Source organism: Mycolicibacterium xanthum, from assembly GCF_019710635.1.
Lineage (GTDB): Bacteria > Actinomycetota > Actinomycetes > Mycobacteriales > Mycobacteriaceae > Mycobacterium > Mycobacterium xanthum.
In genome coordinates, this window is sequence record NZ_JAIFZS010000001.1 from 1 (window position 1) to 57,671 (window position 57,671).

Here is a 57,671-nt window from a genome sequence, read left to right on the forward strand (position 1 = left end):
CGCCACGCGATCCCTTCCAAGATCAACCGGTGATCGCTGAATCTGTTGCCCCGCTTACCTACATCCGAGGGCATAACCGACTCGACGGCCGACCAGAACCCATCAGAAATCACACCCATCCGCGTCACGGTCACAATCGTCGCCGGTCAAGGCGCGAATATTACGGAGACACGCCCTAATGACGAGAGCCGCCGCGATACAGCGCGGCGGCTCTCGCAACATGGTTGTCGGCCGTTCCCGGTCCAGCCAACACCACGTCAGAGGGTGTTCCTGGCGATCGAATATCGCTCATTGTCTATTGGCCGTTCGTGACCGCGTTCGCAGGCGTACGGCCTGACCGCCTTCACGGCCCGTACAGCCCGCCGCGAGGCGTGCCCTCTGGGGTTCTGTTCGTCACGGCACCGGCCCTTGAACCCCGGGCGGGCAAGGCGAGGGAAGGACGAAGCCGTAGCACCAGCCCGGCGGGATGGGTGGCGGAGGCCTGAACCCCTGGCCCGGCGGCGGCCCGGGCGGATTCGGTCCGTCCCAGACGTTTTGGGCTACATTGCCCTGCCCGTGATACACCATCCAGTATTCGTGGCAGATGTTGGTATCCCACACGACGGGGTTGAATTTCTTGTTCCCGGTCTCCACCGGCGGATCGCCCGGGCACCAGGTATAGGGGCCGGACGGCGGGACCTGTGCGTGGGCGGCGCCGGCGGACAGTCCCAATCCGGCAAACGCTACGCCGGCGGACATCAGCGCACCGGCCACGAGCAATCGGTGCTTGTGAGGGGGGTTCATCTGGTGTTCTTTCCGTTTGTGCGCCGCATCGGTCGGCGCTGTGTGGCAAATGTATGCGGGCCGGGCCTGCTACCGATCCCAAATTGTCAACCTCGCCCGCAGGTGATGGGCACCCTGACGACCGATGACTCGGGCCAGCGCCGCATCTCCACCACATGGTCACGACGGATCTTGATGGCATTGCCCTGCGCAGGGGCTGCCCCCATTCGCCGTTCGCTGGCCCAGGTGGTGTTTGGAGGTCAGCCCCAGGCGAGTTCGGGGCTCATCGGCGTCGGGTACTCGCACCTCACTATTGACCATTTGCCAGAGACCTCTTCACGTGCCGGAAGTGCGCTCATGAAGCTCCGGCCGCCCAGCCACGACGCCAGATCGCCCCGCTCGTCGGGCTCATCAACCGGGTGCCTGCCGTAGGCCGCACAGCTGGCATCCACCTCGGCCGATCGATGACGAGCGAGCAAAGCCCCGAGAGCCTCATCGATGAGCGCTGCGTCGGTGAGGCCTGCTCGCGCGTCGCATGCACTGTTCAACAGCTCGGCATCGACGGTGGTGCTGAGGCGTATGCGATTCATGCCACAACTACGTCACGCCCTGGGCAACCGCCCGTACACGTTCTGGCGCGCTGAACCGAGCAATCCGCGACGCGTTGTGCACTGTAGCCCTCCCGGGACTCTCTCGCGGACTAAACTCGGCGCGTGACAGCGCCTTTGATCGCGGTGATGGCGGGACTGGTACTCGTTTACGCCCTGCTCGCCAAGCGCTTCAGTAACGTCAACATCACCGCGCCGCTGTTGAGCGTTGTCGCCGGGACCGTGGTGTTCTCGCTGACCGAGCCGGGATTCGACACTTCGGCGCTGCAGACGGTCGCCGAACTGGCATTGGTGATCGTGCTGTTCCACGATGCGTCAACCGTCAAGCTGGCTCAACTCAGGCACGATCCCGGCATCGCCCTTCGGCTCTTGCTCATCGGGTTTCCGTTGGCGCTGGTGGCGACGTTCTTGCTGACCCGGGAACTGCTGCCCACCTTGGGGGTGGCGGGCGCCTGGCTGCTGGCTGCCGCGGTGACACCGACGGACGCCGGCCTGGGTGCGCCGACTGTGCTGAATCCCGTTGTGCCCGTCCGAATCCGGCGCGGCCTGAACGTTGAGAGCGGCCTCAACGATGGCCTGGCAACACCAATCGTGCTGCTCGCGCTTTCCGTACTGGCCGCTGAGGAGCGCGTCGTCGAACCGTCGATTCTGCAGGTCGGCGCGGTGCCAGTGGTGATGGCCGTGCTCTGCGCGGTGGTCCTGGGGCTTGCGTCGGCATGGCTGATGGACCGCTCGCGCACCAGGCAATTCAGCGGCCGCCGGGGCCGAGAGATCGCGACGCTGGTGCTGCCGCTGCTGATCTTCGGTCTCGGCGAGGTGGTGGGCGCGAACACGTTCATCGCTGCATTTGTCGGTGGAATGGTGTTCGGCGCAGCCAGCACCACCCTCGACGAAGAGCCCGACACCGCGCAGCTTCTCGAAGTCGCCTCGGATCTGCTGGGCTTCGTGGTGTGGTTCTTCGCCGGGGCGCTCGTCGTTGCGGTCTTCGCGGACGGCTTCCGGTGGCAGTGGCTGGTGCTCGCCGTCGCCGCCCTCACCGTCCTTCGGCTCGTACCCGTTTTCATCGCACTGATCGGTACCGGCTACCGATGGCCCACGGTGGCGTTTCTCGGATGGTTCGGCCCGCGGGGACTGGCGACGATCGTGTTCGGTCTGTTGTCGTTGGACGAACTCGGCAGTGACTCCCCGGTGATCACCACACTGGGCGGTGTCATCATGCTCACCGTGCTGCTCAGCGTTTTCGCCCACGGGGTCAGCGCGGCGCCGTTGTCCACCCGCTACGGCCGTTGGGTGGCGCGGACTCAGCCGCCCGTCGAGGGCCGAAGCTCCGTGGAGCCCATGCCATCCCGTGGCCACAGCAGGCATTGAACTGGTCGCGACGGCGTTGGCGATCAGCCACGGGTGGCTGCAGTGGGCGGGCTCTGTCCAGCTGATGGAGACCTCGACGGAGACCGCCGCCGCCCCGATGGCGGTGAGCGCCCGGTTCCTCGCGTTCACCGAGCCGGCCAGCCACCCATCACCCCCACAGGTGGCCGCTTCGGATCAGGATGAGGGCCACGATGAGCGCTCCTGCCGCATCGGCATCCTCCGGCCAGGGAAGTCGCCAAAACACGAAATGGGGGAATCACCTGCAGGATCACCAGTGCGCGGCACTGATGACGGATTGAGCCCCCGGCGCGGTTGCCGGACGGGGCGGGCGGCCACGGGATCTCACCGGTTCGCCCAGCGGCGCGAGCCGGCGACACGCCGGCATCGTTGTCGTTTGTCGCGTCCGCCTCCACATCCCGTGGACGAGGTTTCAACACGGTCGGGTCGCTCCGCCCTGACGCGCACGTTCCCGGCGATGGTGTCATCACCGACGCCGGCCCGTCGTCACCCGGTGTTCCGAGCCCGATGTCCATACACAACCGACGGGTACGAGTCAGTATCGAGTGCTTCACCGTTTCAATCGTGTCCGCTGGTGGGCTCCGCACGGGCGATGCAGCGGACCCCGCGATTCGCTGGCGAGATTGCAGTAGCGCACTACTGGGTTCCCCGGCATCGCAGGCGAGCAGGATTCCCGTTGCGGAACGCGACACCGGATGCGTTGGGACCCAGGGGAGGGCGGACGATGCTTCTCGCAAGACGCATTGGTCGGGCGATAGCGCCGGGATTGCCCAATGTTGGGAGACACGCCGCGTGTGTGACGGTGTCGATCGGCGTCGCGGTGTCGGTGGTGATGGCTACCCTCTGTCGGGGTCGCCGGCGGTACGACTGTCCGCCGACACGACCGCGTTGGTCCTGTGCGGGACCACCTGCCCGATGCCCGACGAATTCTGGGTCGACTCCATCAAGGACCAGTTCATCGCGCCGACGCACCCGGGCCAGGACATGAACTACGTCAGCGTGACGGCCCCCATGGAGTTTTGGCCCCTGACCGGGGTCTTCCGCGTCCTCGGGCTCGCGCTCGGGCCTTCGAGCATCTGGGGGCCCGGCGGCCCGGGTTGGCCGGATGAGCCGTGGTGGAAACTCTCGGGGTTCTTCGACCTCACCGCCGATCGATCGCTGCAGGGAGGGGTCGCCGACCTGGAGGCGGCGATGGCCGAGAACGGCAACGACCATCTGGTGATCTACGGCAACTCGCAGGGCGCGGGCATCGCGAACGTGGTGAAGAAGAAGCTCGCCGATCAGTACCCGGCGGGAACCGCAGCCCCCGACATCGACTTCGTCCTGGGTGGTGACCCGAATCTGCCCAACGGCGGACTGATGTCCCGGTTTCCGGGTCTCTACATTCCGATCGTCAATCTCACGTTCAACGGCCCCGCATCGACCGACACCCCGTTCAAGACGGTCGAGATCAACCAGCGCTTCGACGGGTTCGCCGATTTCCCGCTGTATCCGCTCAATCTCATCGCCGACCTGAACGCGGTCTTGGGCTTCGTCTACGTGCACATGTACGGCTTGGACCTCAGCCTGCCCCCCGATCCGGAGACGTCCCCGGCGTTCCAGGGCACCCACGGCGACACCAGTTACTACTTTTTGACACCCCGGACCTGCCGTTGTTCGGACCACCGCGCACGCTGGGGGTGCCCGAGCCGCTGATCGACGTGTTCGAGCCGTTCTTCCGGGTGCTGGTGGAACTGGGCTACGACCGCAGTATCCCGGCGTGGGAGCCCACCCCGGCCCGACTGATCCCCAGAATCAATCTGGTGAAGCTCGCCACCTATCTGGTCTACGCGATCGGCGAGGGTATCAACAACGCCCTGGCTCTCGTCGGGCTGCCGCCGCTGCTGAAGCTTCCCGCGCCGGTCAAACACGCGGCACCAACCATCGCAGCCGTCGAGGCAGAAGGCACTGAGACCGGCCTCTCCGACCGGGTGATGTCGAGCCTCCCATCCCCGTCCGAGCACGTGACGCCAACGGAGGCGGTGACACGGGCTGACCGGCCGGCCGAAACCGAGCAGTTGGGTTCGATGGAACCCGCTACCGAATGTGGACCGGAATCGACGGACACTGCGCCGCCGACGAGTGAGGTGGCAGAATCCACCGGGGCGGACGAATTGCCGGCCGAGGCGTACGAATTGCCCTCTGGTGAGGATGAATTGCCCGTCGGTGAGGATGATGTGTCGACGGGACACCCGGCGGCCGGTGTTCCCACGGCTCCGGAGGTGGCCGACTCGACCTCCGAACCAACGGCGGAGCCCGCCGAGGGACCGTGGTCAGTCGGCGACTCATCTGGCGGCGATGCGGGCGATTCGGATTGATCTACACGCGGCTATCGAGCATCGCCTGGGCCCACGCGATGTGCCCTTCGTAGCCAAGCGATTCCGCCATTTCGCGGTACCGACCCAGCAGGTCCGGGAAGGTGGCCTCGTCGTCGTGTGCCCGGGCCAGCAGCGTACGCAGCCGCAGGAGCATGATTTCGCGCAGCACCGAACCGTCGTCCACCCACAGGGCCGCCACCTCGTCGATCACCCCTTGGGCTTCGATCAGATCGCCCGGGGTGCCACGCTCCAGCAGCGTCTCCACCAGAACGCCGGTGCCCCAAACGCCGTAGAAGAGATCTCCTGCCTGGCGCAGTTCGTCGACGGCTTGGCGCATCACCGATACGGCAGTGTCGAGGCCGCCGCGCCGGGCCGTTTCCCGAGCCACCCACACGTCGGTGACCGGGATGAGAAACAGGGCGCGCTTGCGCAGCCATATGTCGCGGGTCTGCATCATCAACTCGAGCCCGCGGCGACGGTCGGCCGCCGCGTCTCGATTGAGCAGACCGACAGCCAACGCGTATCCGGCCAGGCCCAGTGCGCGATCGCTGCTGGCCCGTTGAGCGGTCTGCACCGCTTCCTCGCACGCGTGTACCGCGGAGTCACTGGTCCGGAGCACCCCGTACTGCATCGCGAAACCATAGGTCCAGGCGACGGCACCGGAGAGGGTCTCCGGGTTGCTTCGTCGGGCCATCGCGACGGCGTCGTGGATGTCTTGGCGCCATCCTGGACGACCCAGCCACCACCGAGCAGTGCCCCGCCATGCCAACGCGATCGCCAGCGGTGAGCCCATTCCGAAGCCGGCGCCTTTTGCGGGGTCACCATCGGCCAGTTCGACGATGGTCTGCGACCATTGCAAGATCTCGCCGAATTCACCGACACAGAGCCAGTTGACGAACGCGATGAACGCCAATCCCATGATCGTGGTGGGATCGGCGATGGATTCCAGCAACGCCATCTGTTCGCTCGCCAGTCGGGCCCCCTCACGCGCGCGCCCGGCGTAGAGAAGCTCGGTGGCCAGCGCGGTCATGCCGATGGCCAGCGAGAGCTTGTCCCGGATGCAGCGCACAACTCCCGCAGCTCCTGGAAGCGGATCCCGCTTTCCTGAACCTCTCGTGCCTGCCAGTCGGTGGCGCACAGCATGGTCCGGGGGGCGATGCGCATCGACAGCTGGTCGGGATCGTCGGCAGGCAGCGCATCGGCGATGCGGCGTGCCCGTTCCCAGCTGAGCCGGGCCGCGACGAGATCGCGGTCGGCCGACCATGCGCCCGCGCGCATGTGCCAACCGTAGGCGGCGTGCAGATCGCCGGCGGCTTCGCGATGTTCGGCGATCAGCGCCGCATTCTCCTCGACCGACTCCGGTGCGCGCTGTTCGATCGCGGCGGCCAGGCGCCGGTGCCATTCGGCGCGATCGGATTTCAGCTGTGACTCGTAGGCCACCGCGCGGATCAACGGATGCCGGAACGCATACTCGGCGCTGGGAGTGAACCGCACCTGATCGATCAGCTCTGCGCCGAGCAGCTCGTCGAACACCGCATCGATACCCAACGCGGACAGCAGCTCCGCCTCGAAGCGGTTTCCGATCACCGACGCCGCGTTCAACGTCGGCCTGGCCAGGGGGCTCAGCCGGTCGATGCGCGCGTCGATGGCTGCCGCCACCGTGGCCGGTACGCTCACGTCGGCGACCTCTGCGCGACACGCATAGCCACCGCGTTCGCCGGCCAGCACCCCGCGCTGGACCATGTCACGCACCATCTCCTCGGCAAAAAACGGGTTCCCCGCGGCACGGTCGGCGATGACCGCGGCCAGTTCACCCATCGAAGGATCCGGCCCCAGCAGCTCTTCCAGCAGCGTGTTGATGTCTGAATCGCCCAGTGAGTGAAGCGCTATCGTCTGTGCGCCCGGCACCTGCAGCAGCGCACCCTGATACTCAGGGCGCGAGGTGATCAGCACCATCGATGCTGCGTGCGGGACCACCGCCAGGAAATCCGCCAACATCGACTCGCTGACCGCATCGATCCAGTGCGCATCCTCGATGATGAACAACGCCGGTTTGCTTCGGGCCAGCGCTCGCACGTTGTTCAGCGCGGTCAACCGGCGCCGCCGCACTTCCGGATCCACCTGGGGCAGTGGTACGCCCGGGTCGGCGATCCCCAACAGGTCGTCCAGGAGCAGTAGATCCTGCGGGTCGGCGTCCGGAATCTGCTCCCGGACCCTCTCGCGGGCCGCTGGACTGTCGAGATCGGATACGTCTGTGCTCGCCCGCAGAAGCCTGGTGACGGCATGGAACGGGATGTCACGGGCGTGTGATTCGCAGAAGCCCCACACGACGTCAATCCCGCGACGGGCGGTCGAGGCGGCGAACTCTCGGGCCAAACGGCTCTTGCCGATGCCCGGCGGTCCCGTCACATTCATCACGCCACCGCGCCGACCGATCGCGCGCTCCAGCATCGCGTCGAGGGCGGCCAGTTCCCGGTGCCGGCCGACCAGGCTCGCCTCGGTGCGCCTGGCCACGTCGTCGCGCGGGACGATCGACAGCAGCCGTTGGGCGCGAACCTGCTGGCCGGCGCCTTTGATGGGCACCCACTCCTGGTCGGCCAATACCGCGGTGTGCTCGACCAGTCGCGCGGTCGCCTCCGAAAGGATCACCCCGCCCGGGGGCGCCACCGATTCCATCCGTCGGGCAAACCCCACCGTCTCGCCCGTCGCGGCGTATCTGGGCGATCCCGGCCCGACCTCACCGGCGATCACACGGCCCGAATGCAGGCCCACCCGCAACTGCAGCACGACGCCATCGCGGCGCTGAACCTCGGCCGCCAACCCGCTGATTTCGTCCTGGATGGCCAGCGCGGCAAGGCATGCCCGGAAGGCATGATCCTCCAACGCAACCGGCGCGCCGAACAACACCATCACCCCCGTCGCCGGTGTACTCCACGGTGCCGCCGCCAAGACAGCGCGCCACCGTCCCCGCCGGCACCCACGTCGCCTATCGTTTCACTGTCAATCCCTCGATGTCCGACATATCGCCGTCGTCTTCGACACCGACTTGAGCAGCTCGGGTGCCACCTGTCGACCTTTCGGGCGGCGGGTGCTGCAGAAACGTCGTTCGACCACACAGGCCGCTCCCGCGCTGGATGGGGTTGCCCGTTCTCCGCTACCCGGTCGCGACCTGGCTCTCGGCTCGCGCTTCCTGTTGGGTGAGTGAGACAAGGCGATGCTTCCAGCCGCCGGGGTCGCTGCCCTCCGCCGGCGCGATCTCGGCCGAAGAGAGCGGGCCCCGTTCCGCGTCTGCGATCTCAACGGCGGACCTGACCTTGCCCAGGGCGGCCTTCACCGCGGTGGCCGCGGTTGCTGCGTCGCTTCCCGCTTCGCCGCGGGTCCACACCACCGACGCGACCAGTGATGACCGTCCGTCGACGGGGGCGCAGGTAAGCAGGGCGTGCCGTTCCGCGCCATCCTCGGCCGGCAACACGCGATGGATGACGAACGGCATCTCGGTCCAGACGCTGCCGCATTCCGAATCGGGTTGGGCAAGAGCTGCGTCCATGATCCTAGCCGCATTGGCATGCCACACCGATACTTCGCAGTGCCCACTGCGGTTGTCCTCATCGTCGGGTCCCGCCAGCTCGACGACGGGAGCCTGCGGTTCACCGAGACATACCCAGACCAGCCCGTGCCGCTCGGTGCACGGGTGGGTCTGGAGATGGGCGTTCTCTGTGATGGGCAAGCCGGAGGGCTTGAAGACGCACCGGCCCGCGTCGCCGAAAGTCCAACCATGCTTCGCGCAGACCAGGCGTCCTTCATCTACTGAACCCTTGCTCAGTGGCCTCCTGCTGTGGGTGCATCGGTCGGGAGCGGCCACTACTGCGCCGCTGGGACTGCGCCACAGAACCAGATCGTTGCCCAGCAGGCGCACGGCCACAGGACCGGCTTGAATCTGGTCGGCGCAGGCCACGGCCAGCCACTGGCCACGGAGGGGCCCAGATGCACTGAAGAGTGTTGCTGCATTGGTCATGTCGGACTACCTCTCTTGTTGCCGCGATGCGATGCTTGCGTGTGTTGCAGCGCGCGACCATCGCGGTACACCGCGCGGCGAGATCGTTTCGATTGCCCACCCCGTCACGTTCCGGCGCTGCCGAATCGGAAGGGTCGGCGGGCAAGTTCCCTGTTGCGCAACGGAAGCCGATGTGGTCGCCACATCGGCGTCCGGCGTTGTTGCACTACATCCCGATGTAGTTGTCGGTGATCGTCTTGTATTGGGTGTACTGCGAGAGACCGAACTCGCCGCCGAACTCCTGGCCGACGCCACTTTCCTTGTAGCCGCCGAACGGCCCGTCCACGGTCATGCTGCCGAGATTGTGGCTGTTGATCCACGTCGCGCCTGCCTCCAGCCGCGAGCCGACGGCGGCTGCTCGCTCGAAGTCCCGCGACCAGACCGAGCTGGCCAGTCCGTAGGGACTGTCGTTCGCCCGACGCACGGCCTCCTCGACGTCGGCGAACTTCATCACCGGCAGGACGGGGCCCATCTGTTCACAGCTGACAACGGTGGCATCGTCGGGCGGGTTCAGCACGATGTGCGGCAGCAGGAAGAAGCCGCCGGCGGGATCGGTGTCGTCGGCGTAGGACCCCAACTCGACGACGTCGAGGCCGGCGTCCCGGGTCGCTGCGAGCAAGCCCTTGACCTTGTTGAACTGGCGCTCGTTGTTCAGCGGGCCCATCGTGACGTCGGGGCGCGAGCCGTCGCCCACCACCATCTGACCGATCGTCGACCGCAGCTTGTCGACGAGCTCGTCGTAGCGCGACTCGTGGACATAGAGCCGCTTGATGGCGAAGCAGATCTGCCCGGAGGCCGCGAACGCTCCGTTCACGATGCGCTTGACGGCCTGCTCGTCGAGCTCGGCATCATCGAGCACGAGCGCGGCATCGTTGCCGCCGAGCTCCAGCGTGACCGAGGCCAGATGCGATGCGGCATCGGCCATCACCGCCTTGCCGGTTTCGGTGCTCCCGACGAAGGCGACCTTGCGAACGCGGGGGTCCTTCACGAGGGCGGCGCCCACCTCGGGCCCGAACCCCGACACGACGTTCAGGACGCCGGGCGGGAACACCGAGGCCACCGCCGCCAGGCACTCGAGGGTGGCGAGCGGCGCGAACTCGGGAACCTTGACGACGACGGTGTTGCCGGCCATCAGCGCCGGGCCGATCTTTCCGCACGCGAGTCCGACCGGGAAGTTCCACGGAATGATCGCCGCACACACCCCGATCGGCTGCTTCTGCACGCGAAGCCGGCGGTTCCCGTCATCGAGCACCTGTTCGGCCAGCCACTCGGCGTGTGGCGCATAGTATCCGAGGGTCATGGCCGCGATCTGGAAGTCGATGAAGGACTCCAGGAGGGTCTTGCCGTTCTCGGCGGTCAGCAGCGACATCAGTTCGTTGCCGCGTTCGTTGGCCACGGCGGAGGCCTGCATGAGCAGTTCTCCCCGCTGGGTGGGGGAGGTGTCCCGCCAGGCCGGGAACGCGTCGGCCGCAGCCTGGACGGCGCCGGCCGCGTGGGCGGCTGAGCCGTTGGGGAAACGGCCGACGATCGTCTCGAGGTTCGCGGGGTTGGGGACGTCGATCCGATCATCGCTGGTGGCGGGCTTGCCACCGATGGTCATCGTCGGCTCGATGGGCACATGGCCCCCTTTCTGTTTGGCCGAGACCCGGTCACAGCTGGGTATAGGTGTTGGTGATGGCTTGCAGCTGCGTGTAGCCCTCGAGTGCTTCCTGGGACATCTCGTAGCCGTGACCGCTCTGTTTGGCGCCGCCCGCCGGGGCGTCGGGATGCAGCGCGAAAAGGCTGTGCCCGTTGATGAACGTCATGCCGGCTTCCATGCGGTCAGCCACCGAGAAGGCGCGATCGCGGTCCGACGACCACACCGATGCGCCCAACCCATACTCGGTGCCGTTGGCCCGAGTGACGGCCTCCTCATCCGAAGAGAACTTCATGACGGGCAGGATCGGGGCCATCTGCTCGGTCGCGACGACCTTCATTTCGTCCGGGGGGTCGAGGACGAGGTGGGGCAGCAGGAAGTAGCCGTCCTCGACGTCGGTTCCGTCGGCGTAGGAGCCCAGTTGCACGCAGTCGGCGTCCCTCTTGGTCTCTGCGAGGAGCTTGGTCACCTTGTCGTACTGGCGCGCGTTGTTGATCGGCCCCATGGTCACCTCGGGCCGGGCGCCGTCGCCGACCACGATCTTGTCGACGGCGACGCTGAGCCGGTCCACCAGTTCGTCGTAGCGGCTCTCATGCACGTAGAGCCGTTTGATGTCGATGCAGATCTGGCCGCTGTACATGAAGGCGCCGGTGACGATTCGCCCGATCGCCTCGTCGGACAGATCGACGTCGTCGAGGAGCACCGCCGCGTCGTTGCCGCCGAGCTCGAGGGTCAGGCGAGCGAGATGGCCCGAGGCGTCGGCCATGATCTGCCGGCCCGTCTCGGTACTGCCGGTGAAGGCGATCTTGCGCACCTTGGGATGCGTCACGAGCGCCCGACCCACTTCGGGGCCGTATCCGGACACGATGTTGAGCACGCCCGGCGGCAACAGCGCGGCCATCTCGCCGAGCGCCCGCAGGGTCGTCAACGGGGCGAATTCGGGGACCTTGATGATGAGGGTGTTGCCCGCCAGCAGCGCCGGGCCGACCTTCAGGCTCGCCAGCGTAAGGGGGAAATTCCACGGGACGATCCCGACGCAGACCCCGAGTGGTTGCTTGCGCACGACGAGGCGGCCGCGCTCGTCGTCGACCACGCGGTCCTGCGTCCACTCGGGATGCGACGCGTAGACCGAGATCGCCTCACCGCCCATCGCGATGTCGATCACCGCTTCGCGCAAGAGCTTGCCGTTCTCGGCGGTCAGCAGGCTGACCCACTCATCGCGCGGTTGGGCGAGCAGCGCGCCCGCTTGGGCCAGCAGCGCTGCCCGCTCGGCCACCGGCGTCGCCCGCCAGTCCGGAAACGCCGACGAGGCCGCCTCGACCGCCTGCTCGACATGCTCGATGGTGCCTTGTGGGTAGCGGCCGACCACCGCGCTCAAATGGGCCGGATTGGGCACGCTCACCCACTCGTCGCCGGTGACCGGCTTCCCGCCGATCGTCATGTGCCCTTCATACGTCATCCGATTGGATCCTCCTTTGGGCGCCCGCAGGGCTTCGCATGAGTCCGTAGATAGAATACTTTATCATATTTGTCGGCGAGGTCCAGAGCGCGATCAGCGGATGTGGAGGTGCTTGTGCCGGGGTGCGGCGAACGGGGTGGTAGCTGCGGGCAGGGGAGTGACCGTCGGGCTCTGCTGCGGATTCGGCTACCCGGCGAAGCGCCCGGGGTGCCCGCCGGGCCGGCGCACCCGACGCGAGCGCGGGCCGGGCGTGGGTGCGGGTCTGGTCAGCCGACGGCTGCTGCGGCTTCGGCGTCGGTCCAGTAGCCGCGCGCGCGCAGCTCCTCGATGGTGATTCTTGCGCAGGTGCGCAGGTGCTCCTCGGTGGCCTTGGCCGCGGCCTCGGCGTCGTGATTCTCGAGGGCGGTCAGAACCCGCTCCCGGTAGACCGTCTCGGTTGCCGGCCAGCGGGAGGTGTTGAAGTAGAAGTCGTTCGGCAACGCCAGCGCCAGGAACTGCAGCGTCCGGAGCAACCGCTCAGATGTTCCCATGTGATTGATGATTCGGTAGAACTCGAAGGTCAAGCTGAGCCGGTTGGACAAATCCTGCGTTGTGGTGGCTTCGGTGTGGAGCTGCTGCAGGTGTCGTAGCTGTTCCCGGGTGATCAGTTTGGCTGCCCGCTGCGCAGTCAAGCCGAACAGCAGGCTGGTCATCTCGAAGTGGTCTTCGATGTCTTGGACCGTGAGCTTGGCGACGAACGCGCCGCGCCGAGGGATCGACTCGACAAAGCCTCTCGACGTGAGCTCGATGAGCGCCTCTCTGACGGGAAGTCGGCTGATCCCGAGTTCGTCGGCAATCTGGTCCTGATCGACCTTGGTGCCGGGAGCCAGGCTGCCGGATATGACGCCGTCGCGGATGTAGTCCGACGCCATCTCCTTGAGGCTCTGGTGATTGCGGCGTCCACCGAACCGGGCCGATCGGGTATCGCCATCGGGAGTGAACATATGCGATACGCCTTCCGGATACGTAATGCCGGGCCCGCCCTCACATCAGAGGTTAGGCGAACCTATGTCTATATATCGTATCACCCTGGTGGCGCCTCGGCATGGAAGCGAAAGCCCGCTGTCAGCCGTGGGACTCCATCAGTCCGGCATGGCCCCACTCGCCCATACCGCTCCCGCCGCCAATGGTGTAGTGCTCGGCGGCGAAGGTGTCCGGGTCGATCGTACGCGCGCCCCAACCGATCTCGAACAGCCAACCGGACGGATTCTTGGCGTAGAACGAGAACATCCTGTCGTTGTTGTGGCGTCCCAATTGAACTTTGACGTCGCCTTGCGATTGGCAGATGTCGAATGCAGAGCCCACGTCGTCGATGCTCGTGTGTTCCAGCATCACGTGGTAAGTGCGCCGCTTGGGTTCGGGGTTCGCGAAGAACGCCAGCGAGTGGTGCCTGGGATTGCACGACATGAACGAGGCGATCTTGCCGACGCCGGCGATGCTCGGCGAGTCGGTGGTCGAGAACCCGAGCGTTTCGCTGTAGAAGCGTTCGGCGGCGTCGACATCCGGGACGTAGGTGACGAAATGGCCGAGGCCCTGGGCGCCGGTGACGAAGCCCGAGATGGGTCGGGCGGGTCGATAGGGTGGCTGGAAGGTTACCTCCGGCCCGTACGACAACTCCATGCGGACGCCCGAGTGGGGGTCGGTGAAGTGTGCGAAGCCAAGAACTCGCCTGGTCGCCGCTTCCTCGGGTGTGCCTTCGATGACATGGACCCCGGCCGCTTCGAGCTGGGTGGCGACGGCGTCCAACTCGGTGGCGTTGCGGACCTGCCAGCCGACGTAGCAGACGTCCTCGGGCTCGTTGTCGGCCGGGTGAACGATGAACCGGTGGTGGCGTTCGTCCATGCGGAGGTAAAGGTTGCTGCTGTCGCTGTCGGCGGTAACCGCCTGCCCGAGAACCTCTTCGGCGTACTTGGACCATACGTCGAGGTCCTTTGCGCTGATCCCGATGTATGCGAGCTCATCGACCTTGTGCACGCTGTCTGCTCCCTAGTTTCTGCGGGCCACACATGTACTGCGGCGGCGGGCCCCGGTGGGTCCGCGACCGGCTGGGCCGCCCCCGGGATGCAGGTCCGGCAACCGCCGGACGCCGACAGTATTTTAGATACTATATTAATAGTGTCGTGTTGTGTGGGTTTGGTCTCGAGCCGGGTGGAGTTCGCTCACGACACGAACTTTCGGAATTCGGGCTTGCGCTTCTCGTTGAAGGCGCGGACGCCTTCCTTCGACTCCTCGGTGTCGTAATAGAGCTTGAGCGCCTGCAGCCCCATGGAGCTGATCCCGCGGATACCGTCGGAATCCGCGTTGAAGGACCGCTTCGCCAGGGCCAGGGCCGTCGGCGACCGCTCGGCGAGCTTGTCGGTCCAGTCCTTGACCGCCTCGTCCAACCGGTCGGCGGGCACCACCTTGTTGACCAGGCCCATCCGGTATGCGTCCTCGGCCGAATAGCGGTCGTTGATGAACCACATCTCCCGCGCCCGCTTGTCACCCACATGACGTGCGAGAAGTGCTGTGCCCCAGCCCGGGTCGACGGATCCCATCTTGGGCCCGACCTGACCGAACTGCGCGGAATCGGCCGCGATCGTCAGATCGCACAGTGTGGCCAGGACATTGCCGCCGCCGATCGCATATCCGTTCACCCGGGCTATCACCGGCTTGGGTACGTCGCGGATCAGGCTCTGCAGCTCATCAATGGGCAGACCCACGATGCCGCGCCCGCCATAAGAGCCTTCGTGTACCGACTGATCGCCTCCGGTGCAGAACGCCTTGTCGCCCACCCCGGTCAGCACGATGCAGGCCACCTCACGGTCATCGCGGGCGCGGCTGAAGGCGGTGATGAGGTCCTCGATGGTCTGACCGCGAAAAGCGTTGTAGACCTCGGCCCGATTGATGATCACCCAGGCGGCTCGCTCCCGAACCCGGTAGATGACGTCCTGCAGCTCGAGTTCGTCGTGCATTGGTTGAGACTTCCTCTCGTGTGCGTGCGTTGACTGCCGTCGATCGGGCTGCTCATCTGTCACCGCCGGCGAGAGCGCGGAAAGCGGTGCGCACCTTTTCGATGGCATCGGGGTTGACCAGGGCGGACAGGTCGCCGGGATCTTCGCCGGTGAACGCCGAGCGGACCACTCGTCTCATGATCTTCTGGTTGCGTGTCCGGGGAAGGTCGTCGACCAACAGCACCGCCTTGGGCCGGTACGAGCTGCCCATGCCGTGCGCGACCGCATCACCAAGACGCTCGACCAGGCAGCTGTCGGCGTCCTTGCCGGGCATGGGGATACACACGCATGCGATGGCGGTTCCCTTCACGGAGTCGGGCATGCCAACGGCCGCGGCCTCCGAAACCTCCCCGGTTTCGAGCAGGACATTCTCGATCTCCGAGGGTCCCGTGCGCTTGCCGGCCACGTTGATGGTGTCGTCGGAACGGCCGAGGACGTACCACAGGCCTGCATCGTCGTGCATGGCCCAATCACCGTGGACCCACATCGACGGAATCTTCTGCCAGTACGAAGCAAGGTAGCGCTCGCCGTCGGGGTCGTTCCACAGTCCCGCCGTCAGACCGATAGACGGCGAACGCATGACGAGTTCTCCCACTTCGTTGGGTCCCAACGAGTTGCCTGCGGCGTCGACGACATCGGTGCCCATGCCGGGTGCCGGTCCACCGATGGCGCCTGGACGCATCGGGTGGATCGGCGTCCCGATCACCAGGGAACCTCCGCATTCCGTGCCGCCCGAACCGGTGAGGATCGGGACACGGCGCCGACAGACGTTGTCGAACAGCCAGTTCCACGGTGTTGCGGTCCACGGTTCGCCGCCGGAGAAGATCATCCGCAGGTCGGCGAACTCCCGGTCCTGCACGTCCAGAACGCCGCGGCGCATCAGTGACCGAACCAATGTCGGGGCCATGCCCAGATAGCTGACACGGTAGTCCTCGGCGAGCCGCCAGAACCGGTCGGGTGTGGGGAAGTCGGGCGTACCTTCGGCGATGACGAAACTGGCGCCACTGTAGGTCGGTACGACGGCTGTCATGGCGCCCACCATCCAGCCCATGTCGGACATCCACATCCAGCGGTCGTCGGGCCGGAAGTCGGCGCAGATCGTCATGTCCAGTGCCTGTTTGGCGACGAAGCCGACCTGGGTGTAGATCGCGCCCTTCGGGACGCCGCTCGTCCCAGAGGTGAACAGCAGCACCGCGGGCGAATCGGCCGGCATGCGTTCGGTTTCCGCCGTGCTCGGCTGTGCGTCGATGAGTTCGTGCCACCAAAGGTCACGCCCGTTCCGCATCGGTGTGTCGACCGAATCCAGTCGGCGCACCACAACGACGTGTCGCACCGAGGGGGTGCTTCCAACCGCCTCATCGAGTATCGGCTTCATGACGCTCGGCTCGCCGCGTCGCAACGTCGCATTGGCGGTGACCACTGCTTTTGCGCCACCTTCGGTGAGGCGCGTGGCGAGGGCCTCAGCGCCGAAGCCCGAGTAGAGCGGCATGGCGATCGCGCCGATCTTGACGATCGCGAAGAATGCGACGAAGGTCTCGGGAATCATCGGCAGGTAGAGGCCGATGACGTCGCCCCTGCCGTACCCGAGCGACCTCAACGCGCCGGCGAGGCGGCAGATCTCGGCGTCGAGCTCCGCGTACGTGTACGTCCGGGTGCTGCCGTCCTCGCCCTCCCAGAGCAGGCACGTATGGCCCCAGACCGGGGTGCCCCGGTGTTTGTCGATGCAGTTGAGCACGAGGTTCGACACACCGCCGATGCACCAGCGGGCGAACTCCTTGCCCCGCGACAGGTCGACGACGCGGTCGAACGGCCGGTAGAAGCGCAGGTCGATGTATCGCAGGAGTTCGGAGTTGAACCACTCGATCTCCGCGGACGAACGCCGCACCAGTTCGTCATAGCTCTCGACTCCCAGGAAGTTCATGAAGTGCACGATCCGTGCGTCGTTCCGCGCTTCGTCGCTGAGTTGGCAGAGGAGTTCGGTGCTCATGGCCTGACCGCCGATCGCTCCTCGACGATGCGGTTCCGCAGCGTGCCTATGCCCTCCACTTCGGTCTCCATCACGTCGCCGGGCTCGAGGAACTCCGAGGGCTGATGCGCGAATCCGGTGCCTTCGGGGGTTCCCGTGGCGATCAGGTCACCCGGTTCGAGCGTGAGTATCCGGCTGATGTCTGCGATCGCGGTGGGAATGTCGAAGATGAACTGTTCGGTGTTCGACTTCTGCCGCGTCTTGCCGTTCACCCGACAGCTGACCTCGAAGTTGGGTCGTGTGTCGAACTCGTCGGCGGTGACCAGCCAAGGCCCCATCGGTGAGGACTTGTCGATGCTCTTGCCGATGAACCATTGCGGCATGCCGCCGCCGCGCAGCTGGAGGTCGCGTGCGGTGACATCGTTGAACACGGTGTAGCTGTGCACGTATTCGTGGGCCTCTTCGGCGGCGATGTTGCGACCCGCCTTGCCGACAACGGCCATGAGCTCCGCCTCCCAGTCGTACTGGCTGGACAGGGTGGTGTCTATCGCGATGTCGTCGTAGGGGCCGCACACGCTGGTCACCGCTTTGGTGAACCAAACCGGCGCCGTGGGCAACTCACCGCTGATGACGCCCGTCCTGGCACCTTCTGCGACATGGCTCCGGTAGTTCATACCGAGGCAGAGCATGTTCTTCGCGGGACGCGGGAACGGCGCCAGAAGCCTTGTCCGGGAAAGGTGTTTGCGCGGCGCCGTCCCGTAGGCGGCCCGGACGCGGGAGAGCATCGCCGCACCACCGGCGACGAGCGCCTGCATGGTCGGGGCGATGTCGGTGACGTCGACGATCTGGTCGTCCAGGACGACGCCGACACGTGGGCCACGCGCTGGGGTGGTGTCGTCGACATAGGTTGCCAGGCGCATACTGCTCAGCACCTGCCGGCCTGGTCTTCGGCCATCCGAACGGCGACCTCCGCGCGCCAGTCCGCGTAGGGGCGATATCCCGTTGCCTGAGAGCACATCTGCTGGGTCAGTGTCCAGAGGGTGGCGTCGTCGACGGACAGATCGAGGGGCTCCATGAAGGGTTGCTCCACGTACCACGGCGTGTCGACGAAGCACTCGAGCATGTTGCCCTCGGGGTCGGGAAAGTAGAGACTCCAGCTGGTGCCGTGGTTTCCGGGCAGGACTCCCTCGACATTGTCGGCCTTCAACCGGTCGTTCAGCAGCCGCAGCTCGGACAGGTCGTCGAGGCGGAAGGAGATCTGGTTGATCACCGCTCCGAACAGTGGATTGGCGGTGTTGGCGGGCAGCGCGGGTGGGCGCCCCGTCGCCAGCACGAGTTGGTGGTGTTCGTCGGGATCCCGCGACAGGAACACAAGCTCGAAGCCCATGTTCTCACCCCGATCGGTGACGGTGAAGCCGAGAACGTCGCGGTAGAACCGCTCCATCTTCACGATGTCCACCACGCTGATGCCGAAGTGGCTGAACTTGAGGCGGGGTGGGCGGGAAATCCGGGATACGGCTGAACTCACTGGGGAACTCCTTCCGGGTGGGAGCCGGCTGAAGACGGCCTTCTGCCGGCGGCGGCGTCGAGTACCGCCGCAGCGTTGCTGCATTCGTCACCGCGCCAACAGATGTGCTGGTCGGGACGGACGAGGACGAAACGCCGCTCATAGATGTGCTGCGCCTCGTGGTGCGCTACCCGCACGACCTCGAGCGGAATATTGCGTTCGGCGGCGCATCGGCTGAATGCGGCGGCCTGTTCGGTCGGTGCATCGCCGACGCACAGCAGCGTGAAGCCCCAGCCGAGCTCATCGAATATCGATCGCCCGGTGTCCAACCACAGATGCGGAAGTCGTCCGCCGGGTGTGGCGCTGGGCGTGTAGCGATCCGGGTCGTCGACGGGCGCGGTCGTTCCGTCGCTGACGATGATCGGTGAGCCGTCGTAGCGGGCGCCGAGCTGAATACCGGGCGAATTGTATTCGTGCGCGATCCGCGGACGCAGGTACTGCCCGATCATGTCACGTGCGGCGTCTCCCGCCTCGGACTCCGCGTCGATCTGCGGTGTGTTCGGCAGACCGTGATGGACACCGGCGAGCTGAATTGCGTAGCCGGTGTTGCGCTTCGCGATCGGCTGTCGCTCGTCGTCGTAGGTGTCGAGCAGGCCCGGGCCGCCCCAGCCCTGCACGAGGGCAGCCAGTTTCCAGCCGAGATTCGCGGCATCCTCGATACCGGTGTTGAGGCCGAACCCGCCAGTCGGGGTGAACAGGTGCGCCGCGTCACCGACGAGCGCGACCCGGCCGGAGACCATGTGGTCGGCGACCAGCGCGTGCCCCGCCCGCCACTGGGTGCTGCGCAGCACCTGGCAGTCGATCTGCCGCCCGACGGCGGCCCGGAACCGTCTTTCGACCTCTTCGACCGGAGGCAGGGATGGATCCGGGGAAGAGAAGTGGAACAGGAACTCCTCCTTGCCATCCAGCGCGAGCACGACCGAGCGTGCGGCCGGCGAGAGCACCCAGTACTGCCAGGACTCTCTGGCGTGGTGAACCGTCTGATAGAAATCCGGAGCGCGGACGTGGGTGACCACCATCGGACCACCCATGAAGTCCATGCCGCCCACGGTCTCGCCGGCGAACTGCAGGCCGATATCGCGGCGGACCACGCTGGTTCCGCCATCGCAGCCGGCGAGATAGTCGGCTCTGACCGTGACCGGCCCGCCGCCGTCAGCGCGGTGAGCCTCGATCGTCACGCCCTGTTCGGACTGCTCCACCCTCGTGACACGCAGACCGCGCTGGATCTCGACGCTGGGGAGGCCGGCGAGGAGCTCGGCCAGCAGTGGCTCGAGGTGACGCTGTGAGCATCGAAACGGGGGTTCGGGTGTCGGCCACTCGGCTGATCCCTCGGCGCTGCGCCGGAACAACTCCTGGTTCGAGGGCAGTTCGACCCGGTAGATCTCGTGTCCGGTCAGCGTGGTGAAGAACGATGCGTCGACCGGGTAGTCCGGTGGCAAACCGGTGCGCCGGAACGGTGCTGCGATGCCGAGCCTTCGGTAGATCTCCATCGCACGCGCGCTGTTGGTATTCGCGCGCGGCTGCGCGTCCTGAGCCGGCAACTCCTCGATGAGCAGGCAGTGCACGCCACGGACGCCGAGTTCGGCGGCGAGCGTCATACCGACCGGGCCCGCGCCGACGATCACCACCGGCGCCGTCAGTAGCATCGCATCATCCCCGTCGCTGGGCTGTGCCGACTTCGCCATCACCCGGTCAGGCCTGCCGCGGAAGGCGCCACGGTCATCGCCGGTATGGCCATTTGGGACCCTCCTCCAGATGTCACGCCGGACGTGCCACCCGCCCGCGCGTAGTAAGTATATAATATAAGAATACCCCCCTAAGGCAACCCACCCCGACCACCAACTTCGGCCCATCGACTCCGAGGTGCCGGCGAACGGACGAGGAGAGCAGATGACGAGCCTGAATGTCCACGGGACCGACCGGCTGGACGAAGCCCGGTCATGGGGTGCATCTGTGGTTCGAGCCACGGTTCGCGGCCGGCCTACCCTCGTCTACGAGCACCGTCCGCATTCGGTCGGGGCGATCGTCGGTGCCGGGCGGCGTTGGCGCGACCGCGAGTTCGTGGTTCAGGGACCTCGCCGGGTGACGTTCGCCCAACACGAGGCAGCCGTTCGGCGGGCCGCTGCCGCGCTGCATCAGCGGGGCGTGGCGGAGGGTGATCGAGTGGCGATCTTCGCCGCCAACAGCCCTGAGTGGTCGGTCGCGTTCTTGGCTGCGCTCGAACTGGGGGCGATCGTCGTGCCCTGCAACGGCTGGTGGTCGGCGGACGAGGCCGCCCACGCCTGCGCACTCACCAGCCCCGCCCTCGTCGTGGCGGACACCCGTCGGGCCGGGCGCCTGCCGGCCGGATCGCCGATCATGCTGGTCGACGAACTCCGTGGCGCCACCGAACGCGCCTCGGAGAAGCCGGACGTCGCGGTACCGGTGATCGGCGAGGACGAGGACCGGACCGCGGTGATCCTGTTCACCTCGGGCACCACCGGGTTCCCCAAGGGTGCGACCTTGTCGCACCGGTCCCTGGTCGCCAACCTCCAGAACCTGATCGTGGCCTCGAACCGGCTCCCGTACCAACTCTCGGACGACCACCGGGCGAGCGTGACCCTCACCGGTCTGCCGCTGTTCCACATCGGTGCCATCAACCTGCTGCTGCTGCCGTTCGTATCCGGCGCGAAACTCGTGTTCCCGTCCGGCCGGTTCGATGCCGCCGAGGTGCTGCGCCTCATCGAGGTCGAGCGCGTCAACACCTGGAGTGGTGTACCGACCATGATCGAGCGCGTGCTGGCCCATCCCGACCTGGCCACCCGCGATGTGACATCCGTGCGAACGGTCGTGCTCGGCGGGGCCCCGATCTCGACGAACCTGCTCGAGCGGATCTCGGCGGCGTTCCCCAACGCGACGCGCGGGGTGGGTCAGTCCTACGGTACCTCCGAGGCCGGTGGGGTGCTTTCGACGGGGGTGAGCAAAGACCTTGTGGCCCATCCGGGTTCGTCGGGGCGTATCGTCCCTGTCGCCGAGATCCGCATCGATGCCCCCGACGAGAAGGGGATCGGCGAGATCCAGGCGAGGTCGCCGGCGGTCATGGACGGCTACTGGGGGGAGCCCGAGTCGACCGGTTTCACCGACGACGGCTGGTTGCTCACGGGCGATCTGGGCTGGGTGGACGACGACGGATTCCTCTACGTCACCGGCCGGTCGAAGGACATGATCATCCGTGGTGGTGAGAACATCGCGCCCGCGCACATCGAGGCGTGCCTGATGGAGCATCCGGCCGTGCGCGAAGCGGCCGTCGTGGGACTTCCCGACCCCGACCTCGGGGAGGAGGTGGGCGCCGTCGTCTCGGTCGATCCCGGCTCGACGGACGCCCAGGGCGACCTCGAGGCCTTCCTCGCTGCCAGGCTTGCACACTTCGAGGTACCGGCTCGATGGTGGCTGCGCGAGGACGAACTCCCGAAGAACGACAGCGGCAAGATCCTGAAGTACCGGCTGCGCGAGGAATGGATCTCCCGACTACCCGTCCGCGGCCCGGGCTGAATCCGTCGGAGTCGGCTGAGCCGCAAACGGTTGCCCTTTCGGGGATGTTGTATATTATTTACTAGATCTTGCCTGACTGTGCGGCGCCACGACGCGGGGCGCAGGAGCGCGACCTCCGGGAAGGACCACGAGTGCACGACCATGAATGCGACGTCGGTGTCATCGGCGGCGGACTGGCGGGCGCTGCGGCCGCCCTGGCCTTCGCGAAGCAGGGATGCTCGGTGCGGCTGTTCGAGCGCCGCGACCTCACGCGTGATCCGAACCGGGGCGACATCCTGCATGCCCCGACCGTCCACGTGGTGGAGCAGTTGGGCCTGCTCGGTCTGCTCGAGGCCCGGGGCGCTGCAAAGTGGCACGGCCTCGAGATAATCGACTCCGCCGGAACGCTCTCGGTGGCCTCCGAGGTTCGCGAGTCCTGGCTGCTCAACCACGCCGAGATGGAAGGTGTGTTTCTCGAGGCGGCCGCGGCAGCCGGCGTGGTGGTCCAGCAGGACCGGGTGCGCATGCTCGAACGCGACGAGGGTTCGGTCCGTGGTGGCTGGCTGCTCGCCACGGACAACGGGACGACGAGCGCTCGACTGCTGGTCGGCGCCGACGGCGCGGACTCGATGACCCGCAAGACGCTCGGTATTCCGCTCGAGGACGTGCACGAATACGAGAACTGGATCGTGGTGTTGCACAGCCCGACCCCGTCGTGGCTCAGAACCGACCACGGGTGGACGTTGCTGCACCCCGAGGGCACCGTCTGGATCCTCCCCACGACGCCGGTCGGACGACACCGGGTGGTGCTGACGGTGCGTCGGGAGGAGGCCAGGGACTGGATGGCCCTCGGTGCCGACGAGCTCGGGGAGCGGCTCGAGCGGCGCTGGCCGCCGCTGTCCGAGCTCAAGCTCAACAAGAGGGGTGGCTCCCACGTCTACCGCGTGAAGCGCCAACATGCGGCGAGGTACTCGGGTCCGCGTGCCGCGATCACCGGTGACGCGGTGCACACCATCCATCCCGTCGGCGGACAGGGGCTCAACATCGCGATTCAGGACTCGGCGAAACTCGCCGAGTTGCTCGGCCCGGTGCTGATCGACGACGGTGCGTCCGAGCGTGCGTTCACCGACGCGCTCGTCGAATACGAGGCCAACCGGCGCCCCATCAACACCGGCACGCTCGAGGTCGCTCACCTGGGCGCCCAGATCGCCGGTCCCGGCCGCGAACCGTATGAGAAGGCGGTCGAGTTCTATCGCCAGGCGGCGTCGGACCCGGGTTGGGTCCGTAGGTACATGGCCAACTTCGGTGGCCGACTGGACCAGCGCGGCCCGGATCACGACCCGGCGATCCTGCCGGCCTCGCTGGCCGACAAACCGTGACACATCCATCGATCGAGGAGAGCGCATGCTGACCGCATCCGACTTCAAAGGCGTATACGGAATCCTGGCGACCCCGGCCAAAGCGGGAGCCGACCGTTGGGACGCGACCGATACCGTCGATCTCGACGAGACGGCGCGGTTGACCGAGAAACTGATCCAGGACGGCTGCAGCGGGCTGCTGGCCCTGGGGACGACAGGGGAGTGCGCCACCCTCACCGAAGCCGAGTTCGAGGCCTTCGCGGACTGTCTGCTGTCCACCGTCGACAAGCGGGTGCCGACGTTCGTCGGCGCGACCACCCTGGGTACCCACGACACCGTGCGGCGGATGCGATTCCTTCGTGACCACGGCGCGGACGGCACCATGCTGGGGTTGCCGATGTGGCAGGCGTGCAGTGAGGAGCAGGCGGTCAAGTTCTACGCCTCGATCTCCGAGGCGTTCCCCGATATGGCGATCATGGTGTACGCCAACGCATACGCGTTTCGTTTTCCCTTTCCGCCGTCATTCTGGGCGGCGGTAACCAAGGCGGCGCCCACCGTCACGAGCGCGAAGTTCGGGAACCCGGTCACCTACCTGGACTGCGTCTCGGCGTCCGAAGGCAAGATCAACTTCCTGCCCATCGACATGATGGCGCTGGCATTCGCGCAACAGTCACCGGACACGATGACGGCGATCTGGGCCACGGCCGCCTGTATGGGGCCACAGCCGTGCCTGGCCCTGATGGACGCGATCGAGGCCAAAGACATGGATCGGGCCGGGGAGATCAGCAAGGACATCCTCTGGGCCAATGAGACGTTCATCCCGAACGGCGACTTCGACGAGTTCTCGAAGTTCAACCTCCAGCTCGAGAAGATCCGATTCAATGCCGCCGGCTACTGCAACGCCGGACCGATCCGGCCGCCGTACGACGTGGTGCCGGAGCAGTACGCCGAGAACGCCCGCGAGTGTGGGCGGCGCTGGTCGGAGCTGGTGAAGAAGTACTCGTCCGACGCGAGTTGACCTAAGAACAACAACATCAACTGGAGTGAAAACGTGTCTGCCATACCTGAATTGCCCAAGCTACCGGATGACGAGAAGGTGATCCCCGACTTCGTCGGGTCGATCGACCCCGCCGATCTGTCGAGCCTCGTCTTCCCGTTGGCCAAGTTCCAGCAGTTCGACGAGAAGATGCCGACCGTCGTCCTCGGCTATGTCACCGGCCAGATCGGTATGGTGGTGTGGAATCTCGCACCGGGACAACAGAACGACTACCACGTCCATCCGACGACCGAGCACCTGCACATCATCATCGAGGGTGAGTGCGAGTACACGTTGGGTGATGAGCCGCCGTTCATCACACGGGTCGGCGACGCGGTCATGGTCCCGCCCGGCATCCCGCACGGTATCCGCAACACCGGTGACAAGCGGGCATCGTACGTGGCGGTCACGAGCCCGGGACCGTACGAGAAGATCCACGTCGATCGAGCAGAAGGGCAGAGCCGCGCATGACAGAAACTGTGGCGTCACAGCAGAGATTCCCACTCATCACCCAGGAAGCGCTCGACGATTTGCGCTCACGGATAGGCCAGCAGTTCGATCGCCCGGCCCCGCACGTCTCCGAGGCGACGGCGGACTCGATCCGGCACTGGGCCCTCGGGATCGGCGACGACAACCCGTTGTGGCTCGATCCGGAGTATGCGCGAAACACGCTGTGGGGCGGCATCATTGCGCCGGGGACATTTCTCTATGCCTTCGATCGGGTGGTCAGCGGCTATGTCGGCGGACTCCCGGGGGTCCACGCGATGTTCGCCGGTACGGATTGGCAGTGGTACGAGCCGATCCGCCTCGGCGATCGCATCGAGGCACGTCCCGTCCTCAAGGACCTGCTCGAGTTGGAGAGCTCGTTTTCCGGGCGCTCGGTGAAGCAGACCTACCGGGTCAGCTTCTTCAACCAGGACGGCGTGCTGATCTGCGAGGCGGACTCGTGGTGCATCCGGACTCAGCGTGATGTCGCGCGTGAGCGCGCCACCCGGGAGGCCGTCGAGCCCAGGGTGTGGAGCCCGCAGGAGATCGCCGACATCGACCGCCACTACGCGCAATACCGCCGGCGCGGGGCAACACCGCGCTACTGGGAGGACGTCGAGGTCGGCGAGGCATTGCCGACGATGCTCAAGGGGCCGAGCACGGTCACCAGCTTCGTCTGTTTCACCCAGGGGTGGGGCAGCCTGTATGTGAAGGCGCACGGCCCTGCCTTCGAGATGTTCCGCAAGCACCCTGCATTGGGCATTCCCAATGACCTCGGCGTTCCCGAGCCACCCGAACGTGTGCACTGGGATTCCGAGCTGGCGCGCGCGGTCGGAGTGCCCGCTGCTTATGATTATGGGCCGGAACGTATTTCGTGGCTAGGCCATCTGATGACCGATTGGATCGGCGACGACGGCTTCCTCAACCGGCTCAACGTGCAGGTGCGACGGCACAACATCATCGGCGATCTGACCACTTGCGGCGGCACCGTCACCGGCAAGCGGGTGGAGGACGGCAAGCACTTGGTGGAGGTCGCCGTGGCCGGTACCAACCAGCGCGGAGAGCAAACGGCGGTCGGTACGGCGATCGCCACCCTGCCGTCCAAGAGCGGCTAGGCCGATCGTCGATGCCCGGCGATCGATGGAGCGACCGCGTCATACGCGGTCAGATCGCCGGACATCCGTGCCTGCTGTATGCCGATCGGGTTCGGTCGTTCGACGCGGTGTTGCAGGCATCCCGCCGTTGGGCGGATCGTGAATATCTGGTGCAGGGTGATCGCCGCGTCACCTTCGCCGGGCACGCGCGGGCCGTCGAAGGGGCGGCCCGCGCGCTCTGGCGCGCCGGCGTCCGTCCGGGTGACCGCGTGGGGTTGTTCGGCGCCAACAGCCCGGACTGGGTGGCGGTGTTCCACGGCGCCCTGAAAATCGGTGCCATCGTGGCTCCCTTCAACGGCTGGTGGTCCCGGGAGGATGCGCGGCAGGCCTGCGAGCTGGTGGCACCGGCCGTCGTGGTGGCCGATGAGCGTCGAGCGCCCAGGCTGCCACCCACCGCGCGGGTCGTCGGCTTCGCCGAGATCGCCGGTGCTGGCCGGGACGGATCGCAGGATCCGTTGCCGAGCGTCACCGACGAGAACACCCCGGCGATGATCCTCTTCACCGCCGGCACGACGGGTCATCCCAAGGGAGCGGTGCTCTCGCACCGCGCCCTGATCGCCAACCTGCAGACGTTGCTCGTCGTGTCCAGGAAGCTGCCCGACCAGATCCCCGACGACATCGAGCCGAGCGTGACGCTGGTCGGGCTGCCGCTGTTTCACATCGGCGCGATCCAGCTGCTGCTCGTGCCGCTCATGACCGGTGGCAAGGTGGTGTTCCTGGACGGCAGGTTCAACCCCGGGGAATTCCTGCGCCTCGTCGAAACCGAACGCGTGACGATGTTCTCGGGCGTTCCCACCATGATGGAGCGCATCCTCGGCCACCCCGATCTTGATCAACATGACCTGTCCTCGCTGAGAACGGTGGTACTCGGGGGTTCACCCGTCAGCGAAGATCTGCTCGAGCGGATCGGTGCCGCCCTGCCGAATGCGCGGCGGCGGGTGGGGCAGACCTATGGGCTGACCGAGGCCGGTGGTGTTGTCAGCACCGGCGTCGGAGCCGACATCGAGTCGCATCCCGGATGCTCGGGGCAGCTCGCGCCCGTCGTCGAGGTCCGCGTCGTCGACGCGGACGGCGCCGCTGAGCAGGGCGCCGGCGAGTTGTTGGTGCGGTCCCCGGCGGTCATGGACGGCTACTGGGGACTGCCTGGCGACTCCACGCTGGATGCGGACGGCTGGGTCCGGACCGGGGACATCGGCCGCCTCGACGACGACGGCTACCTCTACATCGTCGGCCGGTCCAAGGAGATCATCATCCGGGGCGGTGAGAACGTCTCGGCGGCGGCGGTCGAGGCCGCGCTGGCCAGGCATCCGGCCATCGCCGAGGCCGCCGTGGTCGGCCTGCCCGACCCCGATCTCGGCGAGGTCGTCGGTGCCGCTGTGCGCGTCGTCGACGGCGAGACGCCATCCGTGGCCGAGCTCGACCGGTGGGCCAGGCAGAACCTCGCGCACTACGCCGTCCCCGCCCGGTGGTGGGTTCGTTCGTCGCTGCCGACGAATGACGCCGGCAAGATTCTCAAGCGGCAACTGGTCGGCGCCTGGCCACCGGCAGAACCGGTCGATCAGTCTCCCGGCTGACCGCTTCGGGCCGTTGCCGATCGCGCCGACCGGTTCAGGATCAGGTCGGCGGCGCGCTCGGCGACCATGATGACCGGGGCGTTGGTATTGCCACTGGTGATCTCCGGAAAGACCGAGGCGTCGACGACCCGCAACCCCTGGATGCCGCGCACCCGCAGCTGGGGATCCACCACCGCGCTCTCATCCGATCCCATCCGGCAGGTCCCGACCGGATGATAGGGCCGAAACGCGTGCTGCTGCAGGTATGTCGCCCACTCCCGGTCGGTCTGGACCTCGTTGCCGGGGAGTTCCTCGACGACCTGCTTGTCCCGCATCACCCGAGTCTGGAAGATCTCCCGTGCCTGGCGGCAGGACGCGATGAGGGCCGTCATGTCCTCGCCGCCCACCAGCGCGTGCTCGATGACCGGGGTGGCGGACGGATCGCTGGATGTCAGCCGGACGGTGCCCCGGCCGGTGGGGTGGACGAAGCTCGGGTACACCATCACCCGGTTTCGGACGATCTTCACGTCATGGATGCTGTGGGTGTCCTCCCTGCCTTCCTCCTTGTTGAACTCCATTCCGACCGGCACGAAGATGATCTCGTTCTCGGTCGGGTGGGCCCCGGTGGTCGGAGCGAACACCACGGCGGCCCCGCCCGACATGGTGATGGCGCCCCGGCCGCGGAGCAGGAAGTCGACTGCGTGGTGGATCGCGCGGTGCGGTCTGAACTCGTCGGCCAGGGTGCCGGAGGTGGTGCGGTAGCGCATCAGGCCGTAGGCGTGCTCCTGCAGGTTGGTGCCGACCGCAGGCGCATCGAGGCGCACATCGATGCCGTGTGCCTTCAGGTGCTCGGCCGGTCCTACGCCCGACAGCATGAGCAGCTTGGGGGAGGTCAGCGCGCCGGCGCTGAGGATCACTTCCTCGGCGGCGCCGGCCCGGTGTGGATGGCCGCGGTGTCGATACTCAACGCCGGCGGCTCGCCCGTCGTCGATGAGCACGCGGGTCACGAACGCGCCGGTGCGGACCGTCAGGTTCGGGCGCCTGCGCACCGGTGCCAGATACGCCCGGGCGGTGTTGCTGCGATAGCCGCGGCGCTGGTTCACCTGTCCGAGGGCCACACCCTGCTGGTGTGCACCGTTGTAGTCGGGGTTCGGCTCGTGGCCGGCCTCGGCTGCCGCGGCAAGGAAGTCATCGATGGCTTCCACGCGCATCTGTACCTCGTTCACACCGACCGGTCCACTGTCCCCGCGGTACGGGCTCGGTCCGTCGGCGAAAGTCTCGGCGCGCCTGAAGTAGGGCAGTACGTCGTCGTATCCCCAACCAGGACAACCATTGTCACGCCAGCCGTCGAAGTCGGAGCGATCGCCGCGCACCCAGAACATCATGTTGATCGAGCTACCGCCGCCTAGCACGCGGCCGGCGGACCAGGTGTCGATCATGGCGTTGCGGGACGGATCGGGGGCCCCGACGAACCGCCAGTCGAAGCGCTGGGGCATCTTTGCCAGCCCTGCCGGGATGCGGATCAGAGGGTGGCGGTCCCACCCGCCGGCTTCGAGCAGGAGTACCCGGATGGCGGGATCCGCCGACAGGCGATTGGCCAGCACGCACCCGGCGGAACCACCGCCGACGATCACGTAGTCCCATGCGCTGTCCCATTCGCTGTCTTGCTCGGCGCGCTTGCCGCCGCCCGCCGTCACCGGGCAACCCGTTCTTCGCTCGCCTGCTCGCGCATGGTGGCACCACTCCGTTCAAGCCCGTTCCACCCAGGTCCACTATGTCCTACGTCACTGTACATGATATAAAGTAGTTCGTATCACGAGCTGTCGGGCGGGGTCGGTCGGCAGCTACGCCGTGGTTGCGCCCCGCTGGGGCCGGATGGAGGCGACGATGGTCGACAACGCCGCTGGGAAGGTGCAGTGCCGACGCATGTCCGAATCCTGCACCCACATCGAGCCCCGCCTGGCCGGGTTGGCTCATTCTCACGGTGTCGACGTCGCGGCCGGTTCGGTTCCTGTCCGGACCTGGACGGGGGCAGTGTCACCGCACGGATGCGGGCGCGCGCCAAAGATGAGGAGCAAGGTATGACGGTGGAATCGGCGACGTCGGGCGTCGACATGATCGATCTGACAAAAGAGGACTTCCGGCACGGTTTTCCGCACGAAGTGTTCACCGTTCTGCGGGAGCAGGCGCCCGTGTGGCGGCATCCGGACACCCCCGGCACCGATGAGCTGGGGGGGTCGTTCTGGGTGGTGTCGTCGAATGACGCCGTCAAGGAGGTGAGCGCCAACCACGCCACCTTCCGCTCTTTCGAAGGTCCGTCCATCCCGGACTGGCCGGAGCAGGCCCGCGGCATGATGGTCATCACCATGGATCCGCCCGAGCACACCCGGCTGCGCCGCCTGGTCACCTCCGGCTTCACCGCGCGGATGACCGCGATGCTCGAGGACCAGGCGCGGGCCTGGGCGATCAAGATCATCGACCGGGCGCTGGACAAGGGCGAGTGCAACTTCGTCGAAGACGTCGCCTATCAGCTGCCGATGCACATGATCGCCGACATGATGGGCATTCCGGAGCCGGATCGGGCACCGCTGTTCGGCGCCACCCTGGCGGCCATCGAGGCCCAGGCCGCAAAGCTGCCGAAGGAGGAGCAGCTGGCCGCGATGGGCAAGTTGTTCGCCTATTCCCACGAACTCGCCGACCGGAAACGTCGCTCGCCGGGGGACGACGTGTGGACCAAGCTCGTCAACGCCGTTGTCGAGCTGCCCGACGGGACGTCCACGCAGCTGACCGAACTCGAGCTCGAGTTGTTCTTTCAGACTCTGGTGATCGCTGGGAGCGAGACGACTCGCGATGCGACCGTCAGCGGTCTGCTGGCGCTGCTGGAGAACCCGCAGCAGATGGAACTGCTGCGGTCGGACCCGTCGGTGATCGGCACCGCGGTCGAGGAGATCGCCCGCTGGGCGTCGCCGGTCGCGTACTTCCGGCGGACGGCGGCGACGGACACGGTCCTGCAGGGCGCGCACATCGCGGCGGGGGACCGGGTGACCCTGTGGTACCCGTCGGCCAACCGTGATGCGCGGGTGTTCAAGGACCCGTTCCGCTTCGACATCACCCGGAACCCGAACCCGCATGTGGCGTTCGGCGGGCACGGCGCGCACCATTGTCTCGGGGCCAACCTCGCCCGCCGCGAGATGCGCGTGATGTTCCAGGAGCTGATCGCTCGGACCAGTGCGATCGAGTTGCTGGGTGAGCCGGTGTACCGCCCCGGCGGAATCCACATCATGACGTCCTACGGGATCAAAGACCTTCCCGTGCGGCTCATTCCGCGCTGATGGGCGCCGGGTGCGAACGCGTTGTCGTCGTCACCGGGGGCGCCAGGGGTATCGGAGCTGCGATTGCGGCGCGGTTCGCCTCCGACGGAGCGACCGTTGTGGTCGCAGATCTGGATCCCCCCATCGAGACCGACCTGCCGGTCCGGTACGAACGTGCGGACGTGGCGGCCGAAGCCGATGTCGATGAGCTGTTCGCCCGGATCGGCTCGCGGTACGGGCGGATCGACGTGCTGGTGAACAACGCCGGGATCTGGTTCCGGCGTCCTTTTCGGGAGATCACCGTCGATGAATGGGACCGCGTTCTGCGGGTGAACCTGCGAAGTGTGTTCCTGTGCACCCGCGCGGCGCTTTCGCTTATGGAGCGTGCCGGCAGCGGGGTCATCGTGAACATCGGCTCACAGGCCGGTCTCACCGTGACGCGAGGGCAAGGTGCGCACTACCACGCGTCGAAGGCTGCGGTCTCGCACCTGACCAAGGAGCTTGCTGTCGAGTTCGGGCCGATCGGCGTGCGAGTCAATTGCCTGGCGCCGGGGGTGACCATGCCCGACCCGACGGTCCTCCCGTCGGAGGTCCTCGATCAGATCCCGCTGGGCCGCAGCGGTGTGCCGGAAGACGTTGCCGGGGCGTGCGCGTTTCTCGCCTCACCTGACGCGGGATACATCACCGGCCAGACCCTGCTCGTCAACGGCGGCGCCATCGCGCTGATGTAGGCGCTGACGTCGTGCGGCGGCCCCAGCGTCCCGTGACGGGATGAGCAAACGGACTTGCCCATCAGAATAAATTAGATATTATATTCTAGCTACTACCAGTCAGCTGACTCTCCGACGAGCCGAGAGCAGGGTTGGCGCAGAGAAAGGAATGTCATGACCGGACTGCCCTACGACGGTCGGAGTCGGCGCGTACCGGACTGGACCAGTGACGTCTCGCCGGACAAGTTCGAGGATCTGCTGGTCGAGACCGTCGTCACCGCGGCGATGGCCTCGATCAAGAAGCCCTTTGTGATCCCGGATCACTACACACAGGCGCAGGCACGCCTCTACCACGGAACGTCGTTGAAGTACTTTTCGTTCTTTGCGTGGCGCTTCCCGAGCTGGTTGCTGGAGGTCGCGTCCCGATGCCCCTACCAGGATGTCCGCCGTGAGCTCATCGAAGACTGTGTGGACGAGGAGGTCGGTGACGAAGATGCCGGTGGGCGTTGCCATGTCGACGTCCTCTACGAGGAGGCCGAGGCCTGCGGTATCTCGCGTGAGGAGATCGCGACGACGGCGCCGTCCCCGCTGATCCAGACCTGTGTGCTCGCCCTCGACGATTTGGCCCGGACGTTGTCCTGGGAGGCCTCGTTCGCGGCGATCGCGGGGCTGGAGATCACGAATTCCAAACCGGCGGTTGAGCTGCGCGCCAAACTGGCGACTCCGGAGCAGCTGGCCAATGCCCAGGCGGCCATCGCCTCGTCCTTGCCCGAGCGGCTCGGGATCGCCGGCGAGAACCTGTTGTTCAACGCGTTGCACGCCTACAAGGACCAGTTCCACGGTGGTGGCGAGCTCGAACTGCTGGTCAAGTATGCGACCGACCCGCACACCCAGAACGAGATGTTGTGGGCGGCGAGGACCGGCGTGGAGACCTTCGGCCTGATGCTCAGCGAGATCGACCGCCTCGCCCTCGAAACCGTGGAGGGCTGAGCGCCTGCCCGTCGCGGGGACGTCTGGCCGTGCACCGGCCGGACAGCCCCCGCCCCCGTTCACTGCGGCTCGGGTTGGCGCCCGTGAGCGGTGGGCAAGCGGTCGATCGCCCACCGCAGTTCCTCCTCCAGCTGGTCGATGCAGTCCTGCCATCGGGCGACGATGCCCACATCTGCGTTGTCGAACACCGGGGCGTGACGATCCGGATTGACCGCCAGCACCGTTCCCGCCGAACGCACCCCCACCATGTGATTGAACTTGCCGCTCGTGCCGACTGCGACGTAGAGGCGCGGCGAAATGGATCGGCCGGTGATCCCGATCTGGCTCGAGTGCGACATCCACCCCCCGTCGGTGACCTTCCGGGTGGCGCCGATCTCGGCCCCCAACAATTCGCACAGTGTGGAGAAGCGGGGGAGCTCCGCCGGCCTGACCCCGTCGCCGATACCGATGACGGTCTCCGCCTCGGCCAGCCGCTCCAGGGAGTCGTCGCGGCGCCGGTGGCGGACCGTCACCCGGCCGCGACGCGTGGCGGTGATCGACTCCACCGCGGCGAGGTGTGTGCGTGGTCGCGGTCGGGGCAGCACGCCGGCACGGACGGTTGCCATCTGCACCGGTGAGCTCGCGGTGACCGCAGCCACCAGAAGACCGCCGAGGGCCGGTTTCCAGGCGACCAGGCGTCGATCGACCACCTCCAGTTCGATGGCGTCACCGGTGAGTCCCGCGCCGATCGCCGCGGCGACTCGAGCGGCCACCTCCCGCCCGGACGATGTCGAAGGGGCCAGAATTGCCCAGGGTCGTTGTGCGCGAGCCCAGCCGGCCACGGCGTCCGCGATGTCCTCTTCGACCGCTGCGCCGTGGAGATGGACCATCCGGTCGGCACCCCACGAACCCGCGGCAGCGGTGCCGAGTTTGTGTGGGGCCAGCAGCACGGTGGAACCGGACAGTGAATCCGCCAGCCGCGCCGCGGCGCCGCACAGCTCCCGGGTGAGCGCGTCGCGGCCCGGCTCGGCGAGCACGGCGACAACCGGGCCCGGCCCACTGGTCGTTCCGAGTCCAAGCGGTTCGGGCGACCGTGCGCCGTCGAGTGCGCCGCGATCGCAGAGCAGCCGGACGGCATTCGTCACCTGAGCGCAGACGGGGGCGTCGGGATCACGCTCGCGGCATCGACGCACCGACAGCCGTCGGATCTCACCGACCGTCGTCAGACTGGCGGCCGCTCCCCACGGCTGACGGGGCAACTGCGTGGAATCGACGACGCGGATCAGCCTGCCCGGCGTGGCCGCGCGCTGCTCCGGTGGAACCTTCGCCGGCTCGCACAAGCGCTCCGCGCAGGACAGAACGGTGGGCAACCGCACTTCGGCATCGACCCACCCGTCGTCTTGTTCACAACCGACGGTGAGGCGGCGGCCGGTGAGCGCCAGCGCCTTGACCCGTCCCACGAACGGCAGATCGAGAAGCTCGGCGATCTGGGGTGGGACCTGTCCGGTGTCCGCGTCGAGCGAGTTCGCCCCCGTGAGGATGAGATCGAAGGGTCCCTCCCGGTTGATCGCTGCGGCAAGCGATTTCGCCGTGGCCAGGGTGTCGCTTCCGGCGAAGGCCGGATCCGTGACGAGGACGCCCCGGATGTCGACGCCTCGGTCCAGCCCCCACGCGATCGCCTCCCGCAGGACGCCTTCGGCCGCTGGTGGGCCGAGCGTGAAGACCACGACCGCGCTACCGGGGGTCATCGCAGCGAGTTCGACTGCCTTGCCGACGGCTCGGCGGCAGTATGCGCTCATCTCCTGGGACACCCCCTCTCGCATGAGGCGTCCGTCCGGACCCAGCGCCATCTCCTCGAGCGCAGGAATCTGCTTGACCAACACAGCGAACCGAGTCATCTCCTGGGGCTCGCCTTCTGTGTTGCCACGCGGTGCGGGCGGGGATCCGACGGCATCGCCTGCGCACGGATCTGCGATGTGACGACGGCGTCCGGCCGGGTGCTCTCCGGTCTCGGGCCCGGTCACGCCGCTCGATGGCGCGCAGATCGACGGACTCTGGACTCGACTCTAGGCATACGATATATAGTATCGAATCGACGTGGGTGGCTTGTGCTCCAGGCCACACTTTCAGACCACCGGAGGAGGTGCGACCTTGATCTCGGCCAGTGGCGCCACGAAGCCGGTCCGCGCGGTCGGCGACTTCTTCGCAATGACCCTGGACACCCTGTTTCTGATGCCTCGACGACCGTTCGCATGGCGGGAATTGCTGGCGCAGACCTGGTTCGTGGCGCGCGTGTCGATCTTGCCGGCGCTGATGCTGTCCATTCCGTTCACCGTCCTGACGGTGTTCACGATCAACATACTTCTGGTCGAATTCGGCGCCGGCGACTTCTCCGGCACCGGAGCGGCGCTGGGCGCAGTGACGCAGATCGGGCCCGTCGTGACCGTGCTCGTCGTCGCCGGCGCGGGCGCCACCGCGATGTGCGCCGACCTGGGAGCCCGCACGATTCGCGAAGAACTCGATGCCATGGAGGTCATGGGCGTCAACCCGATTCAAGCGCTGGTGGTGCCCAGGGTCCTGGCAGCCACGCTGGTGGCGCTCGCGTTGTCGTCGTCGGTGACGCTCGTCGGCATCACCGGAAGCTTTCTGTTCGCCGTGTTGATCCAACACGTGACACCGGGAGCCTTCGCAGCCAGCCTGACACTCCTGGTCGGGCTGCCGGACGTGATCATCGCGCTGGTCAAGGCGGCGTTGTTCGGTCTGGCCGCCAGTCTGATCGCCTGCTACAAGGGAATCTCGGTCGGTGGGGGCCCAGCAGGGGTCGGAAACGCGGTCAACGAGACCGTCGTCTACGGGTTCATGGCGTTGTTCGTGATCAATGTGATCGTGACCGCCGTCGGTGTCAAGGCGATGACGTGAGCTCCGCTGTCCCCAGTACGCTGCGGCCCCGGCTGCGGAGCGTGGTGACCAAATGGGTCCGTGGCTGGAATCGGCTCGGCGAACAAGCGCAGTTCTACGGGAGCACCCTCGGGTCGTCCGGCGTCGCCGTTGCGCACTACAACGGAGAGGTCGTGCGGTTGATCGCTCAGATGAGCCTCGGCACCGGCGCTCTGGCGGTCATCGGGGGCACCGTTGTCATCGTCGGCTTCCTGACGCTGTCGGCGGGCGCGCTGATCGCGGTCCAGGGATACAACTCGCTGGCCGGTATCGGTGTGGAGGCTCTCACGGGTTTCATCTCCGCCTACGTCAACGTCCGGCTCATCGCGCCATTGGTGGCCGCGATCGGCTTGGCGGCCACCATCGGGGCCGGCGCGACCGCCCAGCTGGGCGCGATGCAGATCAACGAGGAGATCGACGCGCTGGAGGTGATGGGCGTCCGGTCCATCGCGTACCTGGCTTCGACTCGGGTCATCGCCGGGGTGATCGTGGTGATGCCGTTGTACTGCGTCGCGGTGTTGATGGCGTTCCTGGCGGCCCGGTTCGGCACGACCGTCGTCTACGGGCAGTCGGTCGGCGTGTATGACCACTACTTCAACACCTTCCTGAACCCGACCGACATCGTCTGGTCGTTCCTTCAGGCGCTCGCGATGGCCACCGTGGTCATGCTCGTGCACACCTACTACGGCTACGCGGCGACGGGGGGGCCGGCCGGGGTGGGCGAAGCCGTGGGCCGGGCGGTGCGCACTTCGCTGATCGCCGCGGTGTTCGTGACCTTGTTCGTCTCGCTGGCCATCTACGGCCAGTCCGGCAACCTGAACTTCTCCGGGTAGCGCCTATGCCGACCAGCAGAATGCGGAGCCGGATCAGCCCGGCGTGGTGGGCGTTGTTCAGCATCATCGCCGTCACCGGTTTCGTCGTGTTGTGCTCGGCGTCGTTCAGCGGGGCATTCAGGTCGTATGTCCCGGTCACGCTGACCTCGGACCGATCGGGGCTGGTGATGGAGTCCGGGGCCAAGGTCAAACTGCGCGGGATCCAGGTCGGCCGGGTCGGCGCGGTGACCGGCGGCGGCGAAGCGGTGAGTCTGCAGCTGGAGATCGACCCCGACAAGGTCGACTACATCCCGGCGAATGTGCAGGCGCAGATCCGGGCCACGACGGTTTTCGGGTCGAAGTACGTCGACTTGGTGTATCCGCAGCGCCCCAGCCCTCAACGACTGGCTCCCGGCGCAACTCTGCAGTCGCGCAACGTGAGCACCGAGGTGAACACCGTCTTCCAGAATCTCGTAGCGGTGCTGCACCGGATCGATCCGGCGAAGCTCAACGCCGTGCTGGGCGCGTTCGCCGAGGGCGTGCGCGGCCAGGGTGAACGGATGGGGGAGGCGCTCACCGATTCCAACGAGGTACTACTGGCCCTCAACCCGCGGATGGATACGGTGCACGGTGATTTCCGGTCGTTCCGTGGGTTCAACCAGACCTACGCGGCGGCGGCCCCGAACATCCTGACGGTGCTCGACGCGGCGAGCACGACCGGCAGCACCATCGTCGACGATGCTCCTGCGCTGGACGCCCTGCTGCTCAGCACCGTTGGATTCGCGCACGCGGGAATCGAACTGCTCGGCCCCACCCGGGACAACCTGATCCGTTCGATCAACACGCTCGAGCCGACGACCGCTCTGTTGAACGAGTACAGCCCGGAGTACACGTGTGTGCTGGTCGGCGGCGTGTGGGTCCTCGAGAACGGCGGCTGGGACATGACCGGCGGCCACGATGGCCGTTCGGTCCTCACCGATGCCGGCTTCCTGCTGGGCAACGACCCGTACCGATATCCGGACCACCTGCCGGTCGTGGCGGCCAAGGGCGGACCCGGCGGAAAGCCGGGATGCGGGTCGCTTCCCGACGCGAGCAAGAACTTCCCGGTTCGCTATCTGGTCACCGACACCGGTTGGGGCACCGGCCTGGACGTGCGGCCCAACCCTGGTATCGGTCACCCGTGCTGGGCCGACTACTTCCCGGTCACCCGCGCGGTTCCCGAACCGCCCAGCATCAGGAAGTGCATACCGGGACCTGCCATCGGCCCGGTGCCCTATCCGGGTGCGCCGCCCTATGGCGCATCGTTGTATGCACCCGACGGGACCCCGCTGTACCCGGGGGTCCCGCCGCCGCCCCCTGCGCCCCCGCCGGCGCCCGGGCCATGACCTTAGAACATCGAGGACTCGTATCGTGAGAGAAAAATTGCCAGGGTTGGTGTGGCGCGTTGCTGCGTTCATGGTGGTCTCCTCGCTGGGCGCTTTCGCGCTACTGGCCGTCTTCGCCGAACTTCGGTTCCAGCATGAGACGACGTACAAGGCCGAGTTCGTCAACGTGACAGGGCTGGAGGACGGCAATTTCGTCCGGATCGCCGGCGTCGAGGTCGGCAAGGTGCAGAGCGTTTCGGTCCGTGACAACAACATCGCGGTTGTCGAGTTCTCCACCGATGAATCGGTGGTTCTCACGAAAGGGTCGCGGGCCGCGGTGCGGTACGAAAACTTGATCGGCGGTAGGTATTTGGCCCTCGAAGAGGGTGCCGGAGGGGTCGAGAAGCTGCTTCCCGGCCAAGCGATACCGCTGTCGCAAACCGAGCCGGCATTGGATCTCGATGCTCTGATCGGCGGTTTCCGGCCGTTGTTCCGCGCATTGGATCCAGACCAGGTCAACGTCCTGAGTAGCGAGTTGATCCAGGCCTTCCAGGGTCAGGGCGCGACGATCAACTCGTTCCTGGCCCAGGCCGCCGCACTGACCAACACGCTTGCAGACCGGGATGACTTGATCGGTCAGGTCATCACCAACCTCAACGTCGTGCTGGGTTCGCTTGCCGACCAGAGCAAGAAGTTCGACACGGCGGTCGGCTCGTTGTCCGACCTGGTCAGGGAGCTGGCGGACCGCAAGACTGACGTCAGCAACGGTATGGCCTATGCCAACGAAGCCGCCGGGACGATCGCCGACCTGCTCGCGCAGGCTCGCCCGCCGCTGCAGAAAGCCGTCCTCGAGACCGACCGCGCCGCCGGCATCGCGGTCGGCGATCGGGAATACCTCGACAACCTCCTCGCCACGCTTCCCGACAAGTACCGTCTGCTCGCCAGGCAGGGAATCTACGGTGACTTCTTCAACTTCTACCTGTGCGAGCTGGTCCTCAAGACCAATGGCAAGGGGGGACAACCCGTTTACACGAGACTGGCCAGTCAGAGCACCGGGCGGTGTGCACCCAAATGAAGTCGTTTCGTGAACGCAATCCACTGGCGATCGGTGGGGTCGGTGTGGCGCTGCTTGCCGTGGTCGTGTTGGCGGCGCTGCAGTACGACAAACTGCCGTTCTTCTCGGGCGGCACGAAGTATGCGGCCTACTTTGCCGAGGCCGGCGGCTTGCGCAGCGGAGACGCGGTACAGGTCTCGGGAGTGCGAGTCGGCCAGGTATCCGGCGTGGAGCTCGACGAGAACCGAGTGGTCATCACGTTCGATGTTTCGAGGAACATCGTGCTCGGTGACCGGACCGAGGCGGCCATCAAGACCAAGAGCCTGCTCGGCGCGAAAGTCCTGGAGGTCACACCGCGGGGCAGCGGCAGGCTCGACACTCCGATCCCGGTTGACCGGACCACCCCGCCATACCAATTGCCGGATGCCCTGGGCGATCTGGCGACCACGATAAGCGGACTCGACACTGCCCAGCTGTCCGATTCACTGCAGACGTTGGCGCACACCTTCCAGGACACCCCGCCGGAGTTGAAGGTCGCAGTCGAGGGCGTGGCACGCTTCTCCAACACGCTCGACGCACGTGACGCCGAATTGCGCAACCTGCTGGCCAACGCCAACAAGGTGACCGGTGTGCTTGCTCAGCGCGCCGACCAGGTGGTCGGTCTGATCGCGGACACCAACGCACTGTTGGCCAAACTGCAGACCGAAAGCGATGCGCTTGACCAGATTTCGGCCAGCATTTCGGCCCTGTCGAAACAGGTGTCGGGCTTCGTCGCCGACAACCGCAGCCAACTACGGCCAGCGCTCGACAAGCTCAACGGGGTGTTGACCATAGTCGACAACCACAAGGAGGACCTCGCCGAGAGCGTCAAACTGCTCTCGAAGTATGCGATGGGGTTGGGTGAGTCGGTCACATCCGGCCCGTTCTTCAAGGCCTATGTGGCAAATCTGTTGCCTGGACAGTTCATCCAGCCGTTCGTCGACGCAGCGTTCTCCGACCTGGGGCTGGATCCCAACGTGCTGTTGCCGTCCGAGCGCACCGATCCGCAGACGGGGCAGCCGGGTACCCCCGCCCTGCCGGTGCCCTATCCGCGAACCGGCCAGGGTGGCGAGCCGAATCTGACACTGCCCGATGCAATCACGGGCAAGCCGGGGGACCCTCGGTATCCGTACCGGACGCCGTTCCCGGCTCCGCCCCCGGGCGGCCCGCCACCCGGGCCGCCGGCTGGCTACCTTCCCGCAACGGTTTCCGGATCGCCGACCGACGGTGCAGAATCCGGTGAGTCCGCTCCCGCAGGGGCCGGACAGTGACCCGGTCTCGCGCACGTGTCGGACTGGCCGTTGCGCTGGCGATGGTGTTGGTCGCGGGGCTGGCCTTGGTGCTGCGGCCTACAGGCTTGTCGGCACGGACCACGGTCACCGCATACTTCGACAACACCAACGGTCTCTACGTCGGCGATGAAGTCCGGATCCTCGGTGTGCCAGTCGGAAAGATCACCAGGATCGAACCGCAACCGGGGCATGTCGAAGTCGAGTTCTGGTTCAACTCGAAGCACAGGGTGCCGGTCGACGTCAGTGCGGTGGTTCTATCGCCGTCACTGGTGACCGCGCGTGCCATTCAGTTGACACCCGCCTACACCGACGGACCGACGATGGCCGACGGGGCCGTGATCCCACAGGCTCGGACGGCCGTTCCCGTCGAGTGGGACGATCTGCGCTCGCAGCTTCAGAAGCTGGCCGATTCGTTGCAGCCCACCGAGCCCGGCGGGGTCAGCACGCTCGGAGCTTTCGTCAACACCAGTGCCGACAACCTTCGTGGGCAGGGCGCCAACATTCGCGACGCCGTCCTCAATCTGTCGCAAGCTCTGTCCATCCTGGGCGATCACAGTTCCGACATCTTCGGCAGCGTACGCAATGTCGCGGTCTTGGTGTCGGCCCTGCAGTCGAGCACCGACCTGATGGAGCAGTTGAACACCAACCTTGCAGGCGTCACGGCGCTGTTCGCCAACGACCCGGACGAGGTTTCGGCGGCCATCCGCGATCTGAACACGGCCGTCGGCGACGTCCGTGGATTCGTCGCCGAGAACCGGGAAACGCTGGGGACGACGTCGGACAGGGTCGCCGCGGTGACCGAGTCGGTGATGGACAACATGGACACCCTGAAACAGATTCTTCACATCGGTCCCACCGCGATCCAGAACTTCGTCAACATCTATCAACCGGCACAGAGCTCGCTGTCGGGTGTGCTGGCCATCGGCAACTTCGGCGACCCGATCACGTTCATCTGCAGCGCGATTCAAGCGGCATCCCGCCTGGGTGCCGAGCAGTCCTCGAAACTGTGCGTGCAATACCTGGCGCCCATCGTCAAGAATCGGCAGTACAACTTCCTGCCGCTCGGCATGAATCCCTTCGTCGGCGCCCAGGCCCGACCCAACGAGATCACCTACAGCGAGGACCGGTTGCGTCCGGACTATGTCCCGCCACAAGCTCCTTCGCCGGCACCGGACGATCCGCCTGCGCTGCCGGCCGAGCAGGGGACGCCGGCCGCGCAGCAGGGCGGATCGGCAGACCTTCCGGCCGAGGCCGTTGCAACGGACCCGTCAGACGGCCTGACGGGCATGATGACGCCACCGGGGAACGGCCCATGATGCCGAGGCGATGGCGACGAGTGGTCGCGGTGGCGACCGTTGTGGTCGTGGGGATTTCCGGCTGTGGCTGGCGGGGGGTGAACTCGTTGCCGCTTCCCGGGACCGAAGGCGGCGGGCCCGGCTCCTACGAGATCGAGGCCGAGTTGCCCGATGTCACCAACATTCAACAGAACTCACGGGTTCGTGTCGGCGACGTGACGGTCGGCCGTGTCACCCGGATCGAGCGCAAGGGATGGCATGCACTGGTCGCGATGCGCCTCAACGGCGATGTCGACCTTCCCGCGAACGTGACAGCCAAGGTCGGCCAGACGAGTCTGCTGGGTTCCCTGCATGTGGAACTGGCGCCGCCGACCGGGGTCGCTCCGGTGGGCCGACTGCACGAAGGGTCAGTGATCCCGTTGTCGCACGGGTCTGCGTACCCGACCACCGAGCAGACCCTGGCTGCGCTGTCGACGGTACTCAACGGGGGCGGGCTGGGCCAGGTTCAGGACATCACCCAGGCGTTCGCTACTGCGTTCGGCGGCCGTGCTGACGAACTGCGGAGCTTCGTCACGCAGCTCGACCGATTCGTCGCCCAGCTCAATGACCAGAAGGACGACATCATCTCTGCGACAGCCAGTCTCAACGATTTGGCGGCCCAGTTCGCAGATCAGAAGCCGGTCGTCGACGAGGCGTTCCGGACCATTCCCGATGCGCTCGCGGTGCTCGCAGACCAGCGCCAGAATCTGACCGAGGTCATCGACCAGATGGGGCGGCTCAGCGCGCTGGCCGCGGACTCGACAAACCAGGTCAAGGACTCGCTGGTCAAAGAGTTGCACGATCTCGGGCCCGTGCTGGAGTCGCTGGCCAACGCCGGCCCGGCGCTCACGAGATCGCTGAGCTTCTTCCTGACCTACCCGTGGCCGAACGAGACGATCGACAAATGGTTCCGCGGCGACTACGCCAACCAGACCCTGATCATCGACCTGACCCTGAGCCGTATCGACGCCGGATTCTTCACCGGTACTCGATGGGAGGGCGATCTGACCGAACTCGAGCTGCAATGGGGTCGCACGATCGGGCAGATGCCGAGCCCGTACACGGTCGGCAACCCCCTGATCGTGCCCTATCACCTCGACCAGGGCCCGTGAGATGACCACGAGACGAATCAAGGTTCAGCTGGTCCTGTTCGTGGTGGTATCCGTGGTGGCGGCGGGGTCGATGCTTCTCGGCTACATGAGGGTGCCGGCGATGTTCGGTATCGGTCGATACACCGTCACCGTCGAACTCCCCGAGTCCGCAGGGCTCTACCCGCGCGCCAACGTGACATACCGCGGCACCGAGGTGGGGCGGGTCGAGGATGTGCGACTCACCGACACCGGTGTCCAGGCCGTGCTCTCGCTGCGCTCGAATGTGGCGATCCCCTCCGATCTGGACGCCGAGGTGCACAGTCAGAATGCCGTCGGGGAGCAGTACGTCGCGCTGCTGCCGCGGGACGGAGCGGCGCCCCGGCTGCGCGACGGTGACGTCATATCGCTGGACCGGACGTCGGTGCCCCCCGACATCAACGACCTGCTCGACGACACGAACCTGGGTCTGGAGGCGATACCCGCGGACAACCTCGAGACGGTCATCGACGAGGCCTACACCGCGGTCGGTGGGCTGGGCCCGGAGATCCAACGGATTGTCAAGGGCGGCACCGCCCTGAGCATCGACGCCCGCGAGAACCTCGATTCGCTGACCGCTCTGATCGACCAGTCGCAGCCCGTGCTGGACTCGCAGACCGAGACCGCCGATGCCGTCAACGCCTGGGCGGCGCATCTGGCCACGACCGTCCGGCAGGTGGCGGACGAGGACAGTGGGGTCAGGGGGTTGTTGGAGCACGGACCGGGCGCGGCCGACGAGTCCCGTGCACTCCTCGAGCGACTACAGCCGACGGTGCCCATCATTCTGGCCAACCTGGTCAGCGTCGGCGACGTTGCGCTCGCCTACCGCAACGACATTGAGCAGTTGCTGGTGCTGCTGCCCTCGGCGACGGCCATTCTGCAGGGCTTCATCCTGCCCAACCGCAACACCATCCAGGACTACCAGGGCGCCTATCTGGCGTTCAATATGAACCTCAACCTTCCGCCACCGTGCACCACGGGATTCCTGCCGTTCAGGCAGATGCGGTCGCCGAGTGAGGTGGATGCCCCGGAGCGGCCCGAAGGCGACCTCTACTGCCGGATACCCCAAGATTCGGACTCGAATGTACGAGGCGTACGGAACATCCCGTGCGAGACACGTCCGGGCAAGCGGGCCCCCACGGTGGCGCTGTGTGAGAGCGACGAATCCTACATACCGCTCAACGATGGACAGAACTGGAAGGGTGATCCGAACGCCACGCTGTCCGGGCAGGACATTCCACAACTGCCGCCGGGATCGCCACCGCCACAAAGGCCGCCGACGCCGATCGCCGTCGCGCCCTACGACCCGGCCACCGGAACCTACATCGGACCCGATGGGCAGGTGTACCGGCAGTCCGACCTCGGTCAGGCCGGACCCGGGGTGACGTCGTGGCAGGATCTGCTGGTGCCACCGCCGCAGGGGTGAAACAGCCGACTATCGCAGCAGCGCCATGCGCGAAAGTCGCTGAAGAAGCCCGCGGGCAGCCACGAAGAGGCCCGCGGGCAGCCACGAAAAGGTGGGTCAGGGCAGTCCGGCCCCGGGGATGTCGACGACGAGCGCGTCGAGCCGAGACAGCTGCGAGCCGATGAGGCGCTCGGGTTCTGTGTCGGTGCTCGACAGCATGAAGAGGGTGCGTCGTTGCGGGCCGCCCAGCGTGCACGCGACTGCGCTGCGCTCTGTGAAGTCGACGCGGTCGGTGACAGCGCCGCCGGCGGTGACGCGTTGGAACTGATGAGCCCGTGTCATCGACGTCCACACACCACCGTCCGCGTCGAGGGCGATGCCGCCGGGCGGTCCATCGAGGTGATCGGCGAACACTCGGCGGTCGGACAGCGAACCGTCCGGCTTGATGGTGAAGGCGGTCAACCGCCGTCCGGTCGACTCGGCCACTATCAGAGTCTGCCGGTCCGGGGTGATGACCATCCCGGTCGGGAAGTCCATTCCGCCAGCGCATACGACGGCGTTGCCGTCCGGGTCGAGCCGCACGATGGCGCCGGTCGCGGGTGCCTGGCATCCCACGTAGGCGCGCCCGCGGTCGTCTACCACCATGTCCCCGAGGTCGGCCGGCGCGGTGTCGCCGAGATCGGCGAGGGTCGCGATCGTCTCTCCGTCGTAGCGCAGTATCTGCCGGTCACCGCTGGATGAAATCAGCAAAGAGCCGTCCGGGCGGAAGCCCAGTCCATGTGGCGCGTGGCCGGCCAACGGCAGTGTCGTCATCGACCCACGCAGGTCGACCGTGTGAACCGCGTTTCCCGGTGCGTCCGAAAACCACAGCAGACCCTCGAACCAACGGGGGCTCACTCCGAAGCAGAAACCACCGGCCAGCGGCGCCAGGCTGCGGCGGGGGCCGCTCGTCGCCGACCCAATTGTTTGTGTCACCATGCTCACTACCTCGTTTCGTAGATAGAATACTATATCTAATATTGGCCAAAGCATGTTGAGCATGGTGCAGCGCGACCATCGCGCCGCGGGATGTGGAGAGATCCCGGACGGTGGGTGGCTCGGGGCAGACGCCCGGGTCGCAGAGACGGTGCAACGGTGACGAGAGGGTGAGCAGCATGGGTGTTCTCGACGGCAAGGTGGCGGTGGTAACGGGCGCGGGTCGCGGCATCGGCCGCGGCGAGGCCCTCGCGCTCGCCCGCCACGGCGCCAGCGTCGTGGTGAACGACTTCGGCGGCAGCTGGGACGGCCGCGGTCGCGATGACCGGCCCGCAGTCGATGTCGTGCGCGAGATCACCGCAGCGGGTGGACGCGCTGTGGCGAACTTCGACAGCGTGATCGATGCCGATGGCGCGGAGGGTATGGTCGCGCAGGCGATCGATGCCTACGGACGCCTTGACATTCTCGTCAACAACGCTGGAATTCTTTGTGACGGAATGGTGTTCAGTATCGACCCGGAAGACTGGTGGTCGGTGGTGAAAGTTCATCTGATGGGCCATTTCCTTCCGACACGCGCCGCTGCTGCCTACTGGCGTCAGCAGAGCAAAGCGGGCGACGCCGGCCATCGCGCCATCGTCAACACGACAAGTGAGTCCGGGCTGTTCGGCAATGCAGGCCAGTCGAACTACGATGCCGCCAAGATGGGTGTCGTCTCCTTCACGATGGCTGTCGCCAGGGAGACCGCCAAGTACGGTGTTACGGTCAACGCGGTGGCGCCCCGCGCCCGAACGCGGTTGACCATGCAGACGTTCGAAGGCTCCGACCGTGCGAAGGAGTTCTCGGTCGCGGACAAGCCTTTCGACGCGATGGACCCGGAGAACATCGCGCCGTTCGTGGTATTTCTGGCATCCGACGCCGCCACCGACATCACCGCGCAGACCTTCATCGTCTACGGGGGTGCGGTCGGTCACGTGAAAATGCCCCACGTGAGCGACATCCTGTTCAAGGCCGGGAGATGGACGGTCGATGAGCTCGTGGACCGAGCCGACGAGTTGTTCAACAACCTCGGCCGAGACGCCTACGAGGGCCCGCGGGGGTACGCGCGGCTGCCGAAGCAGTAGGCAGTCGAGTAGCCCGCCCGGTCGCCGCCGTCGCGAAGTGCCGAAGGAAGAGCGGGCACGCCCGCGGTGTCCTCGGCGGTTGCGGCACCGACCTGCCTGGTCGATGCCACCATGACCGGATGGATGCAGCTGAACTTCGAGAACTGCAGGCGCCTCTGAAGAAGCGCTACCGCGACGATCCGCCCACTTCGCGCACGCCACTTGAGGCCGAGGCGTCCTTCGGGAACGGCGGAATCACCGCGTCGGTGCAGACCTGGGCGGGCCCGGTCACAGCCGGGCTGCATCCGGCCACCGGTGGCGACGGAAGCGAGGCGTGCTCAGGGGATATGTTGTTGCAGGCGCTGCTGGCCTGCGCCGGGGTGACGTTGCGCAGCGTCGCCACCGCGATGGGCATCGACATCGGTGACGGCGAGTTGCGTGCGACCGGGATGTTCGATGCTCGCGGGACCTTGGGCGTGTCGCGTGATGTACCGGTCGGTGTCCAGGACATCAGCGTCGTCGCCGAGCTGCAGACCGATGCCGACGATGCGGCGCTGGCCAAGCTGGGCGAGCTGACGGAGCGTTACTGCGTGGTGGGTCAGAGTCTGGCGCAGCCACCGACCATCGTCGTGCGCAAGCGTTCATCGCCATGATGCTCTGTCGTGCAGTGTGTTTGAGCTATCAGGCCTGACGTTGGGTGTGCACGATCAGGCGTACATCGTCACCAGAGCGAGCGCAATCCCGAGGGCCACGAACGTGGCCACGGTCATCGCGGTCTTGACACCGGTGCTGGGCTGTTCACCAGCGGCCATCTCCATGCCGGCCATCGACTCGTGCTCCTCGGCCATATCGGTCATGTCGGCCATCCCGGCCATCGGTCCCGCCACGGGCCGCCTGCGGATGGTCATCATCCCGTGCTTCATGTGGTTGGCCACCAACCACCAGTTGATCGGGTAGGCGAAGACGAAGCCGACGATCAGGGCCATCGACATCACGAACCAGAACTCCGGCCGCAGCGGATCGTGGCTGTGCTGCACATGGGGCATGGTGAACCGCGCGGTCAGCACCATTCCCGACATCAGCAGGTTCATCGACAGCAGCTCGGGAAGGAACGTCATCTTCAGCGAGGTCAGGTACGAACCGCCTGCGCTGTCACGCATCGCGAACGCCTGAAAGAACGCCCAGCCGAATCCGAAGCCGAGTGTGTACTCGAGTACGAAGTCCGACCAGAAGGACAGTGCCAACTGGGCGCCGATGGCCGCCCCGACGATGATTCCGATCCCATCGCCGGCTACGCAGTGCATGGTGGAGCCGAGGACCTGGCGCCATCGCGCGGCGACGTAGGCCTCGTGGACCCCCGGGACAGGCTCCCGGCAGCCGAGCACGTAGAAGAACGCCCCCAGCGGGCCGGTAAAGGCGGTCAGGATGACGAAGGCCCACTTCAGCACGGGCGACTCGGGTGTGGTGCGCCAGATGTCGATTGTCACGAACAGCAGCGACGGCACCGTGAGGATCCACCACATCAGCATCGCGCCGGCGAGCATGCGGCCACCCTATCGAGCCGACTTACGACTTTGTGCCGAGTTGACGAATGTCGTTGGTGAGAAGCCGGATCCGTTTACCCGGTGCGGCGACGATGGCGGAGGCGCCCTACCGCGCCCCGGTGACGTCGCGGAAGCGCGTGGGAGCCCGCCCCAGCAGCGGCCGCGCGACCAGTGGGTTGCCGACGAGGCCATGGCGATCGTAATCGCCACACATGCAGATGAAATCGGCAAGCATGCCCATCTCCCACGGTGGGAGGGGAGTTCGTTGAGGCGTACCTGCCTGACTTCGGCCGGTGTGCGCTCCAATGTCGTTAGCTGCGCTGCTATCTCGCGCATGCTCAGCAGCTCGGGCCCGGCGATCTCGAAGGTGCCGTGAGCCATCTCGGGGTCCGCAACCGACCGGGCCGCGATCTCGGCGGTGTCGGACTCATCGATCACGCTGAATCCGGTGTCCGGATTGCAGGGTGAAAGAAGTTGTCCATCAGGGAAGATGGCGTGGTGCATCGGGACCCTTTGGACGTACATTGCGGGCTTCACGATCACCCACTCCACTCCGCAGGTTCTGACCACCTCCTCGGCGGCCGTCTTGCGCAGATGGTGGCGCAGCGTCGAGATGTTCGGGTGCAGCGCGGAATGCAGCACGATGCGACGCACACCGCAGTCGACAGCGGCCTGCGCGGCGGAGGCCGACGATGGCCGTCTCAGCGGCGACGAAAGTAGGCGGGATGACGTAGACGGCTTCGTGTCCCTCGATGGCGGCGTGCATCGCCGCGGTGAGCGGGCGGCTGCGGCGCCGCCCCGGAATCGGTTGCGTCGTCGCCGCCATCGCGGATGGCATGCTGGTGTCGCCGCAACGGCAGACGTCCGCTGGCCAGGGCAGGGCCGACGGTTGCCGGATCTGCTGTTGCCCGACGCGGCGATGTACCGGGCCAAGGCCCGAAGGTCGGCCCACACCGTCTACTTCGAAGCCGACTGGCCTAACCGACCGGGCCGAGGAACCGGTTCGTGTACCGCGCGAACCTCTCTCGGAGCCGGTCGGCGTCGAGGCCGAACAACTCCGCCGACGTGTGCACGCGGCCGTGCCGGCCCCTCCGGTGGCCGGCCAGGTACTCGGAGATCGCCGATTGCGCACCGTCGGTCAGGGGCTCGTCGGCGACCGTGTAGAGCCTGCGCACCACACCCATCTCGTCGGCCATGAAGTCGTCGAAACCGATGTCGACGGAACGTTCGGGGGGAATCAGGTCGCGATCGCGCACGCACATACCGAGCAGCCGTTCGAGTCGGTCGACCCATGCGTCGGCGACCGCGCGCACGTCGACCCTGTCGTGATACATCCGCTCGGAGTAGGTGACCATCGCGATCATCGACAGTGCGACCGGCACCGGATCGCGGTGGGTGAACGCGATGACGGCGTCGGGCAGCACGGTGTTCAGCACCGGCAGCTGACCGAGGTGCTGCGGCGACTTGAGCACCCACCGTCTGCCGCCACGCAGGAACTGCAGCGCCTTGAGTTGGGTGACCAGGTACCGGTAGGACGAGGTCTGGTCGCGGTTCCAGTAGTAGTCCGTCCAGCGCGGCACATGGGCCAGGGTTTCCATCAGCATCGTGGAGAAGTCGTTGGCCAGCAGCTGGATCTCCTCGTGCGCGTGGTCGGTGGTCATCTCGTGCATGAGCGCGAAGTGCGGCATCAACGTGTCCATGGTCTGGACCGCGACGTCCATCCGGGTGATCCGCGGATCGGGCTGCACCCCCTGCTCGGCGGGCAGTGGGAACGGCTCGACACTCTCCCAGTAGGGCAGGCTGCGAAACGTCGGCGCCGCGGCGAGCATGTTGTGCAGATGGGTGGTGCCCGACCGGGGCAGCCCCGCGATGATGACCGGGGGCGCCAACTCGATGTCGTGGATCTCCGGATGGCGCTTCAGCAGATCGGTGAGCAGCAGTCGATTCTTCAGCCACTGCACGAGTTGGGCATGAAAGTTCACGATTCCCGGACCGTGCATGTCGATCTCGCGCAGTTCGGCGACATACCGCTCCAGCCGCTCCCGGTAGTCGTCCGGACCGAAATCGCGCAAGCCGGTGGCCTCCGTCGCCCGCGCGTGCAGCACGTCGGTGTCCAGCGGGCAGTCGGGTGCGAGCATCGCCATCATCTGCCGGAGTTGCTCTGCCTCTGGGCTGTACCGCGGCTCCGCCAGGTCGTCGAGATGGATCAGGCCTGCTGTGGTGTCCGTCACAACCAATTATGTTACTGTGAGTTTCGTAATGACGACAGACCTGGGACGCCCGCGCAACCCCGGGATCGACGACGCGGTGCTGCGCGCCACGGTCGATCTGATCGCCGAGTCGTCCTACGCCGACCTGTCGGTCGACGCCATCGCGGCCAGGGCGGGTACCAGCAAGCCGGCGATCTACCGGCGCTGGCGGGGAAAGGCCCACCTCGTGCACGAAGCGGTGTTCCCCATCGGTGCCACCACGGCGATCCCGGACACCGGTTCGCTGCCGGGTGACGTCCGCGAGATGCTGCGGCGCACGCTGGCGGTGCTCAGCACACCGGCGGCGCTGGCCGCGCTTCCCGGCCTGGTGGGTGAGATGGCATCGGATCCGACGCTGCACGCGGCGCTGCTGGAACGCTTCGGCGACATCCTCGTGGGAGCCCTGAGCGACCACATCGAGGTGGCGAGGCGGCGCGGCGAGGTGCGCCAGGACGTGACCGCATCCGAGCTGGCCGAAGCGATCGCCGGAATCACATTGATGACGTTGATCTCTCGTGGTGCGAGCCTCGACGAGACGTGGGTCGAGCGGACGGCCTGCCTGATCACGAAAGGAATCGGTACATGAGCACCCAGTCAGAGGTGACGGTCCAGGCCGGCGCACACGAAGCCACCGCCGCGTGGCGCGAACTGCTCGACACGCTGCGGGTGCTCGACGAATCCTTCATGTCCGGGCCCAAGGCCGTCACCGACGACCGGCACATCGCCGACGGCTACCGCATGCTGGCGACCACGCTCGGGGTGGCGCTGGACACCTACCTGTTCGCCGACCCCGGTCGGCCGATCTGGCTGGAGGTCAACTCACCGTTCCGGCCGGACCGCAGGTGGGGCGGCGACAACACCGATGCCATCTACTACATGTGCCCGGTGGATCCGGCCCGGCGGTACCGGATCACCGGAAACCGCGGCGACAGCGTCTACTTCTCGGTGACCGCGTACAACGAGCCGTCCCCGGGAGCGTGGTCGGACCGGATCGTCGCCATCGTCCGCGACGACGATCTCGACATCGACGACAACGGTGACTTCGGTTTCGACTTCGGCCCGGTCGCCGACGCCGCCGTGCTGATGACCCGTGACTACCAGGCGGATCCGCTTGTCGGCCGCCCCGTCACATGGTCCATCGAGGCGCTCGACCCGCCGGAGCCGTTCCGACACGGGGAGGCCGAGACCGCCGCGGCGCTGCGGGCGAGCGCGGCCTGGTTGCGGACCATGTTCGCGATCCTGCCGCTGAGCGTCGGGGTGAGGAACGACGACGCGCACGAACTCGGGCACGAGACCGCGATGGCGGCCAACGACTTCGCCGACCCGTACCAGGTGCCGGACGCGAACTTCGGCTGGTCGGCCAGGGACGCCTGCTATTCGTACGGGAGCTTCGACCTCGCCGAGGACGAGGCGCTGGTGATCACCCACCGGCCGCCGGCCTGCCGGTTCTGGAACGTGGTGGTGTGGAATCAGTTCATGGCGGTCCCCGGGGTGCGCGATGCCCGCAGCTCGGTCAACGGGTTCACCGCGGTGCCGGATTCGGACGGCTCGGTGACGATCGTGGTGTCGCGGGGGCAGACGGCTCACCCCAACTCGCTGACCACACTGGACTATCCCCGCGGAAATCTGGCGTTCCGCTGGTTCCTGGCCGACTCGGTGCCGGCGCGACCGCAGGTCCGGCTGGTGAAGCTCGCCGACGTGCCGACCACGGTGACCTGACCTGGTGGATCACCCCGGCAAGGGACCTTGGTCCCGGGCCGGAATGACGGTGGGCTCACGACGGTCCTTGACGATCGCGATAGCGTCGAATCATCGGGGCGGCGCTGCCGCCGCCGGTCGATCGGTGAGGAGGAACAACGGTGTCCACTCAAAATGCGGCGTCCACTCAAAATACGGCGTCCACTCAAAATACGGCGTCCACTCAAAATACGGCGTCCACTCAAAATGCGGCGTCCACTCAGCCGGCGCCCCTCGGCATCATGGTCGGTGTCGACGGATCGCCCGAGGCCAGGGTCGCCGTCGACTGGGCCGCCCGCGACGCCGCGATGCGCGGAGTCCCGCTGACCCTCGTGCACGTTCTGCCCGGCGCCGCTCTGCAGGCGTGGGTCCAGACGCCGCTGCCCCCGGATTACCTCACCGACGAGCAGGACACCGCCCACGAGATCCTGCGCGACGCGCTGAGCGTCGCGGAGGCCGCCACGGCCGGCGCCGAACACTTCTGCGTGCAGCAGAAGGTGGTCTCCGGGCAGGCCGTTCCCACGCTGGCCGACCTGACCAAGGATGCCGAGATGGTCGTCGTCGGCAGGCGCGGCCTCGGTAAGCTGGGCCGGCTGGTGCTCGGCTCGGTCAGTGCCGGGATGACGCAACATGCGCACTGCCCGGTGGCGGTGATCCACGACGAGGACCCGCTGATCCCGCACCCGTCGGAAGCGCCCGTCGTGGTGGGCATCGACGGCTCGCCCGCCTCCGAACTCGCCACCGCCGTCGCCTTCGACGAGGCGTCACGTCGCGGCGTGGATCTGGTCGCCGTGCACACCTGGAGCGACGCCGGCTACGAACTGCCCGACCAGGGGTGGTCCGAGGTACAGCCCGAGGAGGACATGCTGCTCGCCGAGCGGCTCGCCGGTTGGCAGGAGCGCTATCCCGATGTGACCGTGCAACGCGTGGTCCGCCGCGACCAGCCGGCGCACCGATTGTTGGAGGAGGCCGAGAAGGCGCAGCTGCTGGTGGTCGGCAGCCATGGCCGGGGCGGGTTCGCCGGAATGCTGCTCGGCTCGGTGGGCTCGCAGGTCGTGCAGTCCGCCAGGTCGCCGGTCATCGTCGCGAGGCAGTCGTGATCGGCCGCGCCCGGCCGTGGCTCGCCACGGCCGCGGCGCTGGCCGCAGCGGTCGTCGGCTACCGGACCCACGTTCGCCCCTGGATGTACTTCTGGGGTGCCACCCACGAAGAGATGGTCGAGGGCCTGCCGGGAGACGAACTCGTCGACGGCGCCGGACCGCGCACCACCCGCGCGGTGACGATCAACGCAGGCCCCGAGGCGGTGTGGCCGTGGCTGGTGCAGATCGGTGAGGATCGCGGCGGCTTCTACAGCTACAGCGCGCTCGAACGCGCGGTCGGCGCCGACATCCACAACGCCGATCGGATCCATCCGGAGTGGCAGGACCTGCAGGTCGGTGACACGGTGTGGCTGGCCCGCCGCGGCGGTGACCGGGCCAGGCAGGTGGTGGCGGCCCTGGAGCCCAAATCGTATCTGGTGCTGATGAACCCCGACGACTACGACAAGGTGCTGCGCGGCGAACGTGCTTCCGGCAGTTGGGCTTTCCACCTGCAGCCGGCCGGGGACCGGACCCGGCTGCTGGCGCGCGGCAACGGCGGCTCGGCCGGCAACCCGATCTTCGACATCGCGCACTTCGTCATGGAGCGCAAGATGCTCGACGGCATCCGGCGGCGGGCCGAGCGCAGCGGGTGACACCGGCCGTTCAGAATGGTCGGTGCAACTGTTGATCGTGACCGAAGGTGTTGCGCTACCGGTGCGTTGAGCGCTACCCCGTGCTCAGCCGCGCGTAGCGGCTGATGTGGTGGTCGGTCGACCCGAACTCGAACTGCAGCGCGGTGAGCCGCTTGAAGTAGTGGCCGATGGCAAGCTCCTCGGTCATCCCCATGCCGCCGTGCAGCTGGACCGCCTGCTGGCCGACGAACTGCGCCGCCCGGCCCGCCGTGGCCTTGGCGGCCGACACCGCCATGGCGCGGGTGGTGTCGTCGGCATCGAGTTTGAGCGTCGCCAGCAGCGTTGCCGCCGCGGCCTGTTCGACCTCCATGTACATGTCGACCATGCGGTGCTGCAGGACCTGGAAGCTGCCGATCGGCTGGCCGAACTGCTGACGTTGCTTGCAGTACTCCACGGTGTCGGCGAGCACCTTGCGCATTCCGCCCACGGCCTCCGCACAAACGGCGGTCGCACCTTCGTCGCGGGCCAGCGCGATCGATGGCCAGGCACCGCCTTCGACGCCCAGCAGGGCGGCCGCGGGCAGCCGCAGATAATGCATCACGATGTCGGAGGCGCGGTGGTCATCGATCGTGCGGTAGTGGAGAAACTCCAAACCCCCTGATGCGGAGCCGATGTCGACGAGGAACAGCGATATGCCCTCGGCGGCGTCCGGGGCGCCGGAGGTACGCGCGGTGATCAGCACATGGGATGCCAGCGGCGTGGAGGCGGACACGATCTTGGCCCCGCGCAGCACCCAGCCGCCGTCGTCCCGCTCGGCAACGGTCCGGACGTCCTGCCAGTGCTCGCCGGAGGTCGCCTCGGTCGCGGCCAACGTGACGATGGCGGTGCCCTCGACGAGCTTCTCCAACAGGTCGGTCGCGGCGGCACAGCCGGCGCGCCGCAGCAGGCCGGCGGCCACCACGGCGGTGTCGACGTAGGGCTCGATCACCAGCGCGTTGCCCAGCGCCTCGGCGATGAGCATCATCTCCACCGGACCGCCGCCGATTCCGCCGCATTCCTCGGGCAGCGCGGCGGCCAGAATCCCGAGCTCGTCCGCGAAGGACTTCCAGATGTCGGGCTGCCAGCCCAACCCGGTCTTGGCCGCCGACCGGCTCTTCTCGAGGTCGTAGCGGGTCGCGAGGAACTTCGTGAGCCCGTCGCGGAGCAGTGCCTGTTCGTCGTTCAGTGTGAAGTCCATCTAGAGCCCCAATGCTGCCTTGGCCAGAATGTTGCGCTGAATCTCGTTGCTGCCGGCGTAGATCGAACCGGCGCGGTCGTTGAAGTACCGCAGCGGGGCGACGGCCTGCCACGGCTCGCCGCTGACGTAGTCGCCGGCGGGTGGCTCGAAGTCGGCGATCGGTCCGCCGGGGCAGGTGGCATGCGGTTGGTACACCCGCCCGCGGGGTCCGGCCGCCTCCATCGCCAGCTCGGTGATCGCCTGGCTCAGCTCGGTTCCCAGCACCTTGAGCATCGAGGACTTGGCCCCGGGATTGCCGCCCGCCGCCACCACGGCCAGCACCTGGTACTCGAGGATCTCGAGCACCTCGGTGCGGATGCGGACATCGGCGAGCTTGCGGGCGAACGCGGGATCGTCGAGCAGTCGGCCCCCGCCGGGTCCGGGCTGCTCGGCGGCGACCGTGGCGATCTCCTCGGCCATCACCTGCAGAGCGGGGGCCGTGGACGCACCACCACGTTCGAACTCCAGCAGGTATTTGGCCACCGTCCAGCCGTCGTCGATCTGCCCGATCACATTGGACTTCGGCACCCGGACCTCGTCGAAGAACACCTGGTTCTGCACCTCTTCGCCCGAGGTCATGACCAGCGGCCGGATCTCGATGCCGGGGGAGGACATGTCGATCAGCACGAACGTGATGCCGCGCTGCTTCTTGTCCGACCGGGTGGTGCGGACCAGGGCGAACATCCAGTTCGCCTCCTGGGCGTGCGTGGTCCAGATCTTGCTGCCGGTGCAGACCAGGTGGTCTCCGTCGTCGCGCGCGGCCATCGACAACGCCGCGAGGTCCGAACCGGCCTCCGGCTCGGAGTACCCCTGGCAGAAGAACACCTCGCCGGTCAGGATTCGCGTGAGGAAGTAGTCCTTCTGTTCGGCGGAGCCGAACTTGATGATCGCGTGGGCCACCATCCGGATGCCCATCGGCGACAGGGACGGGGCGCCGGCCAGCGTCGATTCCCGGCTGAAGATGTAGTGCTGGGTCAGGCTCCAGTCGCAGCCGCCGTGCGCGACCGGCCATGCCGGGGCCGCCCAGCCCCGCTCGTGCAGGATCTGCTGCCACTGCATGCTGGCGTCGTGATCCGCGTAGACGCTGGTCATCAGCCGTCCCGCGCGACGCAGCTCGGGTGTGAGCTTCTCCTCGAGGAAGGCGCGTACCTCATCGCGGAATGCGAGGTCGGCCGCCGACCACTCCAGGTCCATCGAAAGTCCCCTCTCTCTGCACAGCTGCACACAGAGTAAACCTAGTTAGTTAAGTGGTGGAAACTCGGGGGTGTCCGACCAGGTGGCGGGCTTCGGCGGGAGCCGAGAGGCGGCACCGCCGGGACGGATTCGGTGGTAGCTTGATGTGTTGCCACAGTCCGTGATGGCAAATCCCCCTCGAGTGCCATCACGGCTGTGGTGACCAGCGAAATTGTTCCCTTCGCATCACCGCACACGCGGCCGACCGCCAAAAAGCAAATATGAGGCTGATAACCGTGGATGGTGGGACCGAGTGGCACGAGGATGTCGACGTGGTGTGCACCGACGCCGCGTTCGCGGGCTTGGCGACCGCGATCTCGACCCTCGCGGTCGGCGGGGAGGCCTTCGTGGCGAGCGCGGACCCAGCCGGCCCGGCGACACGGCGGGGCTGGTTCGGTGCCGACGTCGACGAGCCCGACACGACCGCCTACTTCCATGAACTGACAGCAGATCTGGACCTCGACGGCCTTCGTCGCCTCGACGATGAGCTTCCCATCCGGCTCGCCGGTGCGCAGCCCTCACGGGGACGGACCGCGCCGACCTTCGAAGGGGCGCGGCTGCGGGACTGGGCGGCGCGGTGCATCCCGTCCCCGACCGGATACCTCTACACCCGCGTCACCGACTGGCCGGCCACCGAGATGGAATCCGCCGATGGAGATCCCGTCGCCGTGACCGAGATCGGCGAGTTGACGGTCTCCGGCCGGGACACCTGGGCCGCGGTCGGCCAGTGGCTGGCCGCCGAGGCCGACGAGCGGGGGGTGCGGACCCATCCGGTCGCGCGTTTCGAGCGGCTGGTGTTCGAGCATGGTGTGGTCGTGGGTGCGGTGTTCGGCACCTCGGACGGTCCTCTGGCGGTGCGCGCCAGGCACGGGGTGTTGGTCTGCCGGGCAGTGCCGCCGATGGCGCCCGCCGCGAGCAGCGGCACGGCGTTCCGGGTCGCGCTCGTCGGTAAGGCCGCCAGCCGGTTCGGCCGCGTCGAACTGCTGACCGCGGACCCGGCCGGCGCGCACCGGATCGTGCCGGGCCGCGCGACGACGCCGCAGCCGCACTGAGTCAGAAATGTTGGCCGCCGGTGAATGTCACCGGAATGCACCCCTTGGCCAGAAGCGATTTCATTTCAGAGCCGGCGACGGGACGCGACAACAGGAAGCCCTGTGCCCGGTGACATCCGTGGCGCAACAGCGTCAACGCGGCGGCGTCGGTCTCGACTCCCTCGGCCACCAACTCGAGCCCGAACGCCTCGGCCAACGCGATGACGGCCCGGACGATCGCGAGGTCGCCCGGGTCGGAACCCAGTTCACGGACAAAGCTCTTGTCGATCTTGAGGGTGTCCACCGGAAGCGATTTCAGATGTGACAGCGCGCTGTAACCGGTGCCGAAATCGTCGATGGCGATCTGGATTCCGGCCTCCTTCAGTCGGGCCAGCGTTATCCGCGTGGTGTCGATGTCCTGCACCACCACACTCTCGGTGATCTCCAGGCAGACCGAGGACCGGTCCAGGGCGAACTCGTCGATGATGCCGGCGACGGATTCGACGAACTGGTCGCTCACCAACTGCACCGGAGAAA

At 66.8% G+C, this 57,671-nt stretch carries 44 protein-coding genes and 4 pseudogenes (1 of these 48 running past the window's edge); 26 read left to right on the plus strand and 22 right to left on the minus strand.

The annotated features are described in order from the left end of the window. Both JDV09_RS00005 and JDV09_RS00010 read right to left on the minus strand, forming a co-directional pair. A pseudogene (locus JDV09_RS00005) lies at positions 1 to 128 on the minus strand (IS5 family transposase); the annotation flags it as partial. A gap of 1,011 nt (positions 129 to 1,139) precedes the next feature. Next, positions 1,140 to 1,361, minus strand: a pseudogene (locus JDV09_RS00010) (type II toxin-antitoxin system antitoxin MazE5); the annotation flags it as partial. Between the two features lie 114 nt (positions 1,362 to 1,475). Here JDV09_RS00010 and JDV09_RS00015 point away from each other — a divergent pair. Then, positions 1,476 to 2,738: a cation:proton antiporter gene (locus tag JDV09_RS00015; protein ID WP_221367062.1), complete on the plus strand. Its 1,263-nt coding sequence runs from the start codon at positions 1,476 to 1,478 to the stop codon at positions 2,736 to 2,738. 1,029 nt (positions 2,739 to 3,767) lie between these two features. Then, a pseudogene (locus tag JDV09_RS00020) lies at positions 3,768 to 5,113 on the plus strand (PE-PPE domain-containing protein). Between the two features lies 1 nt (position 5,114). Here JDV09_RS00020 and JDV09_RS27620 read toward each other — a convergent pair. The 11 genes and pseudogenes from JDV09_RS27620 to JDV09_RS00075 all read right to left on the minus strand — a co-directional run. Beyond that, positions 5,115 to 8,057: pseudogene (locus JDV09_RS27620) on the minus strand (ATP-binding protein); the annotation flags it as partial. Positions 8,058 to 8,267: 210 nt separating this feature from the next. Then, entirely contained in the window at positions 8,268 to 9,128 is an 861-nt protein-coding gene (locus tag JDV09_RS00030) for a Rieske 2Fe-2S domain-containing protein (RefSeq protein WP_221367063.1), read from the minus strand. A 205-nt stretch (positions 9,129 to 9,333) separates the two neighbouring features. After that, on the minus strand, positions 9,334 to 10,785 hold the full coding sequence (locus JDV09_RS00035; protein WP_221367064.1) for an aldehyde dehydrogenase family protein: 1,452 nt from the start codon (positions 10,783 to 10,785) through the stop codon (positions 9,334 to 9,336). Positions 10,786 to 10,816: 31 nt separating this feature from the next. Continuing rightward, complete coding sequence (locus JDV09_RS00040) at positions 10,817 to 12,262, minus strand: aldehyde dehydrogenase family protein (RefSeq protein ID WP_221367065.1); 1,446 nt, start codon at positions 12,260 to 12,262, stop codon at positions 10,817 to 10,819. Positions 12,263 to 12,528: 266 nt separating this feature from the next. Beyond that, positions 12,529 to 13,245 (minus strand): GntR family transcriptional regulator, encoded by a 717-nt coding sequence (locus JDV09_RS00045; RefSeq protein ID WP_221367066.1) that lies wholly within the window; start codon positions 13,243 to 13,245, stop codon positions 12,529 to 12,531. 121 nt (positions 13,246 to 13,366) lie between these two features. Continuing rightward, positions 13,367 to 14,275 carry a VOC family protein gene (locus tag JDV09_RS27210; RefSeq protein ID WP_221367067.1) on the minus strand — a complete coding sequence of 303 codons (909 nt, stop codon included), beginning with the start codon at positions 14,273 to 14,275 and terminating at the stop codon, positions 13,367 to 13,369. 185 nt (positions 14,276 to 14,460) lie between these two features. Continuing rightward, a complete protein-coding gene (locus JDV09_RS00055) occupies positions 14,461 to 15,255 on the minus strand; it encodes an enoyl-CoA hydratase-related protein (RefSeq protein ID WP_221367068.1) in 795 nt (264 codons plus the stop codon). 52 nt (positions 15,256 to 15,307) lie between these two features. Then, positions 15,308 to 17,281: an AMP-binding protein gene (locus tag JDV09_RS00060; RefSeq protein ID WP_221367069.1), complete on the minus strand. Its 1,974-nt coding sequence runs from the start codon at positions 17,279 to 17,281 to the stop codon at positions 15,308 to 15,310. After that, positions 17,278 to 18,180: a fumarylacetoacetate hydrolase family protein gene (locus JDV09_RS00065; RefSeq protein WP_221367070.1), complete on the minus strand. Its 903-nt coding sequence runs from the start codon at positions 18,178 to 18,180 to the stop codon at positions 17,278 to 17,280. The genes JDV09_RS00060 and JDV09_RS00065 overlap by 4 nt, the downstream gene beginning before the upstream one ends. Positions 18,181 to 18,185: 5 nt before the next feature. After that, positions 18,186 to 18,788 (minus strand): VOC family protein, encoded by a 603-nt coding sequence (locus JDV09_RS00070; RefSeq protein WP_221367071.1) that lies wholly within the window; start codon positions 18,786 to 18,788, stop codon positions 18,186 to 18,188. Then, positions 18,785 to 20,473, minus strand: a complete 1,689-nt coding sequence (locus JDV09_RS00075) for an FAD-dependent monooxygenase (protein ID WP_221367072.1) — start codon at positions 20,471 to 20,473, stop codon at positions 18,785 to 18,787. The genes JDV09_RS00070 and JDV09_RS00075 overlap by 4 nt, the downstream gene beginning before the upstream one ends. Positions 20,474 to 20,717: 244 nt before the next feature. On the opposite strand from JDV09_RS00075, the gene JDV09_RS00080 reads away from it, so the two are divergent. The 6 genes from JDV09_RS00080 (at position 20,718) to JDV09_RS00105 (ending at position 27,945) form a co-directional block, all read left to right on the plus strand. Continuing rightward, on the plus strand, positions 20,718 to 22,358 hold the full coding sequence (locus tag JDV09_RS00080) for a class I adenylate-forming enzyme family protein (protein ID WP_221367073.1): 1,641 nt from the start codon (positions 20,718 to 20,720) through the stop codon (positions 22,356 to 22,358). Positions 22,359 to 22,489: 131 nt separating this feature from the next. Then, positions 22,490 to 23,716 (plus strand): FAD-dependent oxidoreductase, encoded by a 1,227-nt coding sequence (locus JDV09_RS00085; protein WP_221367074.1) that lies wholly within the window; start codon positions 22,490 to 22,492, stop codon positions 23,714 to 23,716. A 25-nt stretch (positions 23,717 to 23,741) separates the two neighbouring features. Then, positions 23,742 to 24,713 (plus strand): dihydrodipicolinate synthase family protein, encoded by a 972-nt coding sequence (locus JDV09_RS00090; RefSeq protein WP_221367075.1) that lies wholly within the window; start codon positions 23,742 to 23,744, stop codon positions 24,711 to 24,713. Positions 24,714 to 24,746: 33 nt separating this feature from the next. Beyond that, positions 24,747 to 25,202 carry a cupin domain-containing protein gene (locus tag JDV09_RS00095; protein WP_221367076.1) on the plus strand — a complete coding sequence of 152 codons (456 nt, stop codon included), beginning with the start codon at positions 24,747 to 24,749 and terminating at the stop codon, positions 25,200 to 25,202. Next, positions 25,199 to 26,332, plus strand: a complete 1,134-nt coding sequence (locus JDV09_RS00100; RefSeq protein WP_221367077.1) for an FAS1-like dehydratase domain-containing protein — start codon at positions 25,199 to 25,201, stop codon at positions 26,330 to 26,332. Before JDV09_RS00095 ends, JDV09_RS00100 begins: the two co-directional genes overlap by 4 nt. Positions 26,333 to 26,343: 11 nt before the next feature. Further along, positions 26,344 to 27,945, plus strand: coding sequence for a class I adenylate-forming enzyme family protein (locus JDV09_RS00105; RefSeq protein WP_221367078.1), 1,602 nt, complete (start codon positions 26,344 to 26,346; stop codon positions 27,943 to 27,945). Here JDV09_RS00105 and JDV09_RS27215 read toward each other — a convergent pair. Continuing rightward, on the minus strand, positions 27,930 to 29,621 hold the full coding sequence (locus JDV09_RS27215; protein WP_221367079.1) for a GMC family oxidoreductase: 1,692 nt from the start codon (positions 29,619 to 29,621) through the stop codon (positions 27,930 to 27,932). The two genes, JDV09_RS00105 and JDV09_RS27215, sit on opposite strands and share 16 nt — an antisense overlap. A 384-nt stretch (positions 29,622 to 30,005) precedes the next feature. Between JDV09_RS27215 and JDV09_RS00115 the strand changes: the two genes are divergently transcribed. The 3 genes from JDV09_RS00115 to JDV09_RS00125 all read left to right on the plus strand — a co-directional run bounded on the left by JDV09_RS00115 (position 30,006) and on the right by JDV09_RS00125 (position 32,935). Then, positions 30,006 to 31,256, plus strand: coding sequence for a cytochrome P450 (locus JDV09_RS00115; protein WP_221367080.1), 1,251 nt, complete (start codon positions 30,006 to 30,008; stop codon positions 31,254 to 31,256). Further along, the gene (locus tag JDV09_RS00120) at positions 31,256 to 31,966 is read left to right on the plus strand and encodes an SDR family NAD(P)-dependent oxidoreductase (RefSeq protein WP_221367081.1); all 711 of its coding nucleotides are present in this window, start codon (positions 31,256 to 31,258) and stop codon (positions 31,964 to 31,966) included. Before JDV09_RS00115 ends, JDV09_RS00120 begins: the two co-directional genes overlap by 1 nt. Before the next feature lie 153 nt (positions 31,967 to 32,119). Further along, a complete protein-coding gene (locus JDV09_RS00125; protein WP_221367082.1) occupies positions 32,120 to 32,935 on the plus strand; it encodes an iron-containing redox enzyme family protein in 816 nt (271 codons plus the stop codon). Between the two features lie 59 nt (positions 32,936 to 32,994). Here JDV09_RS00125 and JDV09_RS00130 read toward each other — a convergent pair whose 3' ends face one another. Next, positions 32,995 to 34,812 carry an FAD-binding protein gene (locus JDV09_RS00130; protein WP_221367083.1) on the minus strand — a complete coding sequence of 606 codons (1,818 nt, stop codon included), beginning with the start codon at positions 34,810 to 34,812 and terminating at the stop codon, positions 32,995 to 32,997. Positions 34,813 to 35,122: 310 nt separating this feature from the next. On the opposite strand from JDV09_RS00130, the gene JDV09_RS00135 reads away from it, so the two are divergent. From JDV09_RS00135 to JDV09_RS00170, 8 genes are all read left to right on the plus strand, one after another. Next, positions 35,123 to 35,833: an MlaE family ABC transporter permease gene (locus tag JDV09_RS00135; RefSeq protein ID WP_221367444.1), complete on the plus strand. Its 711-nt coding sequence runs from the start codon at positions 35,123 to 35,125 to the stop codon at positions 35,831 to 35,833. Next, complete coding sequence (locus JDV09_RS00140; protein ID WP_221367084.1) at positions 35,830 to 36,684, plus strand: ABC transporter permease; 855 nt, start codon at positions 35,830 to 35,832, stop codon at positions 36,682 to 36,684. The genes JDV09_RS00135 and JDV09_RS00140 overlap by 4 nt, the downstream gene beginning before the upstream one ends. A gap of 5 nt (positions 36,685 to 36,689) precedes the next feature. Continuing rightward, positions 36,690 to 38,048 (plus strand): MCE family protein, encoded by a 1,359-nt coding sequence (locus JDV09_RS00145; RefSeq protein WP_221367085.1) that lies wholly within the window; start codon positions 36,690 to 36,692, stop codon positions 38,046 to 38,048. A gap of 70 nt (positions 38,049 to 38,118) precedes the next feature. After that, positions 38,119 to 39,102 carry an MCE family protein gene (locus JDV09_RS00150; RefSeq protein WP_255604640.1) on the plus strand — a complete coding sequence of 328 codons (984 nt, stop codon included), beginning with the start codon at positions 38,119 to 38,121 and terminating at the stop codon, positions 39,100 to 39,102. Beyond that, on the plus strand, positions 39,099 to 40,391 hold the full coding sequence (locus tag JDV09_RS00155) for an MCE family protein (protein WP_221367086.1): 1,293 nt from the start codon (positions 39,099 to 39,101) through the stop codon (positions 40,389 to 40,391). Before JDV09_RS00150 ends, JDV09_RS00155 begins: the two co-directional genes overlap by 4 nt. 41 nt (positions 40,392 to 40,432) lie before the next feature. Beyond that, the gene (locus JDV09_RS00160) at positions 40,433 to 41,728 is read left to right on the plus strand and encodes an MCE family protein (protein WP_372452826.1); all 1,296 of its coding nucleotides are present in this window, start codon (positions 40,433 to 40,435) and stop codon (positions 41,726 to 41,728) included. Beyond that, a complete protein-coding gene (locus JDV09_RS00165; RefSeq protein WP_372452813.1) occupies positions 41,725 to 42,858 on the plus strand; it encodes a virulence factor Mce family protein in 1,134 nt (377 codons plus the stop codon). Before JDV09_RS00160 ends, JDV09_RS00165 begins: the two co-directional genes overlap by 4 nt. A gap of 1 nt (position 42,859) precedes the next feature. Further along, on the plus strand, positions 42,860 to 44,299 hold the full coding sequence (locus JDV09_RS00170; protein ID WP_221367088.1) for an MCE family protein: 1,440 nt from the start codon (positions 42,860 to 42,862) through the stop codon (positions 44,297 to 44,299). 96 nt (positions 44,300 to 44,395) lie between these two features. On the opposite strand, the gene JDV09_RS00175 is transcribed toward JDV09_RS00170, so the two are convergent. Further along, the gene (locus tag JDV09_RS00175) at positions 44,396 to 45,256 is read right to left on the minus strand and encodes an SMP-30/gluconolactonase/LRE family protein (RefSeq protein WP_221367089.1); all 861 of its coding nucleotides are present in this window, start codon (positions 45,254 to 45,256) and stop codon (positions 44,396 to 44,398) included. 176 nt (positions 45,257 to 45,432) lie between these two features. Between JDV09_RS00175 and JDV09_RS00180 the strand changes: the two genes are divergently transcribed. After that, on the plus strand, positions 45,433 to 46,374 hold the full coding sequence (locus tag JDV09_RS00180; protein ID WP_221367090.1) for an SDR family NAD(P)-dependent oxidoreductase: 942 nt from the start codon (positions 45,433 to 45,435) through the stop codon (positions 46,372 to 46,374). A gap of 119 nt (positions 46,375 to 46,493) precedes the next feature. Continuing rightward, positions 46,494 to 47,006, plus strand: a complete 513-nt coding sequence (locus JDV09_RS00185; protein ID WP_221367091.1) for an OsmC family protein — start codon at positions 46,494 to 46,496, stop codon at positions 47,004 to 47,006. A gap of 54 nt (positions 47,007 to 47,060) precedes the next feature. Here the strand turns inward: JDV09_RS00185 and JDV09_RS00190 are convergent, their stop codons facing one another. The 3 genes from JDV09_RS00190 to JDV09_RS00200 are packed head-to-tail and all read right to left on the minus strand — an operon-like array spanning position 47,061 to position 50,128. Then, the gene (locus tag JDV09_RS00190) at positions 47,061 to 47,897 is read right to left on the minus strand and encodes a DUF4396 domain-containing protein (protein ID WP_221367092.1); all 837 of its coding nucleotides are present in this window, start codon (positions 47,895 to 47,897) and stop codon (positions 47,061 to 47,063) included. A 9-nt stretch (positions 47,898 to 47,906) separates the two neighbouring features. After that, positions 47,907 to 48,851, minus strand: coding sequence for an SDR family oxidoreductase (locus JDV09_RS00195; RefSeq protein WP_372452814.1), 945 nt, complete (start codon positions 48,849 to 48,851; stop codon positions 47,907 to 47,909). 23 nt (positions 48,852 to 48,874) lie between these two features. Next, positions 48,875 to 50,128 carry a sulfotransferase family protein gene (locus JDV09_RS00200; protein WP_372452815.1) on the minus strand — a complete coding sequence of 418 codons (1,254 nt, stop codon included), beginning with the start codon at positions 50,126 to 50,128 and terminating at the stop codon, positions 48,875 to 48,877. 28 nt (positions 50,129 to 50,156) lie between these two features. Here JDV09_RS00200 and JDV09_RS00205 point away from each other — a divergent pair, with 28 nt between their 5' ends. The 4 genes from JDV09_RS00205 to JDV09_RS00220 all read left to right on the plus strand — a co-directional run bounded on the left by JDV09_RS00205 (position 50,157) and on the right by JDV09_RS00220 (position 53,615). Continuing rightward, on the plus strand, positions 50,157 to 50,732 hold the full coding sequence (locus JDV09_RS00205) for a TetR/AcrR family transcriptional regulator (RefSeq protein ID WP_221367094.1): 576 nt from the start codon (positions 50,157 to 50,159) through the stop codon (positions 50,730 to 50,732). Continuing rightward, positions 50,729 to 51,865, plus strand: a complete 1,137-nt coding sequence (locus JDV09_RS00210; protein ID WP_221367095.1) for a DUF1214 domain-containing protein — start codon at positions 50,729 to 50,731, stop codon at positions 51,863 to 51,865. The genes JDV09_RS00205 and JDV09_RS00210 overlap by 4 nt, the downstream gene beginning before the upstream one ends. Positions 51,866 to 52,125: 260 nt before the next feature. Next, the gene (locus tag JDV09_RS00215) at positions 52,126 to 52,983 is read left to right on the plus strand and encodes a universal stress protein (protein ID WP_221367096.1); all 858 of its coding nucleotides are present in this window, start codon (positions 52,126 to 52,128) and stop codon (positions 52,981 to 52,983) included. Next, the gene (locus tag JDV09_RS00220) at positions 52,983 to 53,615 is read left to right on the plus strand and encodes a hypothetical protein (protein WP_221367448.1); all 633 of its coding nucleotides are present in this window, start codon (positions 52,983 to 52,985) and stop codon (positions 53,613 to 53,615) included. The genes JDV09_RS00215 and JDV09_RS00220 overlap by 1 nt, the downstream gene beginning before the upstream one ends. Before the next feature lie 73 nt (positions 53,616 to 53,688). Here the strand turns inward: JDV09_RS00220 and JDV09_RS00225 are convergent, their stop codons facing one another. Both JDV09_RS00225 and JDV09_RS00230 read right to left on the minus strand, forming a co-directional pair. Continuing rightward, the gene (locus JDV09_RS00225) at positions 53,689 to 54,831 is read right to left on the minus strand and encodes an acyl-CoA dehydrogenase family protein (RefSeq protein WP_221367097.1); all 1,143 of its coding nucleotides are present in this window, start codon (positions 54,829 to 54,831) and stop codon (positions 53,689 to 53,691) included. Then, positions 54,832 to 56,064, minus strand: a complete 1,233-nt coding sequence (locus JDV09_RS00230; protein ID WP_221367098.1) for an acyl-CoA dehydrogenase family protein — start codon at positions 56,062 to 56,064, stop codon at positions 54,832 to 54,834. Between the two features lie 260 nt (positions 56,065 to 56,324). Between JDV09_RS00230 and JDV09_RS00235 the strand changes: the two genes are divergently transcribed. Next, entirely contained in the window at positions 56,325 to 57,155 is an 831-nt protein-coding gene (locus tag JDV09_RS00235; protein ID WP_221367099.1) for a hypothetical protein, read from the plus strand. A gap of 1 nt (position 57,156) precedes the next feature. On the opposite strand, the gene JDV09_RS00240 is transcribed toward JDV09_RS00235, so the two are convergent. Then, a protein-coding gene (locus JDV09_RS00240; protein WP_221367100.1) for a putative bifunctional diguanylate cyclase/phosphodiesterase crosses the window boundary here: on the minus strand, positions 57,157 to 57,671 show its 3' end. It continues 1,348 nt past the right edge of the window; only the last 515 of its 1,863 coding nucleotides appear in the window; its start codon lies off the right edge, out of view; it ends in the stop codon at positions 57,157 to 57,159.

Bases quoted from the DNA above. Each gene is read 5' to 3' on its own strand.
- JDV09_RS00145 (WP_221367085.1), top strand. From the start codon at position 36,690: ATGCCGACCAGCAGAATGCGGAGCCGGATCAGCCCGGCGTGGTGGGCG.
- JDV09_RS00060 (WP_221367069.1), bottom strand. From the start codon at position 17,281: ATGAGCACCGAACTCCTCTGCCAACTCAGCGACGAAGCGCGGAACGAC.
- JDV09_RS00180 (WP_221367090.1), top strand. From the start codon at position 45,433: ATGGGTGTTCTCGACGGCAAGGTGGCGGTGGTAACGGGCGCGGGTCGC.
- JDV09_RS00160 (WP_372452826.1), top strand. From the start codon at position 40,433: ATGGTGTTGGTCGCGGGGCTGGCCTTGGTGCTGCGGCCTACAGGCTTG.
- JDV09_RS00155 (WP_221367086.1), top strand. From the start codon at position 39,099: ATGAAGTCGTTTCGTGAACGCAATCCACTGGCGATCGGTGGGGTCGGT.
- JDV09_RS00105 (WP_221367078.1), top strand. From the start codon at position 26,344: ATGCCCGGCGATCGATGGAGCGACCGCGTCATACGCGGTCAGATCGCC.
- JDV09_RS00045 (WP_221367066.1), bottom strand. From the start codon at position 13,245: ATGTTCACTCCCGATGGCGATACCCGATCGGCCCGGTTCGGTGGACGC.
- JDV09_RS00100 (WP_221367077.1), top strand. From the start codon at position 25,199: ATGACAGAAACTGTGGCGTCACAGCAGAGATTCCCACTCATCACCCAG.
- JDV09_RS00165 (WP_372452813.1), top strand. From the start codon at position 41,725: ATGATGCCGAGGCGATGGCGACGAGTGGTCGCGGTGGCGACCGTTGTG.
- JDV09_RS00235 (WP_221367099.1), top strand. From the start codon at position 56,325: ATGAGGCTGATAACCGTGGATGGTGGGACCGAGTGGCACGAGGATGTC.
- JDV09_RS00170 (WP_221367088.1), top strand. From the start codon at position 42,860: ATGACCACGAGACGAATCAAGGTTCAGCTGGTCCTGTTCGTGGTGGTA.
- JDV09_RS00115 (WP_221367080.1), top strand. From the start codon at position 30,006: ATGACGGTGGAATCGGCGACGTCGGGCGTCGACATGATCGATCTGACA.
- JDV09_RS00210 (WP_221367095.1), top strand. From the start codon at position 50,729: ATGAGCACCCAGTCAGAGGTGACGGTCCAGGCCGGCGCACACGAAGCC.
- JDV09_RS00185 (WP_221367091.1), top strand. From the start codon at position 46,494: ATGGATGCAGCTGAACTTCGAGAACTGCAGGCGCCTCTGAAGAAGCGC.
- JDV09_RS00230 (WP_221367098.1), bottom strand. From the start codon at position 56,064: ATGGACCTGGAGTGGTCGGCGGCCGACCTCGCATTCCGCGATGAGGTA.
- JDV09_RS00225 (WP_221367097.1), bottom strand. From the start codon at position 54,831: ATGGACTTCACACTGAACGACGAACAGGCACTGCTCCGCGACGGGCTC.
- JDV09_RS00135 (WP_221367444.1), top strand. From the start codon at position 35,123: ATGACCCTGGACACCCTGTTTCTGATGCCTCGACGACCGTTCGCATGG.
- JDV09_RS00125 (WP_221367082.1), top strand. From the start codon at position 32,120: ATGACCGGACTGCCCTACGACGGTCGGAGTCGGCGCGTACCGGACTGG.
- JDV09_RS00075 (WP_221367072.1), bottom strand. From the start codon at position 20,473: ATGCTACTGACGGCGCCGGTGGTGATCGTCGGCGCGGGCCCGGTCGGT.
- JDV09_RS00090 (WP_221367075.1), top strand. From the start codon at position 23,742: ATGCTGACCGCATCCGACTTCAAAGGCGTATACGGAATCCTGGCGACC.
- JDV09_RS00065 (WP_221367070.1), bottom strand. From the start codon at position 18,180: ATGCGCCTGGCAACCTATGTCGACGACACCACCCCAGCGCGTGGCCCA.
- JDV09_RS00215 (WP_221367096.1), top strand. From the start codon at position 52,126: ATGGTCGGTGTCGACGGATCGCCCGAGGCCAGGGTCGCCGTCGACTGG.
- JDV09_RS00120 (WP_221367081.1), top strand. From the start codon at position 31,256: ATGGGCGCCGGGTGCGAACGCGTTGTCGTCGTCACCGGGGGCGCCAGG.
- JDV09_RS00130 (WP_221367083.1), bottom strand. From the start codon at position 34,812: ATGACTCGGTTCGCTGTGTTGGTCAAGCAGATTCCTGCGCTCGAGGAG.
- JDV09_RS00055 (WP_221367068.1), bottom strand. From the start codon at position 15,255: ATGCACGACGAACTCGAGCTGCAGGACGTCATCTACCGGGTTCGGGAG.
- JDV09_RS00150 (WP_255604640.1), top strand. From the start codon at position 38,119: ATGGTGGTCTCCTCGCTGGGCGCTTTCGCGCTACTGGCCGTCTTCGCC.
- JDV09_RS00205 (WP_221367094.1), top strand. From the start codon at position 50,157: ATGACGACAGACCTGGGACGCCCGCGCAACCCCGGGATCGACGACGCG.
- JDV09_RS00080 (WP_221367073.1), top strand. From the start codon at position 20,718: ATGACGAGCCTGAATGTCCACGGGACCGACCGGCTGGACGAAGCCCGG.
- JDV09_RS00030 (WP_221367063.1), bottom strand. From the start codon at position 9,128: ATGACCAATGCAGCAACACTCTTCAGTGCATCTGGGCCCCTCCGTGGC.
- JDV09_RS00040 (WP_221367065.1), bottom strand. From the start codon at position 12,262: ATGACGTATGAAGGGCACATGACGATCGGCGGGAAGCCGGTCACCGGC.
- JDV09_RS00175 (WP_221367089.1), bottom strand. From the start codon at position 45,256: ATGGTGACACAAACAATTGGGTCGGCGACGAGCGGCCCCCGCCGCAGC.
- JDV09_RS00190 (WP_221367092.1), bottom strand. From the start codon at position 47,897: ATGCTCGCCGGCGCGATGCTGATGTGGTGGATCCTCACGGTGCCGTCG.